Source organism: Nocardiopsis suaedae (assembly GCF_027706745.1).
Classification (GTDB): Bacteria; Actinomycetota; Actinomycetes; order Streptosporangiales; family Streptosporangiaceae; genus Nocardiopsis_A; species Nocardiopsis_A suaedae.
Genome location: NZ_JAQFWP010000034.1, coordinates 1 through 55,830, shown reverse-complemented (window position 1 = coordinate 55,830; position 55,830 = coordinate 1). Strand labels below are relative to the sequence as shown.

The 55,830-nt window shown below is 74.2% G+C and carries 51 protein-coding genes; 22 read left to right on the top strand and 29 right to left on the bottom strand.

Translation table 11 applies throughout. The features are described 5' to 3' along the window. Window positions 1–5: 5 nt before the first annotated feature. From O4U47_RS18030 to O4U47_RS18015, 4 genes are all read right to left on the bottom strand, one after another. A complete protein-coding gene (locus O4U47_RS18030) occupies window positions 6–668 on the bottom strand; it encodes a GntR family transcriptional regulator (protein ID WP_270679057.1) in 663 nt (220 codons plus the stop codon). A 79-nt stretch (window positions 669–747) separates the two neighbouring features. Then, window positions 748–1,491, bottom strand: coding sequence for a maleate cis-trans isomerase family protein (locus tag O4U47_RS18025; RefSeq protein ID WP_270679056.1), 744 nt, complete (start codon window positions 1,489–1,491; stop codon window positions 748–750). Next, window positions 1,488–2,456 (bottom strand): maleate cis-trans isomerase family protein, encoded by a 969-nt coding sequence (locus O4U47_RS18020; protein ID WP_270679055.1) that lies wholly within the window; start codon window positions 2,454–2,456, stop codon window positions 1,488–1,490. The genes O4U47_RS18025 and O4U47_RS18020 overlap by 4 nt, the downstream gene beginning before the upstream one ends. A gap of 75 nt (window positions 2,457–2,531) precedes the next feature. Then, window positions 2,532–3,014, bottom strand: coding sequence for a DUF3830 family protein (locus tag O4U47_RS18015; protein WP_270679054.1), 483 nt, complete (start codon window positions 3,012–3,014; stop codon window positions 2,532–2,534). Window positions 3,015–3,391: 377 nt separating this feature from the next. On the opposite strand from O4U47_RS18015, the gene O4U47_RS18010 reads away from it, so the two are divergent. The 4 genes from O4U47_RS18010 (at window position 3,392) to O4U47_RS17995 (ending at window position 7,514) form a co-directional block, all read left to right on the top strand. Then, the gene (locus tag O4U47_RS18010) at window positions 3,392–4,393 is read left to right on the top strand and encodes a D-2-hydroxyacid dehydrogenase (protein WP_270679053.1); all 1,002 of its coding nucleotides are present in this window, start codon (window positions 3,392–3,394) and stop codon (window positions 4,391–4,393) included. A gap of 59 nt (window positions 4,394–4,452) precedes the next feature. Beyond that, complete coding sequence (locus O4U47_RS18005) at window positions 4,453–5,880, top strand: amidase (protein WP_270679052.1); 1,428 nt, start codon at window positions 4,453–4,455, stop codon at window positions 5,878–5,880. 262 nt (window positions 5,881–6,142) lie between these two features. Then, window positions 6,143–6,817 (top strand): response regulator, encoded by a 675-nt coding sequence (locus O4U47_RS18000; protein ID WP_270679051.1) that lies wholly within the window; start codon window positions 6,143–6,145, stop codon window positions 6,815–6,817. A 346-nt stretch (window positions 6,818–7,163) separates the two neighbouring features. Then, window positions 7,164–7,514 carry a VOC family protein gene (locus tag O4U47_RS17995; RefSeq protein ID WP_270679050.1) on the top strand — a complete coding sequence of 117 codons (351 nt, stop codon included), beginning with the start codon at window positions 7,164–7,166 and terminating at the stop codon, window positions 7,512–7,514. On the opposite strand, the gene O4U47_RS17990 is transcribed toward O4U47_RS17995, so the two are convergent. Continuing rightward, window positions 7,463–9,232 carry a sensor histidine kinase gene (locus O4U47_RS17990; RefSeq protein ID WP_270679049.1) on the bottom strand — a complete coding sequence of 590 codons (1,770 nt, stop codon included), beginning with the start codon at window positions 9,230–9,232 and terminating at the stop codon, window positions 7,463–7,465. The genes O4U47_RS17995 and O4U47_RS17990 overlap by 52 nt on opposite strands. 249 nt (window positions 9,233–9,481) lie before the next feature. Between O4U47_RS17990 and O4U47_RS17985 the strand changes: the two genes are divergently transcribed. Both O4U47_RS17985 and O4U47_RS17980 read left to right on the top strand, forming a co-directional pair. After that, window positions 9,482–10,687, top strand: a complete 1,206-nt coding sequence (locus tag O4U47_RS17985; RefSeq protein ID WP_270679048.1) for a hypothetical protein — start codon at window positions 9,482–9,484, stop codon at window positions 10,685–10,687. A 345-nt stretch (window positions 10,688–11,032) separates the two neighbouring features. Beyond that, window positions 11,033–12,208, top strand: a complete 1,176-nt coding sequence (locus tag O4U47_RS17980) for a hypothetical protein (protein WP_270679047.1) — start codon at window positions 11,033–11,035, stop codon at window positions 12,206–12,208. Between the two features lie 331 nt (window positions 12,209–12,539). On the opposite strand, the gene O4U47_RS17975 is transcribed toward O4U47_RS17980, so the two are convergent. From O4U47_RS17975 to O4U47_RS17920, 12 genes are all read right to left on the bottom strand, one after another. Continuing rightward, window positions 12,540–13,898 (bottom strand): L,D-transpeptidase, encoded by a 1,359-nt coding sequence (locus O4U47_RS17975; protein WP_270679046.1) that lies wholly within the window; start codon window positions 13,896–13,898, stop codon window positions 12,540–12,542. A gap of 196 nt (window positions 13,899–14,094) precedes the next feature. Beyond that, window positions 14,095–15,426: an LCP family protein gene (locus O4U47_RS17970; RefSeq protein ID WP_270679045.1), complete on the bottom strand. Its 1,332-nt coding sequence runs from the start codon at window positions 15,424–15,426 to the stop codon at window positions 14,095–14,097. 263 nt (window positions 15,427–15,689) lie between these two features. Continuing rightward, window positions 15,690–15,935 (bottom strand): GlsB/YeaQ/YmgE family stress response membrane protein, encoded by a 246-nt coding sequence (locus O4U47_RS17965; RefSeq protein ID WP_270679075.1) that lies wholly within the window; start codon window positions 15,933–15,935, stop codon window positions 15,690–15,692. A gap of 315 nt (window positions 15,936–16,250) precedes the next feature. Next, a complete protein-coding gene (locus O4U47_RS17960; RefSeq protein ID WP_270679044.1) occupies window positions 16,251–17,303 on the bottom strand; it encodes an ArsR/SmtB family transcription factor in 1,053 nt (350 codons plus the stop codon). 155 nt (window positions 17,304–17,458) lie between these two features. Beyond that, a complete protein-coding gene (locus O4U47_RS17955; protein WP_270679043.1) occupies window positions 17,459–18,160 on the bottom strand; it encodes a hypothetical protein in 702 nt (233 codons plus the stop codon). Window positions 18,161–18,392: 232 nt separating this feature from the next. Then, window positions 18,393–19,985 (bottom strand): solute symporter family protein, encoded by a 1,593-nt coding sequence (locus O4U47_RS17950; protein WP_270679042.1) that lies wholly within the window; start codon window positions 19,983–19,985, stop codon window positions 18,393–18,395. Further along, the gene (locus O4U47_RS17945) at window positions 19,982–20,365 is read right to left on the bottom strand and encodes a DUF485 domain-containing protein (protein ID WP_270679041.1); all 384 of its coding nucleotides are present in this window, start codon (window positions 20,363–20,365) and stop codon (window positions 19,982–19,984) included. The genes O4U47_RS17950 and O4U47_RS17945 overlap by 4 nt, the downstream gene beginning before the upstream one ends. 215 nt (window positions 20,366–20,580) lie before the next feature. Beyond that, window positions 20,581–21,135, bottom strand: coding sequence for a VOC family protein (locus O4U47_RS17940; RefSeq protein WP_270679040.1), 555 nt, complete (start codon window positions 21,133–21,135; stop codon window positions 20,581–20,583). Window positions 21,136–21,259: 124 nt separating this feature from the next. Then, complete coding sequence (locus tag O4U47_RS17935) at window positions 21,260–22,945, bottom strand: sodium/solute symporter (protein ID WP_270679039.1); 1,686 nt, start codon at window positions 22,943–22,945, stop codon at window positions 21,260–21,262. Beyond that, entirely contained in the window at window positions 22,945–23,295 is a 351-nt protein-coding gene (locus tag O4U47_RS17930; protein ID WP_270679038.1) for a hypothetical protein, read from the bottom strand. The genes O4U47_RS17935 and O4U47_RS17930 overlap by 1 nt, the downstream gene beginning before the upstream one ends. After that, window positions 23,295–24,092, bottom strand: coding sequence for a LytR/AlgR family response regulator transcription factor (locus O4U47_RS17925; protein WP_270679037.1), 798 nt, complete (start codon window positions 24,090–24,092; stop codon window positions 23,295–23,297). The genes O4U47_RS17930 and O4U47_RS17925 overlap by 1 nt, the downstream gene beginning before the upstream one ends. After that, window positions 24,089–25,135: a sensor histidine kinase gene (locus O4U47_RS17920; RefSeq protein ID WP_270679036.1), complete on the bottom strand. Its 1,047-nt coding sequence runs from the start codon at window positions 25,133–25,135 to the stop codon at window positions 24,089–24,091. Before O4U47_RS17920 ends, O4U47_RS17925 begins: the two co-directional genes overlap by 4 nt. A gap of 121 nt (window positions 25,136–25,256) precedes the next feature. On the opposite strand from O4U47_RS17920, the gene O4U47_RS17915 reads away from it, so the two are divergent. The 9 genes from O4U47_RS17915 (at window position 25,257) to O4U47_RS17875 (ending at window position 34,325) form a co-directional block, all read left to right on the top strand. Continuing rightward, window positions 25,257–25,754 carry a GNAT family N-acetyltransferase gene (locus O4U47_RS17915; protein ID WP_270679035.1) on the top strand — a complete coding sequence of 166 codons (498 nt, stop codon included), beginning with the start codon at window positions 25,257–25,259 and terminating at the stop codon, window positions 25,752–25,754. 1,795 nt (window positions 25,755–27,549) lie between these two features. Next, entirely contained in the window at window positions 27,550–28,311 is a 762-nt protein-coding gene (locus O4U47_RS17910) for a DeoR/GlpR family DNA-binding transcription regulator (protein WP_270679034.1), read from the top strand. Then, a complete protein-coding gene (locus tag O4U47_RS17905; RefSeq protein ID WP_270679033.1) occupies window positions 28,308–29,255 on the top strand; it encodes a 1-phosphofructokinase family hexose kinase in 948 nt (315 codons plus the stop codon). Before O4U47_RS17910 ends, O4U47_RS17905 begins: the two co-directional genes overlap by 4 nt. A gap of 3 nt (window positions 29,256–29,258) precedes the next feature. Beyond that, entirely contained in the window at window positions 29,259–29,825 is a 567-nt protein-coding gene (locus tag O4U47_RS17900) for a PTS sugar transporter subunit IIA (protein WP_270679032.1), read from the top strand. Then, the gene (locus O4U47_RS17895; RefSeq protein ID WP_270679031.1) at window positions 29,822–31,318 is read left to right on the top strand and encodes a PTS fructose transporter subunit IIC; all 1,497 of its coding nucleotides are present in this window, start codon (window positions 29,822–29,824) and stop codon (window positions 31,316–31,318) included. Before O4U47_RS17900 ends, O4U47_RS17895 begins: the two co-directional genes overlap by 4 nt. A gap of 65 nt (window positions 31,319–31,383) precedes the next feature. Further along, on the top strand, window positions 31,384–31,665 hold the full coding sequence (locus O4U47_RS17890) for an HPr family phosphocarrier protein (protein WP_270679030.1): 282 nt from the start codon (window positions 31,384–31,386) through the stop codon (window positions 31,663–31,665). 145 nt (window positions 31,666–31,810) lie between these two features. Beyond that, window positions 31,811–32,581 (top strand): sporulation protein, encoded by a 771-nt coding sequence (locus tag O4U47_RS17885; RefSeq protein ID WP_270679029.1) that lies wholly within the window; start codon window positions 31,811–31,813, stop codon window positions 32,579–32,581. Between the two features lie 86 nt (window positions 32,582–32,667). Next, the gene (locus tag O4U47_RS17880) at window positions 32,668–33,432 is read left to right on the top strand and encodes a sporulation protein (RefSeq protein ID WP_270679028.1); all 765 of its coding nucleotides are present in this window, start codon (window positions 32,668–32,670) and stop codon (window positions 33,430–33,432) included. A 98-nt stretch (window positions 33,433–33,530) separates the two neighbouring features. Beyond that, window positions 33,531–34,325 (top strand): sporulation protein, encoded by a 795-nt coding sequence (locus tag O4U47_RS17875; RefSeq protein ID WP_270679027.1) that lies wholly within the window; start codon window positions 33,531–33,533, stop codon window positions 34,323–34,325. 111 nt (window positions 34,326–34,436) lie between these two features. Here the strand turns inward: O4U47_RS17875 and O4U47_RS17870 are convergent, their stop codons facing one another. Further along, the gene (locus O4U47_RS17870; protein WP_270679026.1) at window positions 34,437–38,195 is read right to left on the bottom strand and encodes an AAA family ATPase; all 3,759 of its coding nucleotides are present in this window, start codon (window positions 38,193–38,195) and stop codon (window positions 34,437–34,439) included. Window positions 38,196–38,565: 370 nt separating this feature from the next. Here O4U47_RS17870 and O4U47_RS17865 point away from each other — a divergent pair, with 370 nt between their 5' ends. Further along, on the top strand, window positions 38,566–38,820 hold the full coding sequence (locus O4U47_RS17865) for a hypothetical protein (RefSeq protein ID WP_017626350.1): 255 nt from the start codon (window positions 38,566–38,568) through the stop codon (window positions 38,818–38,820). Here O4U47_RS17865 and O4U47_RS17860 read toward each other — a convergent pair. The 4 genes from O4U47_RS17860 to O4U47_RS17845 all read right to left on the bottom strand — a co-directional run bounded on the left by O4U47_RS17860 (window position 38,792) and on the right by O4U47_RS17845 (window position 42,514). Beyond that, window positions 38,792–39,805: an inositol monophosphatase family protein gene (locus O4U47_RS17860; protein WP_270679025.1), complete on the bottom strand. Its 1,014-nt coding sequence runs from the start codon at window positions 39,803–39,805 to the stop codon at window positions 38,792–38,794. The two genes, O4U47_RS17865 and O4U47_RS17860, sit on opposite strands and share 29 nt — an antisense overlap. A 45-nt stretch (window positions 39,806–39,850) precedes the next feature. Next, window positions 39,851–41,089: a phosphoserine phosphatase SerB gene (gene serB / locus O4U47_RS17855; protein ID WP_270679024.1), complete on the bottom strand. Its 1,239-nt coding sequence runs from the start codon at window positions 41,087–41,089 to the stop codon at window positions 39,851–39,853. Window positions 41,090–41,201: 112 nt separating this feature from the next. Next, complete coding sequence (locus O4U47_RS17850; RefSeq protein WP_270679074.1) at window positions 41,202–41,807, bottom strand: DUF1707 SHOCT-like domain-containing protein; 606 nt, start codon at window positions 41,805–41,807, stop codon at window positions 41,202–41,204. 101 nt (window positions 41,808–41,908) lie between these two features. Next, window positions 41,909–42,514: a DUF1707 SHOCT-like domain-containing protein gene (locus tag O4U47_RS17845; protein WP_270679023.1), complete on the bottom strand. Its 606-nt coding sequence runs from the start codon at window positions 42,512–42,514 to the stop codon at window positions 41,909–41,911. 113 nt (window positions 42,515–42,627) lie between these two features. Between O4U47_RS17845 and O4U47_RS17840 the strand changes: the two genes are divergently transcribed. Both O4U47_RS17840 and O4U47_RS17835 read left to right on the top strand, forming a co-directional pair. Continuing rightward, window positions 42,628–43,413, top strand: coding sequence for an ABC transporter ATP-binding protein (locus tag O4U47_RS17840; protein ID WP_270679022.1), 786 nt, complete (start codon window positions 42,628–42,630; stop codon window positions 43,411–43,413). Window positions 43,414–43,664: 251 nt separating this feature from the next. Continuing rightward, window positions 43,665–44,618 carry an SPFH domain-containing protein gene (locus O4U47_RS17835; RefSeq protein WP_270679021.1) on the top strand — a complete coding sequence of 318 codons (954 nt, stop codon included), beginning with the start codon at window positions 43,665–43,667 and terminating at the stop codon, window positions 44,616–44,618. Between the two features lie 117 nt (window positions 44,619–44,735). Here the strand turns inward: O4U47_RS17835 and O4U47_RS17830 are convergent, their stop codons facing one another. Then, window positions 44,736–45,029 (bottom strand): WhiB family transcriptional regulator, encoded by a 294-nt coding sequence (locus O4U47_RS17830; RefSeq protein ID WP_270679020.1) that lies wholly within the window; start codon window positions 45,027–45,029, stop codon window positions 44,736–44,738. 502 nt (window positions 45,030–45,531) lie between these two features. Here O4U47_RS17830 and O4U47_RS17825 point away from each other — a divergent pair. Then, on the top strand, window positions 45,532–46,287 hold the full coding sequence (locus O4U47_RS17825) for a sulfite exporter TauE/SafE family protein (RefSeq protein WP_270679019.1): 756 nt from the start codon (window positions 45,532–45,534) through the stop codon (window positions 46,285–46,287). Between the two features lie 54 nt (window positions 46,288–46,341). On the opposite strand, the gene O4U47_RS17820 is transcribed toward O4U47_RS17825, so the two are convergent. Further along, window positions 46,342–46,968 (bottom strand): HD domain-containing protein, encoded by a 627-nt coding sequence (locus tag O4U47_RS17820; protein WP_270679018.1) that lies wholly within the window; start codon window positions 46,966–46,968, stop codon window positions 46,342–46,344. 142 nt (window positions 46,969–47,110) lie between these two features. Here O4U47_RS17820 and O4U47_RS17815 point away from each other — a divergent pair, with 142 nt between their 5' ends. Then, window positions 47,111–48,478: an FAD-dependent oxidoreductase gene (locus O4U47_RS17815; protein ID WP_270679017.1), complete on the top strand. Its 1,368-nt coding sequence runs from the start codon at window positions 47,111–47,113 to the stop codon at window positions 48,476–48,478. Between the two features lie 19 nt (window positions 48,479–48,497). Here O4U47_RS17815 and O4U47_RS17810 read toward each other — a convergent pair whose 3' ends face one another. From O4U47_RS17810 to O4U47_RS17800, 3 genes are all read right to left on the bottom strand, one after another. Then, window positions 48,498–49,073: a peroxiredoxin-like family protein gene (locus O4U47_RS17810; RefSeq protein WP_270679016.1), complete on the bottom strand. Its 576-nt coding sequence runs from the start codon at window positions 49,071–49,073 to the stop codon at window positions 48,498–48,500. Between the two features lie 98 nt (window positions 49,074–49,171). Beyond that, entirely contained in the window at window positions 49,172–50,047 is an 876-nt protein-coding gene (locus tag O4U47_RS17805) for a prolyl oligopeptidase family serine peptidase (RefSeq protein ID WP_270679015.1), read from the bottom strand. Between the two features lie 72 nt (window positions 50,048–50,119). Beyond that, window positions 50,120–50,686, bottom strand: coding sequence for a TetR/AcrR family transcriptional regulator (locus tag O4U47_RS17800; protein ID WP_270679073.1), 567 nt, complete (start codon window positions 50,684–50,686; stop codon window positions 50,120–50,122). Between the two features lie 233 nt (window positions 50,687–50,919). On the opposite strand from O4U47_RS17800, the gene O4U47_RS17795 reads away from it, so the two are divergent. Then, the gene (locus tag O4U47_RS17795) at window positions 50,920–52,428 is read left to right on the top strand and encodes a GH1 family beta-glucosidase (RefSeq protein ID WP_270679014.1); all 1,509 of its coding nucleotides are present in this window, start codon (window positions 50,920–50,922) and stop codon (window positions 52,426–52,428) included. Continuing rightward, window positions 52,425–53,879 carry an aldehyde dehydrogenase (NADP(+)) gene (locus O4U47_RS17790; RefSeq protein WP_270679013.1) on the top strand — a complete coding sequence of 485 codons (1,455 nt, stop codon included), beginning with the start codon at window positions 52,425–52,427 and terminating at the stop codon, window positions 53,877–53,879. The genes O4U47_RS17795 and O4U47_RS17790 overlap by 4 nt, the downstream gene beginning before the upstream one ends. A gap of 99 nt (window positions 53,880–53,978) precedes the next feature. On the opposite strand, the gene O4U47_RS17785 is transcribed toward O4U47_RS17790, so the two are convergent. Both O4U47_RS17785 and O4U47_RS17780 read right to left on the bottom strand, forming a co-directional pair. Then, the gene (locus O4U47_RS17785; RefSeq protein ID WP_270679012.1) at window positions 53,979–54,704 is read right to left on the bottom strand and encodes a helix-turn-helix domain-containing protein; all 726 of its coding nucleotides are present in this window, start codon (window positions 54,702–54,704) and stop codon (window positions 53,979–53,981) included. Between the two features lie 90 nt (window positions 54,705–54,794). After that, complete coding sequence (locus tag O4U47_RS17780) at window positions 54,795–55,412, bottom strand: stage II sporulation protein M (RefSeq protein WP_270679011.1); 618 nt, start codon at window positions 55,410–55,412, stop codon at window positions 54,795–54,797. Window positions 55,413–55,830: the final 418 nt, after the last annotated feature.

Below are 55,830 nucleotides of genomic sequence, written 5' to 3'. Positions count from 1 at the left end.
CCGCGTCAGGAGCCGCCGTTGACCCGCTCGACGGTGTCCATCATGTGCGCCGAGATCAGTTCCAGCAGCAGCTCCTCGTCGCCGTCGGAGATGGCGTCCAGCAGCTTGCGGTGCTCGTCGACCAGCTCGTCCGGCTCGGGGTAGCTGCGCTGCATCACCGTCAGGCACATGCGCGTCTCCACCAGCAGCGTCTGCGCCATCCGCTCCAGCCGGGAGTTGCCCGAGCAGCTCACCAGCGCCTGGTGGAAGGCCTGGTCGGCGTCGCTCATCGCGTCCCGGTCGCCGGTGGCGGCGGCCTCCTCCAGCGCCGCCAGCGCCGCCGTCAGCCGGGCCAGGGCCTCGCCCCGGTTCCCGCGCATGATCAGGGCGCACGAGGTCCGCTCGACCGCCAGCCGGGCCACGTAGACGTCGCGCACGTCGTCGGCGGTCAGCTCGCGCACGAACAGGCCCCGGTGCCGCTCACTGCGCAGCAGCCCCTCCTGCACCAGGCGCTGCATGGCCTCGCGGAGCGGGCCGCGGCTCACGCCGAGGCGGGAGGCCAGGTCGGTCTCGCCCAGCTGGTCGCCGGGGGACAGGGAGCCGTACATGATCGCCTCCCGGAGCTGGTCGGCGATCAGCTCCGAGGTCGATCTCCTCGGCACGGGATGGAGTCGTCCTGGGGAGGTCATGACATGTGTTCACCTCGCTCTCGAAGGTGCGGCCGCCCGGGCGGGCGGCCGCACGCGCACACGTTCCGTGCGTCGCACCTTATGTCCGCTGTGCGGCCGTTTCGGCCGCCCCGGCCCGGAACAGGGTGCCCAGCCCCTCGCGCGGGGCGGTGTCCCCGGCCAGGCGCAGCCCTTCCCACACGCTCACCTGGTTGGCGGTGAGCACGGTCTTGCCCAGCCGCTCCTCCAGGGCGTCCAGCACCCCGGCGGTGTGCAGCGCCGTGTCGGGCACCAGCACCGCCTCGGCGTCCGGGTGGTCGCCCGCGGCGGCGAACTCCAGCACGTCCTCCGGGGGCAGGGTGCCCACCTCGGCCGCGGTGACGATGCCCCGGCCCGCCCAGGCGGCCACCTCGATCCCGGCGCGGCCGAGGAACTCCGCGAAGCGGCCCGCGACGTCGTCCGGGTAGGTCGCCGCGACGGCGACCCGGCTCAGCCCCAGGGCGCGCACCGCGTTCACGAACGCGAACGAGGTGCTGGAGGCGGGGCACCCGGCCTCCCGGCCCACGGCCGCGGCCTGCTCCGAGGCGCCCTCCCAGCCGAAGACGAAGCTGCCGCTGGTGCAGGCCCACACCGCCGCGTCGGCGCCCAGCGCGCGCAGCTCGCGCGCCCCCTCGCCGAGCACGTCGTCCCCGCCGACGTCGAGCAGCGCGTCCACCCGGTGCGCGTCCTCGCGCATGAGCGTGTGCACCACCCGCAGCTCGGTCCCCGGGCCGAGCAGCTCGGCGAAGACCGGGTAGTCGCCCTCGGCGCTGTAGCCGGGGTAGAGGAATCCCGCGATGGTCATGCCGATGCCGACCGCCTCTCCGTGTCGTCTCCCCCGCCGCCGTCCCGGCGCCCGTGCGCCTGCGCCCCGGCCGGGGCCGTCGCCTCCACGAGGTGCTGCCCGGCGCCCACCGGGTGCCGGCCGACCGCCTGCAGGGCGGCCCACATGGTGACCTGGTTGGCCGCCAGCACCGGCTTGCCGAGCATCCGCTCCAGCGGCGCGATGATGTCGTAGGTGAGCACGTTGGTGCAGCTGATGAAGACCGCCTCGGCCTCGGGCCGGTCGGCGCCGCGCACCGCTTCGACCACCTCGGCGTAGGAGACCTTCCAGATGTGGTCCAGCAGGCCCAGGCCCACGGCGGAGACCACGTCGGTGCCGTGCTCGCCGAGGTAGGCCACCAGGCGCTCGGTGACGCTGTCCACGTAGGGGGTGACCACGGCGATCCGGCGGGTGCCGACCGCCTCCAGCGCGTCGATGAGCGCCCCGGAGGTGGTGACCGCCGCGGGGGCGCCCGCGTCCAGGATGGAGCGGCGCAGCCGCCGCTGGCCCTCGGCGCCGTGGACGAAGCTGCCCGAGGCGCACGCGTACCCCACGACCAGGGGCTCGGGCGCCAGCAGGTCCCGGGTGGCGCGCGCCGCCCCGTCACCGTCGCTGAGGGCCGAGGCCTGGTCGACGGTCACCGGAACGGGCACGAACGGCAGCCGGGTGACGTAGAGGGAGACATCGTCGGGCGCCCAGCGCCACAGCTCGCGGTCGAGCGCGAAGTCATAGGGCGCGATCACGCCCACGCCCGACTGGGAGGGGGTCTCGGCCACCGCCGAGATCTCCACCAGCCCGGTCGCCGTCTCCTGGTCGGGGAGCAGGCCGCGCTCGCCCAGCAGCGACAGCGACGCGTCCCGCTCGGCCTCGGGGCCGCGGGTCCGGGGCGCCGACACCCCGGGCCCTCCTCCGCAGGCCGGGCCGGTGGTTCCGTTTTCGGTCCGCATTGGTCACTCACCTCCTTCTTCGCTTACCTGTGCAGGGTCGTCGGATCGCGTCGCGTGTCCGCGGGCGGGACCGGATCAGCGCTCCAGGCGCCGGTAGACCAGGCGCTCACCGGCGCCGCCCGAGCGCCACACGTCGTTGCAGGCCTCGGCCATCCGGTCCAGGCCCTCGACGATGCCCGCGAACACGTTGCCGGGGACCCAGCCGACGTCCCCGTTGAGCAGCAGGTTGTTGCGCCCGTAGAAGACGGCCAGGTCGATCACGCCGGGGAGGGCGTCGATGCCCTTCTCCTCCTTGAAGCGGCGGTCGAGCATGCCGCCGTTGAAGGAGAAGTAGACGACGTCGCCGGGGATGGGCGTGACGGTGGGGTTCTCCTGGCCGGGCTCCTCCTCGGCGAAGCGCGGCACCATCGTGTACACCTCGTTGCGGGCGTACTTGGCGTGGTAGGCGTCGCCGCCCTGGGGCAGGGCGTTCCAGACGGCCTCACAGGTGCGGGGGGCGTCCTTGTCGTAGAGCTCGGCGACGCACTCCACGCCGCGCTTCTCCAGAGTGATGGACATGTACCGGGGCATCGTGGCATCGGCCCTTTCGTCGCGGTGGGTGCGGCGCGGTGCTGGCGGCCGCCCGTGACGCGGTCCGCAGCCCTGGTGCGTGCGCGGGCTTTCCGGTGCCTCACCAGGTGTCCTCGCCCGCACAGAGGTACATCATCCGCTGATTGTCGACAATCATACGATCGCGGTCCCCGAGGGATCAACGGCCGCACCGGGAACGGCGGGTCGCGCCCCCGTCACCGGGTGCGCGGGCCCGTCGATTGTTGACAATCGTAGGGGCGGTCCCTAGCGTTTCAAAGGCTTCGCGGCACCCGTGATCGCCCGCCGGGGCGGACGGGTAGGGGAGCAGCGACACGAGCACGACCGTTGATTCCGGAGCCGCCCCCGTGACGACCGCCGACCCCTCCGCGCCCGCCCTCGTCGTCCTGCACGGCGGGGAGCTTCCCCCCGGCCGCGAGCGCATCGACCGCCACCCCGGCCTGTCCGAGGTCCGCTACGCCACCGCCGAGCAGCTCACCGAAGCGCTGCCCGGGGCGCGGATCCTGCTGGTGTGGGACCTGTTCACCGAGGCCCTGACGGCCGCCTGGGACACCGCCGGCTCCCTGGAGTGGGTGCACGCCGCCACCACCGGTGTGGACAACCTGATGTTCCCCGGGCTGGTGGAGAGCGACGTGGCGGTCACCAACTCCCGCGGCGTCTTCGAGGGGCCCATCGCCGAGACCGTGCTCGGCCTCGTCCTGTCGTTCGCCAAGGACCTGCACGGCAGCCGCGACCTCCAGCGCTCCCACACCTGGAAGTGGCGCGAGAGCGAGCGCGTCCAGGGCCGCACCGCGCTGGTGGTGGGTACCGGGCCCATCGGCCGCGCCATCGCCCGCATGCTCACCGCCGCCGGGCTGGAGGTCACGGGCGCGGGCCGGACCCCCCGCACCGGCGACCCCGACTTCGGCACCGTCGTCTCCGCCGACCCCGGGGAACCGGGCGGGATCGGCGACGCCCTCGGGGACGCGGACTACGCCGTCGTCGCCGCGCCGCTCACCGACGCCACCCGCGGCCTGTTCGACGCCCGGCTGCTGGCCCGGATGAAGCCCACCGCGCGGCTGATCAACGTGGCGCGCGGCCCCATCGTCGTCGAGGAGGACCTGGTGCGCGCGCTGCGCGACGGGACCATCGCCGGGGCCGGCCTCGACGTGTTCGAGGCCGAGCCGCTGCCGGACTCCTCGCCGCTGTGGGACCTGCCCCAGGCGGTCGTGCTGCCGCACATGTCGGGGGACGTCGTGGGGTGGAAGGACGAGCTGGTGCGGGTCTTCCTGGACAACCTCGACCGCCGCCTGCGCGGCGAAGAGCCGCGCAACCTCGTGGACAAGGCGCGGGGGTACCCGCGCGGGTAGGGGCGTCCCGCGGACGGACGGGCCGGAGACGGACGGGCTGGAGACCGGAGGGGTCACAGATGACGACCAGGCAAGAGGGGGAGGCGGTGGACCGGGACGCGCCGGCCGACCTGACGGCGGCCGACCTGCTGGAGGGGTACGCCCGCGGCGGCCCCACACCGGTGGAGGCGCTGGAATCGGTCCTGGCGCGGATCGAGCGCGAGGACGCCGCGCTCAACGCCTTCTGCGCGGTCTTCACCGACGAGGCGCGCGAGCAGGCGCGCGCGTCGGCGGAGCGGTGGGCGCGCGGGGCCCCGGCCGGGCCGCTCGACGGGGTGCCGGTCGCGGTCAAGGACGTGCACCTGATGCGCGGGCACCCCACCCGGCGCGGATCGCACGTGGCGGGGGCGCACGCCCCCTTCGACGACGAGTCCCCCGTGGTGGCCCGGCTGCGCGAGGCCGGGGCGGTGTTCACCGGCAAGACCACCACCCCCGAGATCGCCTGGAAGGGCGTCACCGACTCCCCGGTCACCGGCATCACCCGCAACCCGTGGGACCTGTCGTGCACCCCCGGCGGGTCGAGCGGCGGGGCGGCGGCCGCGGTCGCCTCCGGGATGGGGCCGATGGCCACCGGTACCGACGGCGGCGGGTCGGTGCGCATCCCGGCCTCCTTCACCGGGGTCTACGCGCTCAAGCCGACGTGGGGGCGGGTGCCGCACTACCCGGCCAGCGCCTTCGGCAGCCTCGCGCACACGGGGCCCATCACCCGGACCGTCACCGACGCGGCGCTGATGATGGACGTGATGAGCCGCCCGGACGCCCGCGACTGGGGCGCCATGCCGCCCCCGGCCGAGTCGTTCGCCGTGGCGGTGGCCGCGGCGGACGTGCGAGGGCTGCGCGTGGCCTACAGCCCGGCGCTGTGGGGCATCGACGTGGACCCGGAGGTGGCCCGGCTGTGCGAGCGGGCGGCCGGGGTGTTCGAAGGGCTCGGCGCGCACGTGGAGCTGGAGGACCCGCCGGTTCCCGACTGCCGTGAGGAGTTCCACGTGCTCTGGTACAGCGGCGCGGCCAAGGCCATGGAGGGCGTCGCGGAGGAGGACCTGGGGCGCGTCGACCCGGGCCTGCTGGAGATCGTCGAGGAGGGGCACCGGTACAGCGCCGTGGACTACCTCCGCGCCACCGCCGTGCGGATGTCCATGGGGGAGGCCATGGGGCTCTTCCACGAGCGCTATGACCTGCTGCTGAGCCCCGCCATGCCGATCCCCGCGTTCGAGGCGGGCCGGGAGGTGCCCCCGGGCTCCGCCGACCCGCGCTGGACGTCCTGGGCCGGGTTCAGCTCCCCGTTCAACATGACCTCCCAGCCCGCGGCGAGCGTCCCGTGCGGGCTGACCGACGGAGGGCTCCCGGTGGGCCTGCAGATCGTGGGGGCCCGGCACGCCGACGGGCGGGTGCTCGCCGCGTCCCGGGCCTACGAGGAGGCGAGCCCCTGGCCGTCGCTGGTGGGCTGAGCGGCGCGGCGCTCCGTCCCGCGGGGAACGCGGTCCCCGCGGGACGGCCGCTCCGGCCTGATCCGGCCCCGTCCGCTCCGCCCCCTGTCCGGGCTGCCCGGCCTGCCCTGATCCGCGGTGGACGCGGGATTCGGGACCTTGGGCCGTGCCCATTGATGGCCTTCGGCGGACGCGCGGGTCGAAGGGGGTAATACCGTCGATCCCGTCGAATCCGCAGCGACGCGCGCCCGGCACGGTCCGGGCGCTCCGGGGAGGGGAGCCCATGGCGCCGGTAGCCGCGACCAAGCCGATCAAGGTGTTCCTGGTCGACGACCACGAGGTGGTCCGCAGGGGCGTGGCGGCGCTCCTGGACGGCGAGGAGGACATGAAGGTGGTCGGCGAGGCCGGGACCGCCGAGCAGGCGCTCGCGCGCATCCCCGCGGCCTCCCCGGACGTGGCCGTGCTGGACGTGCGCCTGCCCGGCGGGTCGGGGGTGAGCGTCTGCCGGGAGATCCGGTCGGACCGCCCCGAGATCGCGTGCCTGATGCTGACCTCCTTCGCCGATGACGAGGCCCTGTTCGAGGCGGTGATGGCGGGCGCCGCCGGGTACGTGCTCAAGCAGATCCACGGCGCCGACCTCGTGGGGGCGGTGCGCACGGTGGCGGCGGGCGGATCGCTGCTGGACCCGGGGAGCACGGGCCGGGTGATGGAGCGCCTGCGCAGCAACCCGCCGCGCCCCGACCCGCTGTCGGAGCTGAGCCCCCAGGAGCGCCAGATCCTCGACCTGATCGGCGAGGGCCTGACGAACCGCCAGATCGGCGAGCGGCTGTACCTGGCGGAGAAGACCGTGAAGAACTACGTGTCGAGCCTGCTGTCCAAGCTCGACCTCAAGCGCCGCACCCAGGCGGCCGTCCTGGTCGCCGAACTCCGGACCCGGGGGCGCTCCCACTTCGAGTAGGGGCCCACCTCGCGGCGGGAGCGGCGGCCATGGCGGTAGCGCCGTCGGGCGCGGGGTGAGTGGGCGGTCACCGCTGAGGGCGGCGACGGAGCGAGCGGGGCGGTTCCCCGGCCTGCCCGCCGGGCGGCGGGTTCCCGGCGGTCCAGGGGGCGGGCGGCTCGGCCGGTGCCCCGCTCACGGACCCTTGCGCGTATCGCCATGGGTCCGATCGTCGAACTACGTCCGGTGGTCGGAATTCGATCCCGAATTCCGACCACCAGACGTAACTCGACGAAAACCAGAACGGCCACCCGCTCGGCCCGGCCGCGCACCGGGGCTTCCGCGCCCGCCCGGTAGCCTTCTCGGCATGTCGACCGCCGCCTTCGACCAGATCGTCGTCAATGCCGCCGCCCCCGTCGAGCTCGCCCGGTTCTGGGGCGGGGTCCTCGGGGTCGACCCCGTCGACCGGGGGGACGGGTGGTCCTACCTGCCCTCCGCTCCCGGGCGCCCGCGGATCTCGTTCCAGCCCGACCCCGAGCCCGCCCCCGGCCGGTTCCGGTTCCACCTGGACGTGCGGGTCGACGACATCGCGGACGCCGCGCGCGGGGCCCAGGACCGGGGCGCCACCGTGGAGGGCCCCGTCGTCACCGACGAGCAGGGCTCCTTTCAGCGGATGCTCGACCCCGAGGGCAACGTGTTCTGCCTGACGTCCGGCTGAGCCGCGGGCACGTCCTCGCCCGGCCGGTCCGGAAGGGGGACGCTCCACCGCAGCAGGGTGCCCCCGGTCAGGCTGGGCTCCGCGCTGAACGTGCCGCCCAGGCCCCGGGCGCGCTCCTCCAGGTTGCGCAGGCCGCTGCGCCGCCCGCACGGCTCGATGCCCTTGCCGTTGTCGCTCACGTGCAGGGTGACGCGCGTGTCCACGTCCACCGACACGTGGACCTCGGTGGCGTGCGCGTGCCGGGCCACATTGGACAGCGCCTCGCCCAGGACCGCCAGCAGCTGGTCGGCGACCTGCTCGGGCACCGACGCGTCGATCGGCCCCTCCAGCCGCACCCCCGGCTGGCAGCCCAGTGACCGGGCCGCCCCCTCGGCGGCGTCCAGGATCCGCCCGCGCAACGAGGAGTCGCTGCGCGTCGGCGGGGTCTGCAGCGCGAACACCGTGGAGCGGATCTCCCGTATCGTCTCGTCGAGGTCGTCGATGGTGTGCTGGATCCTGTCCCGCGCCTGCGGCGCGTCCACCAGCCGCAGCGTGCTCATCAGCGTCATCGCCGAGGCGAACATCCGCTGGATGACCACGTCGTGCAGGTCCTTGGCGATGCGGTCGCGGTCCTCCAGCACCACCAGCCGCTCGGCGTCCCGGCGGGCCTCGGCCAGCTCCAGGGCGACCGCCGCCTGCCCCGCGAACGCGTCGATCATGTGCCGGGTGGTGGCCCCGAACGGCGAGCTCACCCCCTTCTTGGCGAGCAGCAGCACCCCGCGCGTGCGGTCCGGGGTGCCCAGCGGCACCAGCAGCCCCGGCCCGAACCCGCGGTGGGTGAGCATGGGGCAGTCGGCGTGCTGGAGGTCCGGGATGGTGACCGCCTCGCCGTGCCGGTACACCGCGCCGCACGCGGTCTGCGACACCGCCAGCGGGGTGCCCAGGATCTGCCCCGCCACCGGCCCGTCGGCGATCCGGGCGACCAGCTCGCGCCCGCGCGGCTCGGGCAGCAGCACCACGGCGATGTCGGCCCCGGCCATCTCGCGGGCGTTGCGGGCCAGCAGCCCCAGCACGTCGTGCGGGTCGTCCCCGGACAGCAGCCGGGTGGTGATGTCGGTGGAGGCCGACAGCCACCGCTCGCGCCGCCGGGTCTCCTCGTACAGCCGCGCGTTCTCGATCGCCACGCCCGCGGCGGTGGCCAGCGCCGTCACCACGGCCTCGTCGTCCTCGTCGAACTGGCCGCCGCCGCGCTTCTCGGTCAGGTAGAGGTTGCCGAAGACCTCGTCGCGCACCTGGATCGGCACGCCCAGGAAGGACCGCATCGGCGGGTGCCCGTCGGGGAACCCGTGCCGGCCGGGGTGGCGGGACAGGTCGCTCAGGCGGAGCGCGCGGCGCTCCCGGGTGGGCACCGCGAGCAGGCCCTCCCCGTGCGGGAACCGGTTCACCCGGGCCGCCTGCTCCTCGGTCAGGCCCACCGGGATGAACTCGCTGAACCGGCCGTCCTCCCCGATGACGCCGAGCCCGGCGTAGCGGGCGTCCACCAGGTCGGCGGCGGCCTGGGTGAGCCGCCGCAGCACCGTGCCCAGGTCGAGCTCGCGGCCGATGGACAGCACGGCCTCCAGCAGCGAGTGCACACGGTCCCGGCTGCTCAGCTCCGTCTGCAGCCGGGCGTTGAGCTCGGCCAGCAGCTCGTCGAGGCTGGTCCGCGGGCGCGGGGTGGCTTCGGGGAGTTCGGGCACGGGTCCTACCTCCGACCGTCACGCTTGCGTTGCGACTCGCTTCCCACCGTGAAAATTACCGGCATTCGTGACGGAGCGTCCCCACGGGTGGTGTCGCCGATCCGTTCCGGTGCCGACCGTGACGGAAAAAATCAGTGATCAGGGTTGTCCGTATAGGGGTTCATGCTACGGTCGCGTTCAGAATCCGGGCCGCTCCGCAGTCCGGCACCCTCCGACCGTATTCCCCCTCCGCTGAATCGAGGACCCGCGATGCGATGCACGGAAAGGCCGGGACGCGCGATGCGCGCGCTGGCCGCCGTGCGCGCCGGAACCGCGGGGACCGCGCGGAGGACCCTGTGCGTCGCCGGGTTCGTGGCGGCCGCCTGGCTGGCGGGGACCGCGGCGGCCTCGGCCGACGACGGCCCCGGCGCGGGCGGCCCGAAGGCCGGCGGTGCGGGCGGCGCCCACGCGTCGGCCCCCGCCGTCCCCGGTGGAGGCGGTCAGGCGGGCAACGGCGGGAACGGTTCGGAGGCCAACGGCGCCGCCGACCGGGTGCAGCAGTCTGCTCCCGCCCCTTCTTCCTCGTCCGGCTCCGCTTCCTCTGGCTCCGGTTCTTCCGGGCAGGGGGCGCCCGCCGCCCCGGCGCCCGCGCCGAAGAGCGCGCATTCGGCTCCGGCGCCGCAGGGCGACGCCGCCCAGGGCGCTCCGGAACAGGCCGTAGGCCCCTCCGGGAACTCCGGCGGGTCCGAAGGCGCGGGCAAGCCCGAGAATGGTGGCAAGCCCGAGAAGGGCGGCAAGGGGTCCCAGGGCCACAAGCCGCGTGGGCCGGTCACCGGAACCGCGGACGCGGCCGTCTCGGCGGTCGGCGGCATGGCCGGGCTGGGCCCCGAGAATCCGAAGGCCGGTAAGCCGAACAAGGCCGCCCACACCGGAAAGGCCGCCCCCGGCGGGAACGCCCCCGGGCGGCTCCTGAACGGGCTCGGCCACGGTGGTGCCGGTGCCCTCGGCGCCGCCGACGTGCCGCGCAAGGCCCTTGGGCTGGCCCGTGACGCCGTCGACGCCGCGGACGCCCGCCCCGGCGGGGACCGGGACGAGCGCGCCGACGGCGGCGACGACCGCGGGCGCCCCGACGCGTCCGACCGGGACGCCGCCGAGGAGGCGTACGTCCACGCCTCCGGCGACTGCCACCACGAACTCGGCTCTCCCGCCCCCGCACCGGTCGGGAAGACCGTCCCCGCGGAGGCCGACGCCCCCGCCGACTCCTCCGGGGCCGACCGCGGCGCTCCCGCCGCCCACCAGCCCTCGCCCTTCGCCGTCGGTGCCTCGGCGTCCGCCGGCGCCCCGCCCGCCGTCGCGGGCTTCCTCCCCGCGGCCGTCGCGCCGCGCCCCTCGGCCGGCCTGACCGGCACCCCCGGCGCCCCCGCCGCAGCCGTGCCCCAGGACCCCGCCGACGAGCCGGGCGTCTCCCCGGACTAGCACCTCCGCCTGACGGGCCGCGTCCCCCCGTGCCGTGAGAGCACGGGCCGATCTGGACGCGGCGTCCCGGCATCCGCCTGGTACCGCACCGCCTGACGTCCCAGTGCCCCAGCGCCCTGGGGGCCGACGTGAGCACCTCCCGCCGGGAGGGTTCACGCCGGCCGGCGGTCCGCCAGACCCGCCGGACGGCCCCGACCCGCAGGATCCCCGCCCACCAGGCGCGGGAGCCCACGGCCGGGGAGCCCGCACCCCACCCACCGAGTGGCCGCGCAGCGCCGGAGGCCGGGCGCACGGCGGCGATCCCCACGTACAGCGACAGACCACACGATCCGGGAAGGATCTCCCATGTTCGAGTTCGCTCGGAAGTCGGCGAAGGCCGTTCTGGTGGCGGCGGGCGCCGCCGGCTTCGCCGCCCTCGGCGCGGGTGCCGCGTCGGCCGCCCCCGTGGCCGCCCCGCAGGCGCTCACCCCGCTCACCGACGCCGCGCCGCTGATGGCCTCTGCGGCGCTGGCGCCGGTCACCGCCCCGCTGGCCGCGGGCGAGGTGCCCGAGATGGCGCGCACCGCCCCCGCGCCCGACACCCGCAACCTGATCCTCGCCGGGTCCGACGCCTCCGGCGCGGGCGGCGCGGTGGGCAAGGGCATGACCGCCCTGGACGGCGCCGTCGACCAGGCCACGGGGCAGAAGCCGGCGGCCGCGCAGCGCCAGAGCGCGCCGGTCGGCGGCCCCCTGGCGGGGAACCCGGCCGCAGGGCTGAACGGGACCGTCCACAGCACCGTGAACCGCGTGCTGAACGGGAACGGGGCGCTGAAGCCGCTCCGGGCCCACCAGTCCGCGCCGCTGGCCGGGAACCCGGTCCCGGGGCTGAACGGGAAGGCGCACAGCACGACCAACCGCGTGCTGAACACCGGCAAGAAGCAGCTCAAGCCGCTGCGCGCGCACCAGAGCGCGCCGCTGGCCGGGAACCCCGCCGCGGGCCACCCGGCGAAGAGCCTGAACGGCCTGGTCCACGGCACGGTCAACAGCACCCCCAAGGGCAACCCCGCCCCCGGCGCCGGGCCCGCCGTGCGCGGGGTGGCGGACACCGTCTCCGACATGGTCGTGGTGGCCGAGCAGGACGACCCGCGCACGCTGACCTCGGCCGAGCAGGGCGCCTCCGGCGACCTGGTGGGCGGCGTCGCCGACCGGGCGGGGGGTGCGGTCGGCACCGTCCTGCCGAACACCTCCGAGGAGCTGACCGCCATGGCCGAGGAGCCCCCGGTCACCGTCGACCGGGGCGGCGTCGCCGACACCGTCGGCGGCGTGTCCGACACGGCGTCGACCGACGAGCTGCCCGCCCCCCGCTCCCTCTCGGCCGAGAGCCTGCCGACGGACGCCGTGACCGAGGGCGGCCTGCCCACGGACGCGCTCCCCACGGACGCGCTGCCCGGCGACACCTTGAACACCGACGTGGCCGAGGGCCTCTCGGTCGGCCCTGAACTGCCCGCTCCCGGTGGGGTCCAGGAGGCGCCCCTGGGCTAGTTCCCCGAGGCCGTGCGTCCCGCGTGTCTCCGTCCACCGCGGGATGCACGACGGCCCTGGGCGGTGCGCGACCGGCTCCGGCGAGCGGGGCGTCCGGTCGGGTTGTGGGGACCCTCCGGACGGAGTTGCCGGAGACCAGGTCGCCCGCTCAGGGCCCCTACTGCCGCCCGCGGTGTCCGCTGGGACCGCGGGCGGCATTCTTTTCCGGGGTTTCGGTCGCTCGTTGCCTCGCTTTCCGCCAGGGCTCCCTGACCGAAACCGGCCCCTGTTCCGGCGGCAAAAAAAGGGGGACCGACCGGTGCGAACCGGTCGGTCCCCCTTTCAGATCGCGTCAGGCCCCGCCCTCTTCGGAGCCCTGCCCGGACGCCTCGCCGGAGCCGCCGTCCCCGTCGTCCTCGCCGCCGCCCTTGTGCGGCTCACCGTGCGGGGAGCCGGGGGTGCCGGAGGAGCCGGTGTCGGTCGGCTCGCCCGTGGCGCTCTCCTCCAGCCAGGCGTCCCACTCGCGGACCCAGAAGCCCCAGCCGTTGTCGACCTCCATCTCGCGCCCGCTGTCGACGATGTCGATCGGGTCGCCGGGAAGGGACTCGTCGTAGATCCACTTGGAGTCCGACACCGCCATGTTCACGCAGCCGTGGCTGGTGTTGGCCTCGCCCAGCATCCCGTTCCACGGGGCGCTGTGCAGGAACTCGCCCGAGTCGGAGATGCGGACCGCGTAGTCCACGACCTCCTCGTAGTAGTTCGGGTCGTCAGGGGAGACGCCGAGCGTGTCGTTGCTCATCCGGTAGTTCGTGTGCTTCTCCATCACCAGGTGCACGCCGCTGCGGGTGATGTAGGTGTGCTGGGTGTTCTGGCCCAGGCTGACCGGGAACTCCTTGAGCTTCTCGCCGTCGCGCTCCACGGTCATGTGGTGCTCGTCGTTGTCGATCTCGACGAGCTGCTCGCGGCCCACCTCGAACTCGATGGAGCTGTTCTCCACCCCGTAGACCCCCTCGGAGGACTGCACCCCCGCCAGGTTCAGGTCGACGGTGACCTTCTGGTGCGGCTCCCAGTACTCCTTGGGGCGGAACACCGCGCGCTTGTCGCCGAACCAGTTCCACGCGCCCTCGGTCGGCTTCTCCGAGACGACGTCCATGGCGGCCTCGACCCGGTCCTTGTTCTCCACCGGCATGTCGAAGTCGATGACGACGGGCATGCCCACGCCGACCGTCTGCCCGTCGAGCAGCCGCCGCGCACGGGTGTCGGTCTTGACCTCCAGGCGCTGCCCCTCGACCGCGGGCTCCACCGTGAAGCGGCTGACCGCCTCGGTCTCCTCCCCGTCGGCGTTCTCGGCCACCGCCGTCACCGTCACGTCCGAGCCGGGCCTCAGCGTCCAATCGCTGTTCCACTCGCTCTTCTTCTCGTTCAGCGACCCGGTCATCGAGGTGTCGGCCTCGCCTTCGCCCCCGGGGTCGGCCTGCTCCACCACCACGTCGGTGATCGCGCCGTTCTCGGCGCTCACGGTGATGGGGGCGTCCGGGGCGACCGTCTCGGCCCCGTCCTCGGGGCCGATGGCCACCTCGGCCGGCTCGGCGGCGCCGGTCAGGTCGCCCTCGTCGCCGCCGGAGGTGCAGGCGGTCGCGGCGAGGACGACCGCCGCGGCGCCCAGCGCCGACAGGCGGCGGGGGGACAACAGGACGGGGCGGGGAGTCACTGGGGGTCCTCCATGTCGTCGGTGCGGGGCGGGGCGGGTGCGTCCTGAGGGGCGGACGGCACTCCGTGCCCGTTCTGATCCCGCTTCGGGGGATTCGGTTCGAAAGGCGCGGAAGTTTCCCGGTTCCATTCCACCAAAACCGGGCGCCTCCCGCGGTGCGGGGGGTGGCGGGCGGCCGGTTCCGGCCGCCCGGCGGTCACGGTGCGTCGTCGCCGGTCCCCTGGCCGAGGCCGTCGCTGCACGGGTCGGCGGTGGCGTCCCGGCCCTGGAGGCCGTCCTGCGGAGCGGCGTCCGAGCCGTCGTCGGCCAGGGCGGACATCGGCACCACGCCGGGGCCGTCCTGGGCCTCCGAGGACGAGGGCTCGGCGCCCGGGGCGGGGGACGGCTCGGCCTCGGGCGGGTCCGACGGGCCGCCGCCGGGCTCCCCGCCGTCCTCGCCGCCCTCCTCGGGCGATGGGCTCCCGAGCGCCTCGGGGTCGCGGTCCTCCTTGATGGCGGCGAAGAGGTCGGCCGCCTCCTGCTCGCGCCAGACGACCCGGTTCGGGTCGCTGGGCGCCTGCGCCCACGGCACGGTGTAGAAGCCGATCTCGCCCATGTCCGCCTCGGCCAGGGTGGAGGCCAGCGAGACGAGCTTGTCCAGGGACAGGGCGCTGTCGGTCGCGGTGTGCTCGGAGATCGAGCGCAGCAGGCCGTCCAGCCGCGCGGGGTCGGTCAGCACACCGCCCTCGGTGACCTCGGAGGCCAGCGCCCCCAGGAACATCTGCTGGCGGTCGATGCGGCCGATGTCGCCGCCGTTGCCGATCTCGTAGCGGGCCCGCACGAACGCCAGCGACTGCTCTCCGTCCAGCGTCTGCTCCCCGGCCTCCAGGTCGAGCTGGGCGCGCTCGTCGTGCATCGGCTCGGGGATGCACATCCGGACCCCGCCGACGGCGTCGACCATGTCCCGGAACCCCACGAAGCTCAGGTGGACGAAGTGGTCGATGCGCACGTCGGTCAGGGACTCGACGGTCTTCACCGCGCACGGCGGGCCGCCGTGGAACAGCGCCGCGTTGATCATCCCGTAGTAGCCGGGCGTGCCCTCGGCCTCGCCGTAGGCGTCGCACTCGGGCAGCCGCACCAGCGAGTCGCGCGGGACGTTCACCACGGTCACCCGGCTGTCCGGGGAGATGTGCGCGAGCATCAGCGCGTCGGAGCGCTCGCCGACGAAGTCCTTGCCGCCGTAGGCGGCGTTGCCGCCCTCGCGGTCGTCGGAGCCGATGAACAGGATGTTGACGTCGTCCCCGATCTTCTCGGGGCGCTCTTCGCCGTCCAGGGCGGCGTCCAGGTCGTGCTGGACCATGTCGGAGCGGAGCGAGCGGTAGTAGCCGTAGGCACTGGCGGCCCCGGCGGCGAGCACGAGGGCGAGGGCGGCGGCGGTCCAGCCGAGTACGCGGGCGAGCCGCCTGCGGCGGCGCCCCGGGTCCGGGGCCTGCTCCGGGGCCTGCGGGGACGGCTCGCCCCCATCGGGGCGGGTGGCGTCATCGGGCATCGGTGGGGATCTTCTCGACGTGAGCGTTGGACGGGGGTCCGTGCGGGTCGCGCCGCCGAGTGCGGGGGAGGGCCGACAGGACACGGGCGGACCATGGCGCGGCGGTGGGGAACGTCCTCCGCGGGTGAGCCGATCCTATGAGATGGACGGTCGAAAATGCGCGTGGGGGATGCCCGTATTCGGAATCGTTGCGCGGAATCCCGGGGGAAAATCCGCGGGGCGCGCCCTGTCCGGGCGCGCCCCGCGCGGGCTCCGGGCCGCGGTCAGCCCTTGCGCGCGTACAGCCCGTCCGCCAGGTACACCAGGGCGGCCGCCACGACGATCTGCGCGACCAGGACGAAGATCCAGAACGTCGAGAGCAGTGAGGCGAGCCAGCCGCCCACGAACGCGGCGATGATGCCCAACAGCAGCGTGATCCACAAGGACAAGTGCTGCTTCCCGGGCACGACCATGCGGCCCAACGCCCCGATGATCAGTCCAACGACGATGGTCTGAATGGTGATCCACAGCCACTCCACGGCGTTCCCCCCTTCATCGCACCGGATGGGCCGGCTCAGGGTGTTCCTTTCCGCGATGGCCCCGGGGAATGTGTCCCCAAGGCCGCTTTTGTCGCTGTTGAAAACGCTGTGACCTGGGCTTTTAGAGTCTGGTCGAAGGATGTGGCGGTGGGGTGAGGGCGGTCGGCACCATGGGGAGGGCGTGACCGCGCCGAACCCGACTCGCCGCACCGCGTGCAGGACGGGCACACGGGACGGCGTGCGTGTTCGCCGGACCCGGCCGGGGGCAGGGATGGGGGTGCCCCCGGCCGGAACATCCGCCGGACCTCACGGACGCCGTCCGGCGCCGAGCAGCTCGGCGCCGGCCGTGGTCAGGGTGTGCAGGACGTGGTTGCGGTCGCGGGTGCTGACGATCAGCCCCGCCTCGCGCAGCACGCGGGTGTGGTGGCTGGCCGCCGCCGGCGAGATGTGCAGCCGCGCCGCCAGCTCGTTGGTGGTCACCCCGTCGGCGACCGCCGTCAGCGCCGCCGCCCGGGTGGCGCCGAGCAGGTTGCCCAGCACCCGCTCCTCGCCCGAGGTCAGCAGGTTCTCCTTGCGGGTGCGGTACACGCCGTTGTGCATCGGGTAGACGAGCACCGGCGGCAGCTCCGGGTCGGCCAGCGCCACCGGGTACTTCCAGCAGAAGTAGGACGGGATCAGCCGCAGTCCGCGCCCGCGCAGGTACAGGTCGATGTCGTGGTCGCCGGGGTAGACGACGCTGAGCACCGGCTGCTCCCAGCGCATGAGCGGCTCGAAGCCGTGCAGCAGGCCGTGCACGCCGCCGTTGAGCACGTCCCGGGACCGGCGCACCCGGTCGGCGTCGACGTCGGCGTGCAGGTCGTTCCAGAACGGTTCCAGCGCGACGTTCCGGTAGGCGCGGAGGCTCTCGGCGAGCTCTTTGCGGGCCCGCCGGTCGCCGTCGGCCAGCGAGCGCGCCCACGCGCCCAGGCCGTCGCCCATGGTGGCCACGATGCCGAGCTGGGCGTCGAGCTCTTCGCGGGGCAGCCCCTCGATCGCCTCCACCGCGGCCTCGAAGCCGTCCTGTCCCTCTTCGGGGGTGAGGAAGTCGGGGAAGTACATCGACTGCGGGGCGATGGGGATGAGCCGGTTCTTCACGTCGGGGGTCAGGCCCGAGGAGGCGAGGCGTTCCCGGGCGGAGGAGTACCAGCGGTCGACGAGGGTGCGGCCCCGGCGGTTCTGCAGCCGGTGCAGGCTGAGGACGAGTTCCCACATGGGGTCGGCGCCGGCCGCGACACTGGTGCGGGCGAGGTCTGCGTCGGTGAAGTGGATGCGCAGCATCGGTGTCTGAGTCTCCGCGATGGCCGGGCGGGATGCGCCCATCGTGACAGGTCAGAGCCCCTCGCCACCAGTCGGAGCAGGGTCGTGGCGGGTCAAGGGGCGCCTCTGTGTTCCTTATGCGGTCAGACGCGGCCGGTGGTTTCGGCGTTCCCGTCATCGTCCCCGAACGAACGGCCGTTCGTCCTGGGATGAACGGATCACTCGTTCCAGAAGTCGCTGTCCTCGGGGTCCTTGGTGCGGGCCTTGGCCCGCGGGCGGCGGCCCGGCTTGCGGGTGGACGAGGACTCCGCGGACCCGGAGGAGCCTGAGGAGCCCGAGGAGGTGGACGCCGCGGAGCCGGTGGCCGGTTCCTCCCCGGCGCCGGCGGACCCGGCCGGGGCCTTCGCGGGCTCGGCGGGGGCCGCGGAGGCCGCGGGGACGCGCCCCGGAAGCGACCCCGAGCGGATGCTCAGCGCCTCGTCCTCCACCTCCAGCATCTTCTGCATGGCCTGCGGGGCGGCGGGGACCTTCTCACCGCGGAAGTGGGCCCCCAGCACCTCCAGGGCGTGGTCGCAGAGCATCCGTCGCCCCGGCGCGGCGCGCTGGCCGCTCAGCTCCTGCAGCTCGGTCAGGTGGAGCTCGCGCAGCAGCCGCACCGCGTCGCGGATGCGCTCGCGGGTCCGGCGGTCGGCCAGGGCCACCGCCAGCGTCTCGGCCTCGGCCAGCCCCTCCGAGGGGCCCTCGCCCATCAGCGCGGCGTCGCGTTCGGCGATGAACAGTCCGGTCAGGCGGCGGGTGGACTCGCGGGCGGCCGTCCTGGCCTCGCCGCGGTTGGCGTGGCGGGTCTGCAGCCAGGTGACGGTCGCGCTGCTGGCGAGGCTCACGGCGCCGCCGGTCAGCACGAGGAGGAATTCGTCCATGGCGTTCTCCAAAGAAGGGGGAGCGGGTGGTGCGGCAGCATTCGCGAGTCGGGGGCGAATTGTCAAGTTTCTTGGGCCTTCTTCGGGCCCAGAACACGTGGAGAGCCGCCCTCGTCCACCATCCCCGCTCCACGGGGAGCCCCCCGTGCCGGATGTCCTCTTCCGCGCCGCGTGCGAAAAGGTGAGGGGGAGGGCCGGACGGCCCTCCCCCTCGGTGTGGCTGGTCCTCAGGTCAGTGCGCCACGGCCTTCTCGGCCCCGGCGCCGGTGAGCGAGCGGACCTCCATCTCCGCCTGCTTCTCCGGGTCGGCCTTGTCCTTGGACAGCATGGTGCCCAGCCAGCCCAGCAGGAACGACAGCGGGATGGACACCAGGCCCGGGTTGCTGAGCGGGAACAGGGCGAAGTCCGCGCCGGGGACCATCGCCGTCTCGCTGCCCGACACCGCCGGGGAGAAGATGATCAGCACGATCGCGGCGGACAGGCCGCCGTACATGCTCCACAGCGCGCCGGTGGTGTTGAACCGCTTCCAGAACAGCGTGTACAGGATCGTCGGCAGGTTGGCCGAGGCCGCCACCGCGAACGCCAGCGCCACCAGGAAGGCGACGTTCTGGTTCTTGGCCAGGATGCCCCCGGCGATCGCGCAGGCGCCGATCACCAGCGCGGTGATCCGGGCCACCTTCACCTCGTTGATCGCCGAGGAGTCCTTGCCCCGGCGGATCACGTTGACGTAGACGTCGTGCGCGAAGGAGGCCGAGGCGGTGATGGTCAGACCGGCGACGACCGCCAGGATCGTCGCGAACGCCACCGCGGCGATGAACCCGAGCAGCAGCGGGCCGCCCAGCGCCAGCGCCAGCAGCGGTGCCGCCGCGTTCGCCCCGCCCGGCGCCGAGGAGATCTCCTCGGGCCCCACCAGCGCGCCCGCGCCGTATCCGAGCACCAGGGTGAACAGGTAGAACAGGCCGATCAGGGAGATCGCCCAGACGACCGAGCGCCGGGCCTCCTTGGCGGTGGGCACGGTGTAGAACCGCATCAGCACGTGCGGCAGGCCCGCGGTGCCCAGCACCAGGGCCAGCGCCAGGGAGATGAAGTCCAGCTGGGTCAGCGTGTTCTCGCCGTACTTGGCGCCGGGGGCCAGCAGGTCCTGGCCCTTGCCGTCGGGCTGCGCCGCCGCCTGGCCGAGCACCTCGGACAGGTTGAAGCCGTACAGCCCGAGCACCCACACCGTCATCACCAGCGCGCCGGCGATGAGCAGGCCCGCCTTGATGATCTGCACCCAGGTGGTGCCCTTCATGCCGCCGATGAGGACGTAGAGGATCATCACCACGCCGACCACGGCGATCACGATGGCCTGGCCGACCTCGCCCTCGATGCCCATCAGCAGGTTGACCAGGCTGCCCCCGCCGGCCATCTGGGCCAGCAGGTAGAAGAAGGAGACCGCGAGGGTGGCCAGCGCGGCGGCGGCGCGGACCGGGCGCTGGCGCATCCGGAAGGCCAGCACGTCGCCCATGGTGAACTTGCCGGTGTTGCGCAGCAGCTCGGCCACCAGCAGCAGCGCCACCAGCCAGGCGACGAGGAAGCCGATGGAGTACAGGAAGCCGTCGTAGCCGTTGATCGCGATGGCGCCGCAGATGCCCAGGAACGAGGCGGCCGACAGGTAGTCCCCGGCGATCGCGAAGCCGTTCTGCGAGCCGGTGAAGGAGCGCCCGGCGGCGTAGTAGTCGGCGGCGGTGTTGGTGTTGCGGCTGGCGCGGAAGACGATGAAGAGGGTCACCGCCACGAACGCGCCGAAGATGCTCATGTTGAGCACCGGGTTGATCTCGCTCATCGGTCCTCCCCCTCGCCGTCGGTGGGCTCCGCGGCGGACGTGCCCTCGATCCGCCCGCGCAGGCGGTCGGCGATGGGGTCCAGCCGCCGGTTGGCGTAGCTCGCGTACAGGCCGGTGATCACGAAGGTCGTCACGAACTGCAGCAGGCCGAAGACGATGCCGACGTTGACGTTCCCGGCCACGGGGGCGGCCATGAAGCCGGGGGCGTACACCGCCAGCAGTACGTACAGCAGGTACCAGGCGAGGAAGAACGCGGTGAGGGGGAACACGAAGACCCGGAGGCGCCGCCGGAGCTCGGTGAACTCCGGCCCCGCCTGGACCTCGCGCCACTGGTCGCCGGGTCCCCCTCCGACGTCGCGCTCATAGCCGGTTCCGGTCACGCTGCACCTCCAGGGGATGGGTGAATGTGCTCCACGCCACAGTAGGGAGGGGGTGGTCGGCCGCGTAACCTGTCGGGGGCGGAAGCGCTCCCGCGTGCGCCGAGCGGTCGATGAGCGGTCGGCGCGGCGCGACGAACGGTGGGCCCCTGGAGCCGTTCGGCCCTACCGGTACGGTCCCCGACCTCGCCGGGTCCGGTCCCGCGGTCACCCGGCGGTCACTCCGCGGTCCGCGCCGGGGCGTCGCTCCGCACCGGGGCGCTGCTCCTCCCGGCCGACCGGCCGCTGAGCTCGGCGTCAAGCGTCTCCTGCGCCACGCGCATGCCCGCGGCGTAGGACGGCTCCCCGAGGCGCCGCCACACCTCGGCCTCGGAGACGTCCTCCATGTGGGCGGTCACCCACCAGATGTTGCCGAAGGGGTCCTTGACCCGGCAGCCGCGCTGCCCGAACGCGTTGTCGTCCATGGGGGTGACCAGCACGCCGCCTGCGGCGAGCGCCCGCGCGCACGCCTCGTCGGCGTCCGGGACGAACACGCGCAGCAGGCCGGGCAGGGGCGGCCAGTCCTCGTTCCGGTCGAAGGCCAGGACCACGGTATCCCCGACACGGATCTCCCCGTGGCCGATCCGGCCGTCCTCGGTCGGCACCCGTCCGATCTCCTCGCCGCCGAACGCCTCGGCGACGAAGTCGAGGAAGGCCCCCGTGTCGCCGGTGACCACCCAGGGGGCGACGGAGGTGTACCCCGCGGGTGCCGCACCGGTCCTCTGCTCGTCCATCGTTCTCCTCTTCGCCTCCGGCCGTCGGTCCGTCCTCCACCGGGGAGGTCCGGGGACGACGGTAGAGACGATCGAGGACGAAGTATGTCCGCGATGATTCGGGGCCTCTGGAGCGGTGCCGTCCTCAGCGCAGGGACGGCCCGCGGTGGTCGTCGTCCAGGTGCAGCCGGAGCACCGCCGTGCGCGCCCATGCCGGGGGGCGCCCGGCCAGCGACACCGCCACCATCACCGCGAACGCCAGCGGGACCGTCCACGGCGCGGGCTGGGCCACCAGCACCCCCGCCCACCCCGGGACGTCCGGGCCGAACAGCGCCACCGCGATCGCCCCGGACGAGGCCGCCAGCCCGGCCGCGACCCCGGCCAGGGCCCCCGCCGGGGTCAGCCGCCGCCACCCGATGCCCAGCACCAGCAGCGGGCAGAACGTCGAGGCCGCCACCGTGAAGCCCCAGGTGACCAGGATGCCCGCGTCGATCCCGGCGGCGAACAGGGCCGGCGGCACCGCCACCGCCGCCGCCCCCAGCACCGCCGCGCGCAGCCGCCGCAGCCCGCCGGGCAGAAGGTCGTGCGCGACCGCCCCGGCCACCACCAGCAGCAGCCCCATCGAGGTGGCCAGGAACGCGGCGAACGCCCCCGCGGTCAGCAGCGCCGTCAGCACCGTCCCCTGCCACCCCTGGTCCACCTGGGCGGGCAGCGCCACCACCGCCGTGTCGGTGGCCCCGGACAGGTACAGGTGCGGCACCAGCACCCGGGCCAGCGCGCCGTACACCCCCGGGAACAGGTAGAACACCCCCAGCAGCGCCACCGTGATGGCGGCGGTGCGGCGCGCCGAGCGCCCGTCCGGGCTGGTGTGGAAGCGCATGATGACGTGCGGCAGCCCCATCGTGCCCAGCACCGTGGCGGTCAGCACCGACAGCGTGGACAGCAGCGGGTACCCGTCCCCGACGGTCGCCAGCAGCGGCCGGTGCCAGTCGGGCCCACCCGGCGGGGCGCTGCCCAGCACCGACGGCACCCGGCCGCCCTCCTCGAACACCAGCGTGCGCCCCGCGCCCACCCGGTGCTCGCCGACGGCCGCCTTCCACCGGGTGCCGTCCCGCTCGGTGATCACCACCGGCTCCTCCACCCGCAGCACCGCCCCGGTCCGGAAGGAGACCGACGTGTCGCGCTCGAACCGGGTGTACTCGCCCGGCTCCACCGCCTGGGCGCGCACGTCCGGCCCGGCCAGCGCCAGCAGCCACAGCGCCGGGACGATGAACAGCACCAGCTTCAGGCAGAACTGGAAGGCCTGCACGTAGGTGGCGGCGCGCATGCCGCCCAGCGCCAGCGCGGTGGCCACCACCGCCCCGGCGATCACCACCCCCACCCAGTAGGGGGTGGGGCTGACCGCGCTGAGCACCAGCCCGGCGGTGCGCAGCTGCGGCACCAGGTACAGCCCGGCCACCACCAGCACCACCACCGCGCCCAGCCGCCGCAGCCAGGGCGAGCCCAGCCGCGCCTCGGCGAAGTCGGGCACGGTCAGCGCCCCCGACCGGCGCATCGGGGCGGCCACCAGCACCAGCATCGCCAGGTACCCGGCGGCGAACCCGACCGGGTACCACAGGGCCCCGGCGCCGTCCTTGAGCATCAGCCCGGCCACCCCGAGGAAGGAGGCGGCCGACAGGTACTCCCCCGACACCGCCGCCGAGTTGAGCAGCGGCGACACCCGGCGGGAGGCGACCAGGAAGTCGGAGGTGGTGCGCATGGCGGCCACCCCGCGCAGCCCGATGGCCAGGGTGGCGAGCAGCAGCGGGACCAGCGCGGCGAAGGCGACCATCAGCGTCCGCGCTCGATCCGCTCGGCGCGCAGCAGCTGCCACAGGCCCACCGCCGCCATCGCCGGGTACGGCACGGCGCCGATGACGAGCCAGGAGGCGGGGACGCCCAGCAGGCGCGCCGCGTCCAGGTCGGGGCGGGCCCACAGCAGCACCGGCAGCCCGACCAGGATCAGCCCGGTCAGCAGCAGCGCGGCCGCCGCCTGGCGGCGCTGGCGGCGCAGCAGGTGTTCGGCGCGCTCGGCGTCGGCCGGGTCCAGGCGGGCCACCCGCCAGCGGCCGCGGGCCCGGCCGCGGGCGTGCGCGAGGCGGGTCTGCGGGCTGGTGACCGCCACCCGGCGGGGCCGGTCCATCAGGCGGATCCGACCGGTCCGCCGCGGGCCGCCTGCAGCAGCCGCTCGCGCAGCTCGCGGGCGTGGCGGCGGCTGACCGGCACGTCGCCCACCTCGGTGCGGGCCAGGAGCTGGCCGGCGGTGTCGCTGTGCAGCTCGCGCACCGCGTCCAGGGCCACCAGGAAGCCGCGGTGCACCCGGCTGAACCCGCACGGCGCCCAGTACTCCTCCAGCCGGGACAGCGGCATCCGCACCAGGTGGGCGCCGCCGCGGGTGTGCAGCCGCACGTAGTCGCCGTTGGCCTCGGCGTAGAACACCTCGGTGCGGCGCACGTACCGGGTGCGCCCGGCGGTCTCCACCGGCAGCACCGGCAGCGGGTCGGGGTCGGGGCGGGGGGCCCGGCCCGGCGGGGCCGCCTCGGGGGCGCTCCGCACGGCGCGGGACACCTTGTCCAGGGCGGCGGCGAGCCGTTCGGCGCGCACGGGCTTGAGGAGGTAGTCGACGGCGCCGATGCCGTAAGCGGTGACAGCGTGCCGCTCGTGGGCGGTGACGAACACGATCGCGGGCGGCTCGCTGAGCCGGGACAGCAGTGAACCCAACTCCAGGCCGTCCAGGCCGGGCATGGAGATGTCCAGGAAGACGGCGTCGAAACGCCCGGCCTGGATCTGCTTCAGCGCGCCGATGGGGTCGTCGGCGGTGGCGGTCTCGGCGACGTCGGGGGAGGCGTCCAGCAGGCGGGCGAACTCCTCAAGGGCGGGCCGCACGTCGTCGACGGCGAGGACGCGCAGCCGCGCGGTGGGGTGGTGTGCCGGCGTCACGGCAGCACCCCCGGCTGGAAGCGGGGGACGCGCACCACGACCCGGGTCCCGGCGCCCTCCTCGGTCTCCACGACGAGGCCGTACCAGGGGCCGTAGACGTGGCGCAGGCGCCGGTCGACGTTGGCCAGGCCCACGGCGTCGGAGTCCTCGCGCCCCCCGGACAGCACCTCCCGGGCGAGCTCGGGGGGCATGCCGGGGCCGTCGTCCTCCACGCCGATCACGCAGTCGTTGCCCTCGGCCTCCCCGGACACCTGCACGAGGCCGGGGCCGCCGCCGGGCTCGACGCCGTGCCGCACGGCGTTCTCCACCAGCGGCTGGAGCACCAGGTAGGGCACGGCGACGCCGAGGACCTCGGGGGCGACCCGGACCTGCACGCGCAACCGGTCGCCCAGGAGCGCGCGCTGGAGCGCCAGGTAGGTCTCGATGGCGTGGAACTCCTCCGACACGGTGGTGTAGTCGCCGTGCCGGGCCAGGCTGTAGCGGGTGTAGTCGGCGAAGTCGAGCATGAGCTCCTGGGCGCGGTCGGGGTCGGAACGCACGAGTGAGGCGATCACGGTGAGGGCGTTGTAGACGAAGTGCGGGGAGATCTCGGCGCGCAGCGCGCGGAACTCGGCCTGGGCGGCGCGCTCAGCGGAGGCCTCCAGGCGCCCGCTCTCCAGCGCGCGGGCGACGAGCAGCGCCGCCTCCCGGACCGCCCGAGCGCTGACGTCGCCGTGGACCAGCAGGACGCCGGCGAGGTCGTCACCGGCGTGCAGGGGGGCGGCCTGCAGGGGAGGGGTGCCGCGGGAGGCCTCCCCGCGCAGCACGGCCTCCAGCAGCGGCGCGGTGTCGGCGTGTTCGGCGGGACGGCCGGACCAGATCGGCTGCCCGGACAGGTCGGCGAGTGCCAGTCCGCGCGCGCCCAGCAGGTGCCGCAGGTGACGGGCGGCGCCACGGCTCCCGGGGCCGTTGAGCCCGTGTTTGAGCCGCTCGGACACGCTCCGCGCCGCGACCAGGGTTGCGGTCGACTGGGTGTGGTCGGTCCGGGCGAGGAGCGGAGGCATGACTTTCTTCCAGCGTCTTGGGTGTCGGAGGTGCCACAGGGTGCGGTGACAAGGGCGGGGTGATGTAGGACACCAATGTCTATGGATTCTAGGTGGCGACACTCGGCGAAGGGAGAGCGGGATGCCGACGAACTGGGACATTGCCCCCACAGGTGTGCATGGGCCGGAGGCGGCGGAGGTACTTCGGGAGTACTACAGGGACATCGTCGGCCGCTACTACGGCCGCACGGCGACGGAGGCGGAGATCGACGCGGCGATGGCGGAGGAGCCGAGCGGAGCCCTGGCCCCGCCGGAGGGACTGTTCCTGGTGGCCCGCGCTCCGGACCGGACTTCGGCGGGTCCGATGGGATGCGTGGGCCTGCACTGGTTCGACGGCGGCAGGATCGCGGAGATCAAGCGCCTGTTCGTGGCCCCGGCGGTACGCGGACTCGGAGGCGGGGTGCGGCTGCTGGAGGCGATCGAGAAGGCGGCCAAGGAAGGCGGCGCCACCCTCGCGCGGCTGGACACGCGAAGCGACCTCGTAGAGGCGAGGAGGCTGTACGAGGCGAACGGCTACCAGGAGGTGGCCCCGTTCAACGAGGGGGCTTACGCCGAGCACTGGTTCGCCAAGCAGCTCTAGCCCTGGACCACTCGAGCGGAGCCGGAACCTGCACGGATGCGGATGCCCGATCCAGCGGCCCTGCTCGTTTCGTGGGGCATGGGGGCATCCCCACCACCTGCCGCGCCGCCCGATGCGACGGGGGTTCAGGTTCTATCCCCACCGTCCGTGGGCGCGTGGCCATTCTCGCTTGGCGGGCCCACCCCGCCCCAGGGCGTGCGGTGGTTCAGATCGGTGCCCCCCTCGCGGTCGGCGAAGGCGGAGCGGAGCAGCAGGCCCCCGCTCACGGACCCCGGCCGGGCGGGTCAAGCGCAAGGCGGCGGCGAAGGCCGGCGGCCCTCGCCGCAGCGTCGTCGGGCGCGGCGCGTGTGCGTGGTCGCCGAGATCGGCAGCGACGGAGTGAGCTAGGCGGTTCCCTGATCTTGCCTGCCGTCCGCCACGCCCCTCGCGGTCCGGGTGAGCGGGGCGGCTGAGCAGGTCCCCCGCTCTCGGTCCCCGGCCGGGCGGCGGCCCACCGGAGTGCGGGGTGGGAGGCGGCGGCGACGAAGGCCGGCGGCCCTACCTGCAGCGTTATCGGGCGCCGGGCGTGCGGGTGGTCGCTGTGATGGGCGGCGGCGGAGGGAGCCAGGCGCTTCCCCGCCCCCGCCTGCCGGGCGGGGGCCGGGGGTCGCGCTCTCCGTCGCCCGGGACGGCCGCCGGGCCTGCGCGATGACCCCCAACAGGGCCGTGACCTGGGCGAACACTTCGCGTTACATACGGGAGGGGGCGGGAAGCGCGCTCCGCGACGCCCGCGAAGGCCCCTGGGCGACGAACACGGCGATACCAGAACGGGATTCGGGAACAGGATGCCTGGTTCATCCACGTTTGCGTGGCCCGGATCGCCGCTCGGCACGGCCGCGTGGCCGCCCGGACGCCTCGGCCGCACACCCGGGGCTCGCTCTGGTCCGATATCGGCTACACGCAGTGACGCCGAGCCTGGCAAACGGCCCTGGCATGCCGTTTTGTCCCTCACTGACACCGAATCCCGTTCTGGTGTTGCGATGGCCGCGCACCCGCATCGCCCGCACGGCCGGTCCGGCCGTCGAACAGGGCCCGGGAGGCACTCCGGCGCCCCGGGAACCGGGCGAACCGGACACCGGGCCGGTGGCGGCTCGACCGGAACCCCCGATCCGGGCGCCACAGGCGGCCCGGGGCCATCCTGGGTGGCGGAACCGACGCCCGTTCAGCCCCGAAGCGTCGATTTCACGACGCGGGATCGCCGGAGCCCTCACTTCACGCCCGAAGTGTTCGGTTGTGCGCCATCTGACCCGCCGCTCCTGCGGTCCGGGGCAGCAGGGGTGGCGGTTCCACCACCCAACCGCCTCCGAAATGGCCCTTTCACCGCACTCGGTCCCCGAACCACCCCACCCGAGCCCGAAATACCCGGAACACGCCCCCCGGGCCCGCCGGACGGCCGAGGCCCGCAAGCGGGGCACCAGTCGAGCCGCCCACCCGGACCGCGAGCGACCCGCCGCCTGGCGGACAGCGCCGGGGGACCGCCCCGCTGTCCCCGTCGCCGCCCTCCGCCCACGCCCTGGCGGCCCACGACTCGGCCGACTCCCGTAAGCGGGGCACCTGCTCTGCCGTCGCTGTCGAACACGGGACCGCGCATGTGTCCGGTGTCCGGCCCCGTTCGCTCGCGCCTCGCTCCGCTCGCTCGGCGTCGGTGGTCCTCACCTGCGGTGATCGTTCGGCGCGCAGTGAAGTCGCTCTTGTGTTCATGTGGGAGTCATGCTTAAACTCACAGATAACCACATAGAAACACAGGAGAAACCACATGTACGGGGAAGAGCGGCGCCGGGCGATCCTGGAGCGGGCCCGGGAGGACGGGCGGGTGGAGGTCGCCGCGCTCGCCGAGGAGTTCGACGTCACCCACGAGACGGTGCGGCGCGACCTGACCGCCCTGGAACGCTCCGGTGCCGTCCGGCGGGTGCACGGCGGCGCCATCCCCATCGAGCGCATGGGCTTCGAGCCCGCCCTTCCCCAGCGCGACACCCTGATGGCCGCCGAGAAGGACCGCATCGCCGAGGCCGCGCTCGCCGAACTCCCCGAGGAGGGCACCGTCCTCCTCGACGCCGGGTCCACCACCCGCCGCCTCGCCGAGCGCCTCCCCCCGGGCCGCGAGCTCACCGTCGTCACCAACTCGCTGCCCATCGCCGCGCTGGTCTCCGGCCGCCCCGGCATCACCCCCCTGCTCATCGGCGGCCGGGTGCGCCCGCGCACCCAGGCCGCCGTGGGCGGGTGGGCCCTTCGGGTGCTGGAGGAGGTCTACGTCGACGCCGCCTTCATCGCCACCAACGGCGTCTCCGCCGAGCGCGGCCTGACCACCCCCGACACCGCCGAGGCCGAGGCCAAGCGCCGGATGGTGCGCGCCGCCCGCCGCGTGGTCCTGCTGGCCGACCACACCAAGGTGGGCGACGACCGCTTCGCCCGCTTCGCCGACCTCGCCGACGTCGACTGCCTGGTCACCGACACCGGCCTCGCCCCCCGTCTGGCCGACGAACTGGGCGCGGCCGGGCCGCGGGTGGTGCTGGCATGATCACCACCGTCACCGCCAACCCCAGCGTCGACCGGACGCTGGAGGTCGACGCGCTCGTCCCCGGCGAGGTGCTGCGCGCCCGCGGGTGGGCCACCGAACCCGGCGGCAAGGGCGTGAACGTCTCCCGCGCCCTGCACCGCAACGGCCTCGGCACCACCGCGCTGCTCCCGCTCGGCGGCGCCCCCGGCCGCGAGCTCGCCGCGCTCCTGGCCGAGCACGGCGTCCCCTGCGAACGGGTCGACGTGGCCGCCCCCACCCGCAGCAACGTCACCCTCACCGACGCCGCCGGGACCACCACCAAGGTCAACATGCCCGGGGCGCCGCTCACCCCCGGCGAGACCGCCGCCCTCGTGGACGCCGCCGAGGCGCTGCTGGCCGCGGGCCCCCGCTGGCTGGTGGCGGCCGGGAGCCTCCCGGCGGGCGCCCCCGACGACCTGTACGCCCTGCTGGCCCGCGCCGCCGCCCGGTACGGCGTCCCCGTCGCGGTGGACACCTCCGGTCCCGCCCTGCGCGCCGCCGTCGAGGGCGGCGGCGTCGACCTCCTCAAACCCAACGAGGCCGAACTGGCCGAACTGGTCGGCGCGGAGCTGTCCACCGTCGGCGACGCGGTGGCCGCCGCCCGCCGCGCCCTGGCCCCCGGAAACGGCGCGGTGCTGCTCACCCTGGGACGGCACGGCGCCCTGCTGGTCGACCAGGGCGGCGCCGCCTGGGCGGGCGGCCCGGCGCTCGCCCCGCGCAGCAGCGTGGGCGCCGGCGACTGCGCCCTCGCCGGGTACCTGTCCTCCTCCGGCCCGCCGCACGAGCGGCTGGCCGCCGCCGTCGCCTGGGGCCGCGCCGCCGCGGCGCTGCCCGGAAGCACCGTCCCCGGACCCGGCGACCTGCACCCGGAGCTGGTGCACGTCGTCCCCGATCCCGCACCCGACCTGCTCATCAAGGAGCTGTGAGCCATGGCGCTGTTCCGCAGGCGCATCCCTGCATCCGAGGCCGCCGCATCCGACCCGGCCGCGCCCGGGGCCACCGGGTCCGGGACCGCCGAACCGGCGGCCGCCGCGCCCGAGGGCGTACCGCCGCTCGCCACCGCGGCCACCGTCCGCACCGGCATGCGCCCCGCCGACCGCGACGAGGCGGTGCGCGAACTGGCCGCCGCCCTGCACGGCGCCGGACGCGTCACCGACCTGGAGGGCTTCCTGGCCGACGTCGCCGCGCGCGAGGCCCAGATGCCCACCGGCATGCCCGGCCGTGTCGGCCTCCCGCACGCCCGGTCCGCCCACGTCACCGCCCCCGCCCTGGCCGTCGGCACCGTCCCCGGCGGCGTCGACTGGGGCGGGCCCGACGGGGACGCCGTCCTCGTCTTCCTCATCGCCGCCCCGGAGGGCGGCGGCGAGGCCCACATGACCATCCTCGCCTCCCTGGCCCGGCGCCTGATGCACGCGGAGTTCCGTGACGCGCTGCTGCAGGCCCCGGACGCCGCCGCGGTGGCCGAGATCGTGAACAGGGAGGTGTCGGCGCCATGAGATTCGTCGCCGTCACGTCGTGCCCCACGGGCATCGCCCACACCTACATGGCCGCCGAGGCCCTGGAGCAGGCCGCCGCCCGCGCCGGGCACGAGATCCAGGTGGAGACCCAGGGCGCGGCGGGGAGCCCGCCGCTGTCGGCGGAGGACGTCGCCGCGGCCGACGCCGTGGTCTTCGCCGCCGACCTGGAGGTCCGCGACAAGGACCGGTTCGCGGGCAAGCCCTTCGTCGACGTCGGCGTGAAGGCGCCGATCGCCGACGCCGACGCGGTCCTGGAGCGCGCGGCCGCCGCCGCGCGCGAGGCCCCCGCACCGGCCCCCGCCGACGCGGGTCCGGCGGGCGGCTCCGCTCCCGCACCGGCCACCAAGGTCGAGTCCGGGGCCGGGGTGGGCACCCGCATCCGCCAGTGGCTGATGACCGGCGTGTCGTACATGATCCCGTTCGTCGCGGCCGGGGGCATCCTCCTCGCCCTGGCCTTCATGATCGGCGGCTACGGGATCGCCGACGCCCAGCCGGCCGACGTCGTCGAGGGATTCGACCCGCTGTCCGCGACCGAGTGGGGCGCCCTGCTCTTCCTCACCGGCTCGGCGGTGTTCGGGTTCCTGGTGCCCGTCCTGGCCGGGTTCATCGCCTTCGCCATCGCCGACCGGCCCGGCCTGGTGCCCGGCTTCCTCGGCGGCGCGGCCGCCGTCACCGTGGGCGCCGGGTTCCTCGGCGGCCTGGTGGCGGGCTTCCTCGCCGGGTTCGTCGCCCTGGGCCTGACCCGGCTCAAGGTGCCCTCCGCGATCCGCAGCATCATGCCGGTCGTGGTCACCCCGCTGGTGGCGTCGTTCGTCACCGGGCTGGCGATGTTCGTCGTGCTGGGCCGTCCGCTGGCCGCGCTCATGGGCGGGCTGACCGACTGGCTCGGCTCGCTGACCGGTGGCAGCCTCCTCCTGCTGGGGGCGCTGCTCGGCGCCATGATGGCCTTCGACATGGGCGGGCCGCTGAACAAGACCGCCTACACCTTCGCCACCGCCGGGCTGACCGCCGTCGGCGCGGGCGCCTCCGGTGCGCACGTGGAGTTCACCGTCATGGCGGCGGTGATGGCCGCCGGGATGACGCCGCCGCTGGGGCTGGCCCTGGCCACGGTGGTGCGCCGGAAGGCGTTCACCACGGCCGAGCGGGAGAACGGCAAGGCGGCCTGGGTGCTCGGCGCGTCCTTCATCACCGAGGGCGCCATCCCCTTCGCCGCCGCCGACCCGCTGCGCGTCATCCCCGCCATCATGGCCGGGTCGGCCGTGACCGGCGCGCTGACCGCCGGGTTCGGCGCCACCCTGCGGGCGCCGCACGGCGGCATCTGGGTGACGCCGTTGATCGGCCATCCGCTGCTGTTTCTGGCCGCGCTGGCCGTCGGAACGGTCGTGACCACAGGCGCGGTGCTGGCGCTGAAGAGCGTCGGCCGCCGGGAGCAGGCGCCGGCCGTCGAACCCGCCCAGGCCGCCGCGGCCTGACCCGTGCCCCGACTCACGCGACCCCCTCGCCGTCCCTGATCACCGATGTCCCGGAGGAGACCCCAATGCCCAGCACCGACGTCACCATCGGCTCCGCCGTCGGCCTGCACGCCCGCCCGGCGAGCCTGTTCGTGCAGGCGGCCACCGCTACCGGCCTGCCCGTGACCATCGCCAAGGAGGGCGGCGCCCCGGTCGACGCCCGCAGCCTGCTGGCGGTCATGGCGCTGGGCGCCCGCCACGGCGACACGGTCACGCTCGCCGCCGAGGGCGAGGGGGCGGAGTCGGCCGTCGGCGAACTGTCCAGGATGCTCGCGAGCGACCTGGACGCCGAAGGCGCGTCCGCCTGACACGCGGGACCTCCCCTTCCCGCGTGCCGGAACGGGCCCGGACAGGATCCCCTGTCCGGGCCCGTTCTCCTGTCCTCCCGCGGAACCCCCCGGACCCCGGAGGCGTCCTAAGGCGCGGTGATCCCCCTCTGAAAGGCCGGCGTCCATGGTGGTCAAGCGTGTGCTCGCCCGGGCAGGACTCGTCGATCCGGTGAAGGTCGCCCTCGTGCTCGACCCGCCCGACGCCTACCCCGGCGGGCCCGCCCGGGGCCGTATCGAACTCGTCGGTGGACAGGCCGAGGCCCGCGTCACCGTCCTGGACCTGCGGCTGCGCACCCGCGCCTGGAGGGTCGACGGCGAAGGTGACAAGATCCTCGCCTCCGAGGTGTGGGGCACCTACGGGGTGGGCGGGGACGTCACTCTCGCGCCCCGGGAGGAGCGGGCCGTCCCCTTCACCTTTCCGCTGCCCCTCCAGGCGTCGCTGACCCACGCCTGGGGCGCGCCGCTGCCGGAGGCCGAGTTCAGCCTCATCGGCCGCGCGCGGCTCGCCTGGTCCCTGGACGCCACCGACACGGCGGACCTGCGCGTGCACCCGCTGCCGGTGCAGCAGGCCGTCCTGGACACCCTCCACGGCCTCGGGCTGCGCCCGTCCAACGCCCAGTCCACGCGCGGCACCTGGGACAGCAGGATCCAGGAGCTGGAGTTCCACCAGGTCCTGGAGTTCGAGCCCGGCCCCGGGTGCGCCGTCGACGCCAAGAGGGTCGAGCTGACCCTCCTGCCCGGCCCCGACTGGACCGGGGTGTACCTGAAGGTCCGCAGGGGCGGCCTGCTGCCGGGCAGGAAGGAGTCGCTGCGCCTCGACCTCCCGCCCGCCGGGACCATCGACCCGCACACCGCGCGGCGCATCTCCGCACTCGTGCACGGCGCCCTCGCCTGACCCGGACCGCATCCGGCCCCTGAGGAACTCCGTGCCCGGTCGGGGCGTCCCACCGGCGCCGAACCCTGATCTCCGTAAGGACGCCCATGGCCTACATGTACCTTCCCGCCTCCCCCGGCATCGGCGGTCCCCGCGTCGAGACCGTCCTGCCCAACCCCCACGTGCGCCCCGGTGAACAGGTCCACGGCCACGTCGACCTGGTGGGCGGCGCGGCCCCGGCCCACATCGGCCGCATCCTCCTGGGGGCGCGCGCCGGCGTCGAGGCGGAGAGCGACCGCCGCACCCCCGTGGACGCGGCGGCGGTCCAGCTGAGCGGGCCGTTCGTGCTCGCGCCCGGCGAGCACCGCCGGATCCCGTTCGCCTACCCGCTGAACGTCCAGGCGCCGCTCACCTTCGCCTGGGGGCACCCCCTGCGCGGCAGTGAGCTGGGCCTGAGCACGTTCGTCGAGATCGCCGGCGGGGTCCGTGCCACCGACCTCGACCCGCTGGCCGTGCACCCGCTCCCGGCCCAGCAGGCCGTCCTCGACGCGGTGGCGGGACTGGGCTTCGGGCTCATCGGGACCGACATGGAGCGCGGCGGCATCTCCGGTGTGCACCACGATGCGCCCTACCACCAGGAGTTCGAGTTCCGCCCCGGTCCGAACCACATCGGCCGCATGGAGGAGCTGGAGCTGGCGTTCGTCGCCGCCCCCCTCGGCGTGCTGGTGGTGCTGGAGGCCGACAAGCGCGGCAGCCTGCTGAGCGAGGGGGTGGACCGCCGCGGGGGCTTCCAGATCCCCCACCAGGCCGCCGACTACCGGCCGCAGGTCCACCAGCAGATCGAGGCGCTCCTAGGGGAGCGCCTGCTCTGAGGGGGCGGCCCGGGCGGCCTGAACCGGACCGCCGGGAACTCCGTGTCCCGGCCGTCCGTCCCACCGACGCGAACCCCTGTCTCCCCGAAAGGACCCCCATGGTCTTCAAGCGCCTCCTCGCCTCCGTCGGAATCGGCGGTCCCAGCATCGACACCGTCCTCGCCGACGCGAACGTGCGCCCCGGGGGACAGGTCCAGGGCCACATCGACCTGGAGGGCGGCGAGGTCGAGTCCCACATCAACCGCATCGCGCTGGAACTGCGCACCCGCGCCGAGGTGGAGACCGACGACGGAGAGGCCCGGACCACCGTGGACGCGGCGGCGGTCCAGCTGAGCGGGCCGTTCGTGCTCGCCCCCGGCGAGCGCCACCGCATCCCGTTCTCCTACCCGGTGAGCATCCAGGCGCCGCTCACCTTCGCCTGGGGGCGGTCCCTGCCCGGCAGCGAGCTGGGACTGCGCACGGACCTCGACATCGGCGGCGCCGTCGACGCGACCGACCTGGACCCGCTGGCCGTGCACCCGCTCCCGGCCCAGCAGGCCGTGCTCGACGCGGTCGCGGGCCTGGGCTTCTCGCTGATCCGCAGCGATGTGGAGCGGGGCCGCATCCGCGGCGCCCGCCAGGAGCTGCCCTACTACCAGGAGATCGAGTTCCGCCCCGGCCCGGACTACGCGGGCAAGATGAAGGAGCTGGAGCTGTCGTTCGTCGCCGACGCGGAGGGCGTGCTGGTGGTCCTGGAGGCCGACAAGCGCGGCGGCCTGCTGACCGAGGGGGTGGACCGCGTCGGCGGCTTCCGCATCCCGCACCAGGGCGGTGACGTCGGCGCGAAGGTCAAGCAGCAGATCGACAAGCTGGTGCAGCGCCGCTCGGGTCTGATGGGCGACCTGTTCGGCTGACGGTCGGCACCCCCGGCGATGATCCCGACGATCGCGCTGTCACAGCCGCGGCCGTGACAGCGGTCCTGTCGAGATCATCGCCGGAGCGCCGCCTCCAGGGCGGCGGAGCCGTCACAGGTACATCCCCGTCCGCCGGGCGGCCGCGCGGTCCGGCAGCACCGTGGGCACGTCCTGGGCGGTCAGTGCGCGCAGCACGCCGGGGTCGGCCAGGTCCTCCTCCGCGATGCGGGCCGCCTGGTTGCGGGCGGTCACCTCGAACACCGCCTGCGCCAGCCGCGCGTTCGCCGGCCCGGCGCTGCCGCCGTCCGCCGCGGCGCCCCCGGCCGCACGGTCCCGCGCCAGCAGGCTCCGCGCCGCCGCGGCGGCCCCCGCCTCCACCTGGAAGCCGGAGCGGTGCGCCCGGTCCGTGAAGACCGCCACCAGCTCCTCCACCGCCAGGTCGGGGAAGCGCAGCCGCCGGGTGAACAGCGCGCCCAGGCCGGGGCGCGCGTCCAGGAGGGCGGGCAGCTCGTCCGGGGCGCCGGAGGCCACCACCAGCAGGTCGCTGCGGTAGGCGCGGACCATCCGCACCAGAGCCTCGGCCGCCTCCTCGGCCGCGGCGCCGGAGGAGGGGCGCGGCAGCACCGTGTGCGCGTCCTCGATCAGCAGCACGCCCCCGGCGGCGGCCCGCACCGCGCTCTCCACCAGCGCCGTGCTCTGCCCGGGCAGCGTTCCGACCAGCCCTTCCCGCTCCACCGGCGCCACGTGGCCCGACGACAGCAGGCCGCGCCGGGCGCACACCGCCCCGGCCAGCTCGGCCACGGTCGTGCGGCCGGTGCCCGGGTTGCCGAGGAACACCATGTGGTCCAGGGCCCCGGGTGCGGTGATCCCGGCCCGGCGCCGGGCCTCCTCCACCCGGGCCCGCGCGTCCAGGGCGCGCAGCTCCCGCTTGGCGGGCTCCTGGCCCACCAGTTCCTCCAGGCGGGCGAGCGGGTCGGTCGGCGCGACCGCGCCCACGCGCGCGCCCGTCGTGGCGGGGATGTCGGCGGGGAGCAGCTCGCGCAGCTCCTCGGGCGGCCGGTCGGCCCCGTCGGTGATCCGCTCGGCCTGCAGGGCGGTGGCCCGCTCCAGCAGGTTGCGCACCAGGCGGGCGTTGCCGAACGCGCCGTCGCGCGGTGCGGCCGAAAGCAGCCGCCGCACCCGCTCCCCGGTGCCCGCGCCGACGGTGAACCCCGCCTCGTCGGCCATGTGCGCGAAGATCTCGGTGAGTTCCTCGTCGGTGTAGTCGGGGAAGCCCAGGTGCCGGGGGAAGCGGGAGGCGACGCCGGGGTTGGAGGCCAGAAAGCGCTCCATCTCCTTCTCGTAGCCCGCGACGACCACCACCAGGTCCTCCCGGTGGTCCTCCATCAGCTTCAGCAGCGTGGAGACGGCCTCGGGGCCGTAGTCGTTGCCCGAGTCGGACTGGCTGAGCGCGTAGGCCTCGTCGACGAACAGCACCCCGCCCAGGGCGCTGCGCACCGCCTGCTCCACCTTGGGCGCGGTCTGCCCGATGTACTCGCCGACCAGGTCGGCCCGGCCCACCTCCACCAGGTGCCCGGAGGCCAGCAGGCCCAGGTCGGCGTAGACCGCGCCGAGCATGCGGCCGACGGTCGTCTTGGCGGTGCCGGGGCTGCCGGTGAACACCATGTGCCGGGCGGGCGCCTCGACGGCCGCCCCGGCCTCGGCCCGGAGCCGGTCGGCGTGCGCCTCGGCCGCGTACAGCCGGATCTCCCGCTTGACCGCTTCCAGGCCGACCAGGGAGTCCAGGGCGGCCATCGGGTCGGTGCCCTCGGGGACGCCGCGCTTGCTCCCCACCAGGCCGATGCCCGCCTTGTCGGGGATGTCGTCGGCGGTCAGCACGAAGAGGGGGCGGGTGTCGCGCCGGCCGGGGAAGCCGGGCGCGGGAATCTCGTCGGCGTCGGCGAGCCGCCGGGCCTGTCGGGCCAGGGCGCGGTCGAGCAGCGCGCGGACCGTGTGGGCTCCGCCCGACCCGGCCCCGCCGCTGCGCCGCAGCGCGCGCTCGGCCTTGGCGGCCGCCTCCGGCTCCAGCTTGAGCCCGCCGCGGGCGGCCAGGGCCTCCACGATCCCCGCCAGGTCCCGCCCGGACGGGGCGGGGAACGACAGGCGGTGCGGGAAGCGGGCGGCCAGGCGCGGGTTGGCCGCCAGGAAGCGGCCCATCCGCTCGTCGGTGTCGGCGAGCACCACGACGAGGTCCTGGTGGTGCTCGTCCATCTCCCGGATGAGGGCGTTCACCGCGTCGTAGCCCAGGCTGCGGGCGGCGTCGGACTCGGTGAGCGCCGAGGCGCCGTCGATCAGCAGCACCCCGCCCAGCGCGCCCTTGACCACCTGGGCGACCTGGGAGGCCACGCCGCCCGCGTAGTCGGCGATCAGCTCGGAGCGGTCGGTCTCGACCACCCGCCCGGAGCGCAGGCGGCCGGTCTCGGCGCAGATGGAGGCGAGGATGCGCGCGGCGGCCGACTTGCCGGTGCCCGGGCCGCCGGTGAACACCGTGTTCCTGGGCGCCTTGGGGAAGTCCAGCGGCATGCGCCTGCGGGTCCGCTCGGCCTCGCACTCGGAGTGGATCCGGCGCAGCTCCTCCTTGACCTGCTCCAGGCCGACGAGGGCGTCCAGCTCTTCCAGTGCGGGCCGCTGACGGCCGGCCGCGGCCTTCTCGGGCGCGGCCTTCTCCGGAGCGGGCTCGCCGTCCCGGTCCTGCCCGGCTTCTCCGGCCGCCTCCTCGGCCGCCTCCCCCTCCGGCGCCTCCGGGACGGAGAACACGGAGCGCGGCCGGACGCAGAAGCGGTGCAGGTCGAACTGGAAGCCGAAGACCGGGAGCGGGGTCCCGGCGCTCGGCTTGCGCATCAGGTCGTCGTCGCCGGAGGCGAGCGCGACGGCGCACCGCGTGCCGTAGTCGAGCCAGGCGCGGCAGGTGTCGAAGTCCCCGGCCGCGGCGGCCTCCCACAGCCACACGCGGGCCCGGCGCTTGAAGGCCTCGGCGCTGAACCCCTCCTTCTCGCGGGCGAACAGGCGCGTCTGGTACTGGAACTCGTCGCGGTCCATCACGGTCGAGGCGACCGGGGGGACGCCGGGCAGCTCCAGGCCCAGGGCCATGGAGGTGAGCGTGTCGTAGGCGTCCGGCATGCCGTGGGCGATGTCCCCGAGCGTTTCGTGTGCCGCGGCGAACCGCTCGAACGCCCAGTTGAGGAACGTCTCGGGCGGGGCGAACTCGGGGGCGTCGGCGAAGTCGTGCGCGGTGATGTCGGCCGCCCAGGCGCGGCGCACCTCGCGCGGGGTGGCGGACAGGTCGAAGCGGTGCAGCTCGGGGTCGGCGGCGCGGCGGTCGAGCAGCCGCAGGATCGCGCGGCGGCGCGGCTCCCAGGGGGCGATGCCCTCGACGGCGTCCAGGACGTCCCGGAGCAGGGCCAGCACGGTCTCCCGGGACTCCGGGGTGCCCGCGACGTCCATCAGGCCGTAGAACGGCGGGATCTCCAGGTCGTCGAAGATCCAGCGGACGGGGTCGGTGTCGGGGGTGACGCCGCTGATGTGGTCGCGCATGAGCAGCGAGGGCAGGCAGGAGTGGCTGCCGGAGTTGATCCGCAGCGCACCGGAGACGCAGATCAGCGCGTCGAGGACGTCTCCGCCCAGGCGCCTGCGCCGCTCCTCGGAGGTGCCCCGGGGCGCGTCCGGGGGGAACTCCAGGCCGCGCTGGTCCGACATGACCAGGGACAGCAGGTCGGAGACCTTGGCGATGAGGTCCTCGGGGACCTGCCAGGGCCCGTATTCGTACACGTCGAGCACCGGCTCGTGGGTGAGCAGGGGTTCCAGGTGCTCGGGCAGGCGGATCGCCGGCAAACGCGCTCCTTCGCGGGGCTCGGGGGGTGGAGGGCACACGGGGCGCCGCCCCGCGTGCCGTGAGCATATGTCCCGGTTCCGACGCCCGGCGCGGGTTCACGGTTGCTTATCGTTTTTCGATAGCATCGAAAAACGATGGGGTGTGCGGAGGGGGGGGACCCACCATCCGCCGTGAGCTGGGGCGCCGTCCGGGGGGCCGGATCGGGCGCCGCCCCCGGCCGAATCACGAAAGACAACCCTGCTTTATTCCCCATTTGTCGGGCTCTAAAACAAAAACAAGTCCTCTTTGCTCCAATGTTTACGGTTCCGTTTCCGGGAAAAAATCACAGCGCCCTCGGAAAGCGGGCACCGGGTGAGAAATGAGGAGACGATGCCGACACTGCAGCCGGCCATGAAGGCCATCCGCCTCGTCGTCCCCGAACGCGAGGAGTTCGCCCCCATCCGCGACCTCGACGGCACCGTGACCCGGGTGGCGGCCCCGAAGGGCAGCTACCGGTTCCGACGCGGAGACGCGTCCTTCGAGTTCGAGACCACCGGCCGCACCGAGACCGCGGACGGTGTGAGCGCCGAGGTCTTCACCGCCCACCGGGCGGACGTCAAACTCCCCCTCGCCCGCGGGGCATAGCGCGAACGTGGGAATCGCCCGGCGGTCCCTGCGGCACGGCCGCGGGGGCCGCCGGATCGTGCTCCGGGGCCTCGGGCGCCTCCTCCGGCTCGGCCAGGCAGGACACGCGCTCGGTCAGCCAGCGGCCGAACGCGCGGGAGCGCGAACCGGCCGCCGTCGCCGTGAAACCGGAGGCCAGCTCCGGCGGGAGCGGCTCCTGTGGGCCCTCCTGCGCACTGTCGGGCGCGGACACCGTGCCGACCGGGGTGTACACCCCGCCCGCCGAGCGCACCAGGGCCGCGCCCCCCGCCACGTCCCACGGGTGCACGCCCAGGTTGCAGGCGGCGTCCGCGCGGCCTGCCGCCACCCAGGCCAGGGACAGCGCGGTGGAGTACACCCGCCGCACCTCGGCCCGGTCCAGCAGGTCGGCGAAGAACGCCAGCTCCCGCGCGCCCGCACGCCCCGGCAGCGGGATGTCGGTGAGCACCAGCGGCGTCGGCGCCCCCTCGGTCGCCGGAGGGCGGGCGGCCGTGCCCTGCTCCGCCCCGGTGCGCAGCGGCAGCCCCGGGCCGCCGGTGAAGCACTCGTTCCGGAAGACGTCGTAGACGCACCCGGCGACCAGGCGCCCCTGCACCGCGGCGCCCACCGAGATGCACGCGAACGGCAGCCCGCGCAGGAAGTTCCCGGTCCCGTCGATCGGGTCGACGAACCAGGTCACCCCGGCGGTCCCGGGGAGGCCGCCGCCCTCCTCGCCGACCACGGCCGAGCCCGGCACCGCCGAGCGCAGCGCCTCCGACAGGTACCGCTCCACCGCGGTGTCGGCGTCGGTCACCGGGTCGAACCGGCCTTTGGCGGCCACCGCGAGGCGGCCGTCGCCGGAGTCGGACAGGGCGCGCGCCGCCGAGCGCACGCACCGCTCGGCCGCCGCGGCCAGGCCGGCGGCGCGCCGGTGCGGTGCGGGGGCCGGGGCGGTCGGAGGGCACGCGGACGAGGGAGAAGACGACATGAGGGGGCCTCGCTTCAGGGGTTACTGCGAAGCGTACTTGGTTGGCTACCCTGCGTCATGCGGTTCCGGGGATCCGCCCTGCCGGTCGGCCGCCTCCACCTCCTCGCGGGAGATCCCCAGCAGGAACAGGATGGTGTCCAGGTAGGGCACGCTCACCGAGGTGTCGGCCTGCTCCCGCACCACCGGCTTGGCGTTGAACGCCACGCCCAGCCCGGCGGCGCGCAGCATGTCCAGGTCGTTGGCGCCGTCGCCGATGGCCACCGTCCGCGACAGCGGCACCCCGGCCTCGGCCGCGAACCCGCGCAGCGCCTCGGCCTTGCCCCCGCGGTCGATCACCGGGCCGACGAGGCCGCCGGTCAGCTTGCCGTCCACGACCTCCAGCGTGTTCGCCGCCGAGTAGTCCAGCCCGAGGCGGTCCACCAGGGCGTCGGTGATCTGCGTGAACCCGCCGCTGACGATCGCGAACTCATAGCCCAGCCGCTTCAGCGTGCGCACCAGGGTGCGCGCGCCGGCGGTCAGCACCAGCCGCTCGCGCACCGCGTCCATCGCCGAGGCGTCCAGCCCCTTCAGCAGCGCCACCCGGCGCCGCAGCGACTCCTCGAAGTCCAGGTCGCCGCGCATCGCCTCCTCGGTGACGCGGGCGACCTCCTCGGCGCAGCCCGCGTGCTCGGCCAGCAGCTCGATGACCTCCCCCTGGATCAGGGTGGAGTCGACGTCCATCACGATCAGGTGCTTGGCCCGCCGGTGCAGCCCCGACGGCTGCAGGGCCACGTCGATCTGCTGGGTGGCGGCCTCCATCGCCAGGTCGCCGCGGAGCGTCTCGGGGTCGGCCCCCGACACCTCCAGCTCGATCGAGGTCACCGGGTAGCTCGCCAGCCGCTCGATGCGCTCGATGTTGGCCCCCGCGCGGGCGATGCACGAGGTGATCGCCCCCAGCTGTCCGGGGCGCAGCGGGTCGGCCAGCAGGGTCATGTGCAGCCGGTCGTCGGCGGAGACGGTCACCCGGCCGTTGCCGGAGGTGAACTCGGCCTCCATCTCCAGGTCGATGGAGGTCTTCTCCACGGCGCTGCGGACCTCGTCGAAGACGCGGTCCCCGCTCACGCCGGGGGCGACGCCCTCGTCGACGGCGACGAGGGCGCCCAGGACGAGCCGGCCCCCGATGACGACCTGTTCCAGGTCGACGAGGGTCACCGGGAAAACGGAGAGGGTGGACAGAAGTCGTGCGCTCACGCCGGGGCGATCGCGACCGGTCACCGTTACCAGGAGAGTGGATTGCTCGTTCATCGCGTTCACAACGGTACTCGCCCCGCTCCCGGTCCCCGAGGGCAGGGCGGTGCCCCTGAAGCGGGAGTTCACCCGGTGTCCACCGGCCGGTCGCCCTCCGGAGCCGCCGGTTCTACGACTTCTTCTTCCTCTTGGGCTTCTTCGCCTTCACGTCGATCCCGCCGAACATGCAGGTCCCGGTGAGGCGGATCACCGGGGCGTTGGGGTCGGTGACCGCGTCCGTGCCGTGCAGGGAGGTGCCCCCGAAGATCGACGTGGTGCTGTTCACCACACGCACGCCGTGCGGGACGGTGATGTCCAGCCCCCCGCACAGCACCGCGCACTGCACGGTGACCTCGCGGCGGGTCAGCACCGCCTCCCGGAAGTCCAGCCCGACCCCGCCGAACATGGCCGACACGTTGGTGCGGGGCTCCACCAGCCAGCGGCCCTTGCGCTCGGCGCCGCCGAACACCGCGACGATGTTCTCCCGTCCCTGGCTCGCCGACGCCAGCCGCTCGGCCTCGGGGGAGGAGAACACGGGCGCCTCAGGCCCCTCGGACGGGGGCGGCAGGTCCCGCACGGTCTCGGCCAGCTCCCCCACGGTCTTGGCGCGGTAGAGGGCGTCCAGCCGGTCGGTGTGCTCGGCCGGGTCCAGCCGTCCCTCCGCCAGCGCCTCGCGCAGGCGCTCGGCCACGCGCTCGCGGTCGGCGTCCGAGGCGCGCATCTTCTCCGGCTCCATGGCCGCCGCCCTCCCCTGGGTGTCGGGTCCGTCGGCCGCGTCCTCCGCGTCGGCCGCCCCGATTCGGTATGTCGAATATGCCACGTCGGAGCCCCGCCCGTTCAGTCCTGCGCGCCGGGCCCGCGGGTCGTGACCGACACCGATCCGAGCAGCACCAGGCCGGTGATCTCCACGGTCGGCGCGTCCGGCCCGGCCGGCGCCGCCCCCGCGGTGTCGACCGACCCCAGGACGGCGTTCGCCCGGCTCACCACCCGAATCCCCGGCGGCACGACCAGCTCCACGCTGCCCAGCAGCACGGCGCACTGCAGCACCACCCGGGGGCCGGACAGCACCGCCTCGCGCATGTCCAGCTCGATGGAGCCGAGCACGTTCGAGGCGTTGGTGCGGGGCTCCACCAGCCAGCGGCCCGTGCGCTCGGCGGAGGCGAGCACCGCCACGATGTTCTCCGACCCCACGGAGGACCCGGCGGGGGCGGCCTCGGGCGCGGGCGCGGCCGCCGCTTCGGCGCCCCCGGGCAGGTCCTCGGTGAGGCGGGCGAGATCGCCCATGGTCGTGGCGGTGAAGGCCGAGTCCAGGCGCTCGCCGTACTCGGCGTGGTCGAGGCGGCCGTCTCCCAGCGCCTCCCCCAGGCGCCGGGCGGTGCGCTCGCGGTCGGCGTCGGAGGCGCGCAGCCCGGACGCGGTCGCGGTGGGGACGTCGTCGTTCATGACCACGAGTATCGTCCGTGAGGGGCCGCCGCGGGATCCGGTGGCGACCCTGGGGTTCCCCTGAGAGACGCCCTGAGGGGCCGAGCGCACGTGCTGAAGGACTGAGGAGAGCGATGGACGGCCAGGTGCTGCGGATGAGCGGGGCGGGGGTGCGCCGCGACGGCGCCGAGCTGCTGACCGGCGTCGACTGGACGGTCGAGGAGGACGAGCGCTGGGTGGTTCTGGGCCCCAACGGGGCGGGCAAGACCACGCTGCTCGCGCTCGCCGCGGTCGAGCAGCGGGCCACCGAGGGCGCCGTCGAGGTGCTGGGCGAGCCGGTCGACGGGGCCGACGCCACCGAGCTGCGGTCGATGGTGGGGTACGCGGGGTCCTCGGTGGCGAACCGGACGCCGGACTCCTCCGTCGTGCTCGACCTGGTGATGAGCGCGGCCTACGGGCTGCTGGGCCGGTTCGGCGAGGAGTACCGGACCCCCGACTTCGGGCGGGCCCGCGCGCTGCTGGCCCAGTGGGGCGTGCTGCACCTGGAGGACCGGCGGTTCGGCTCGCTGTCGGAGGGGGAGCGCAAGCGCGTGCTCATCGCGCGCTCGCTGATGGCCGACCCCGAGGTGCTGCTCCTCGACGAGCCCGCCGCCGGGCTGGACCTGGGCGGCCGGGAGGACCTGCTGCGCCGCCTGACCCGGCTGGCCGACAGCCTGGAGGCGCCGGCCCTGGTGGTCGTCTCGCACCACGTCGAGGAGATCCCGCCGGGGTTCACGCACGGGCTGCTGCTGCGGGAGGGCCGGGTGGTGGACGCCGGGCCGCTGGAGTACGTCATGAACGCCGACAGCCTGGGCGAGACCTTCGGGCTTCCGCTGAAGGTGGAGCGCGACGGCGACCGGTGGAGCGCCCGGGCGGTGTGAGGGCGCGCGGGCGCCGTGGGGCCGCCGGGAATGGTGTGACGGAAAGCGGTATGCGGGGAACCGTCCCATACGGTCGGCCGCAATAGGGCGACCGGGGAATTCCGTGCGCCCTTCCTGTCCGTATACGGCCAGGTAAGGCGGGTTTGTGCGCTGGTGAAAGGTGTTCTTCCGAAAGCGGGGGCGTTGCTCGGGTTTTATGATCGCGGCGAAGCCCCCTGACCGCCCCGCTGAGGAGAGCCGGAGCCGCCCCGATGCTTGCCATTGTCCTCATCCTCCTGGTCTTCGTGGCGATCCTGCTCGTCATCGGATGGCGCAGCGTCTGCATCGTCCCGCAGTCGATGGTGTACGTCGTCGAGCGCTTCGGCCGGCACCACCGGGACCTGAAGTCCGGGTTCAACATCGTCGTCCCGTTCGTCGACCACATCCGCGAGCGCATCGACATGCGCATCCAGGTCGTCAGCTTCCCGCCGCAGGCCGCCATCACCCAGGACAACCTGTCGGTGAACGTGGACACCGCCGTCTACGTCAAGGTCACCAACCCCTACAACGCCACCTACAAGGTCGCCAACTTCATCCAGGCGGTCGAGCAGCTCGCCTCGGCCACGCTGCGCAACGTGGTCGGCGGCATGGAGCTGGAGCAGACCCTCACCTCCCGGGACCAGATCAACCGGGAGCTGCGCTCGGTGCTGGACGAGGCCACCGAGGAATGGGGGATCGAGGTCAGCCGCGTGGAGCTGAAGGCCATCGAGCCGCCGGAGTCGGTGCAGGAGGCGATGGAGAAGCAGATGCGCGCCGACCGCGACAAGCGGGCCGAGATCCTCACCGCGGAGGGCCAGAAGCAGTCGGCGATCCTGCGCGCCGAAGGTGAGCAGTCGGCGGCCGTGCTCACGGCGAAGGGCAACGCCGAGGCGGAGATGATCAACGCCAAGGCCGAGGCCGACGCGAAGACCCTGCGGGCGCGCGGTGAGGCCGACGCCATCCAGATGGTGTTCAAGGCGCTGCGCAGCGGCGAGGTCGACAAGGACATGCTCGCTTACAGCTATTTGCAGAAGCTTCCCGAGATCGCCCGCGGCGACGCCAACAAGGTGTGGATCGTCCCGTCGGAGATGTCCAAGGCCATGGAGGGCATCGGCGACGCGTTCGGGCGGTTCCGCTTCGAAGGGCAGGAGGGCCCAGAGTCCGGGGGGCCGTCGAGAGGCGACTGAGGCCGCCGGGGGATCGCGGCCGGGAACAGGGTGTGCCGCCGGCCGGGGGGGTCGGCGGCTCCCTCGTTCTCCGCGGTCGTTCTCGTCCTTCCTCGGTGGTCGGGGGAAGGAGGCGGGTTACCGGACGCCCGCCCCGGTCCGTTCATAGCGGCGGCGGGCGCTGTCGAGCAGGTCCCACCAGGAAGAGACGTCCGGACGGCGGCGCAGCAGCGCGCGGCGCTCGCGTTCGGTCATCCCGCCCCAGACGCCGTACTCGACCCGGTTGTCGAGCGCCTCGGCCAGGCATTCGGTGCGCACCGGGCATCCCCGGCAGATCAGTTTCGCGCGGTTCTGGGCGGCGCCCTGGACGAACAGCGCATCGGGGTCGGTATCGCGGCAGTTCGCCTGCAGGCTGAGATCAGCGGTCCACATGTTGCCCCACTCCCAAGATCAGACATGTGTCGTGGTCGTGCCGACGGGCGCGTCGTCGGCGACGCGGGGAAAGGGCGGACGGGCCGAGTGGCGGGACGCTCGAACCCCGGACCGGCGTGCACACCGGCCCCTCCCGGGGATCGGTCCCTTTTCGGCGCGCGGTGCCCCTCCTCACCGCTGCGGTCGAAACTACGGACCGTGGCGTGGAACCGACAGGCCCCATTCGGCCCATTTCTGAAATAGTCCGTGTGGGTCATAGCCAGATCGGGGGTCCATCACCTCGGGTCGGCACATTGTGACGGAGCGCGGTCGGCGCCGGTGGGGGTGATCACCGGGAAGTGATGTAAGTCACTCCAGCTCAGAGGGGTTTCGGGCCTCCCATTCCGGGGCCGGAGGCGGGGCCGGGCGACGGCGGTGCGGTCACGGTGTGTAGATTGTATGCAGTCCGTAACTCCGGTGCGGGCACCCCCTGTCCCCGAACGTCCCCGAACGAAGGCCGCCGATGGAAGTCTGGGAAGCCCTCGCCGTCCTGGCGGCGGGGATCGGTGCGGGCGCCGTGAACGCGGTGGTGGGTTCCGGGACCCTCTTCACCTTCCCGGTCCTCCTCGCGCTCGGCTACCCGCCGATCACCGCGACCGTCTCCAACAGCATCGGGCTGGCCCCCGGATCGCTCAGCGGCGCCCTGGGGTACCGCAGGGAGCTGCGCGGCCAGCGCGGCCGGGTGCTCCGCCTCGGCGTGATGTCCCTGTTCGGGGCGCTCGGCGGCGGCGTCCTGCTGGTCACCCTGCCCTCCGGGGTGTTCGAGCGGGTGGTGCCGGTGCTCATCGCCGGGGCGTGCCTGCTGATCATCCTGCAGCCGAAGATCTCCGCCTGGGCGCGCAAGCGGCGCCCGGCCAAGCCCGACGGCGGCCGGCTCCTGCCGCTGGGCGTGCTCGGCGCGGGCGTCTACGCCGGGTACTTCGCGGCCGCCCAGGGCATCGTCCTGATGAGCCTGCTCGGCACCGCCATGGACGACGACGTGCAGCGGCTCAACGCGCTCAAGAACTGCCTGGCGTTCATCGTCAACGCCACCGCGGCCGTCTTCTACATCTTCTTCGCCTCGCCGGCCTGGGGAGCGGTCGCGCTCATCGCGGCGGGCTCGGTCCTGGGCGGCTACGCGGGCGCGAGCCTGGGGCGGCGGCTCAAACCTGTCGCGCTGCGCGGGCTGATCGTGGCCGTGGGGCTCAGCGCCGCCGTGCAGCTGCTGATCGAGTGGTGAGAACCGGGGGAGCGGGCGCCTGAGGGGCGGCGGCCCGGCTCCCCCGGACGGGCCTCACCCGCGGGAGAAGTACCCCCGCCGGTCGGCGTCCTCGACCAGCGCCGAGGCGTAGGCGCCGAGCGCCTCCGACCCCTCCGCGATGATCTTGACCTTGTCCATGACCTGGGCGCGGGTCACGCCGTGCCGCACCCAGGTGCCGCCCTCGGTGTGCCAGTTCGCCAGCATCGGCGCGAGGCGGTCGATCGCCTTGGCGAAGCGCGCGTCGGGCGTACGGCGGGCCTCGAACTCGTCCCACAGCGTGCGCGCCCGCGCGGCCTGGTCCTCGGGCAGCAGCGCGAAGATCCGGTCGGCGGCGGCGCGCTCGCGCTCCGCCTGAGTGCTCTGTCCTTCCGTGTCGTAGAGGAAGGTGTCACCGGCGTCGATCTCGACGATGTCGTGCAGCACCAGCATCTCCACGACGCGGTCCACGTCGGCCCCCTCGGGGGCGTACTCGGCGAACACCCGGGCGGCGAGCGACAGGTGCCAGGAGTGCTCGGCGGCGTTCTCCCTCCGGGCCCCGTCGACCAGCATGTTCCGCCGGAGAATGCGCTTGAGCTTGTCCGTCTCCAGGAAGAACCGGAGCTGGGACGTGAGTCGTTCGTGGTCGACCCCGCCGGCGAACACCGGTGCCGGTTCCGTCACGTAAGTCGCCCTCCTAGATGATGTCGGGTGGACACTGGGGGATAGCGTCGGACGCCCGGCGCCGCTCGGGGAACGCTCCCCCATGGAACGGGCGCGGGCTGACGCGGCGGAGACCACGGGGGGAGCCGGTATGGAGCGACGGGTGAACGCACGGACACGCCTCCTCGTCGTCGGGGGCGACGCGGCGGGCATGAGCGCGGCCTCGCAGGCGCGCCGCCGGATCGGCCCCGACGGGCTGGAGATCGTGGCCTTCGAGCGCGGTGCCCACACGTCCTATTCCGCCTGCGGCATCCCCTACCTGGTCGGGAAAACCGTAGCCGGTCCCGAGGACCTCGTGGCCCGGGACCCCGCGACTTTCCGCCGCGACCACGCCATCGACGTGCGTACCGGAACCGAGGTGCGCGCGATCGATCCGGACCGCCGGACGGTCGAGGCGGTCGGCCCGGACGGGCGGGTGTCCACCGAGCCCTTCGACCACCTGATGGTGGCCACCGGCGCCGTGCCCAGGCGTCCCGGCCTTCCCGGGGACCAGGCCGAAGGGGTGTTCGGGGTGCAGACCCTGGACGACGGCATCGCCGTCACGGCCTACCTGGAGGAGCGGCGGCCCAAGCGTGCGGTGGTCGTCGGGGGCGGCTACATCGGCCTGGAGATGGCCGAGGCGTTCGCCCTGCGGGGGATGGAGGTGACGGTCATCACCTCGGGGTCCGAGCCGATGGCGACCCTGGACCCGGACATGGGCACCCTGGTGCACCGGGCGATGACGGAGATGGGCATCGACGTGCGCACGCGGGAGCGGGTGAGCGCGATCGAGTCGGAGGGCGGCCGGGTGTCGGCGGTCGTGACCCCCGAGGGCGCCTACCCCGCCGACGTCGTGGCGCTGGGCCTGGGCGTCCGGCCCGCGAGCGACCTCGCGCGCGACGCGGGCCTGGAGACCGGCCCGTCGGGCGGCATCGTGGTGGACGCGCGCATGCGCACCTCCCACGAGGGGGTGTGGGCCGCCGGGGACTGCGTGGAGAACTTCCACCGGATCAGCAGGGCTCCGGTGGCCATCGCCCTGGGCACCCACGCCAACAAGCAGGGCCGCGTCGCGGGCATCAACATCGGCGGCGGCTACGCCCGCTTCGAGGGGGTGCTGGGCACCGCCATCACGAAGGTGTGCGACCTGGAGGTGGCCCGCACCGGCCTGGGCGAGGCGGAGGCCGAGGAGGCGGGCTTCGCCTACGAGACGGTCACCGTGGAGTCCACGACCCGCGCCGGGTACTACCCGGGCGCGACGTGGATGACGGTCAAGCTGCTCGCCGAGCGCCGCAGCGGCCGCCTGCTGGGCGGCCAGATCGTGGGCCGGGAGAACTCCGGCAAGCGCGTGGACGTGCTCGCGACCGCGCTGTGGAACGGCATGGACGCGGAGGCCGTGAGCGGGATGGACCTGAGCTACGCCCCGCCGTTCTCCCCGGTGTGGGACCCGGTCCTGATCGCGGCGCGGAAGCTGTCCGAGAAGCTCGCCGGCTGACGGGAGGCGGGGCCGGCGCTCAGGGCTTCGGGACCCGGGCGAGCATCTCGTCGACCGACCACTGGTCGTCGGCGTGGGCGCCGTACTTCACCGCCAGGATCCGCCCGTCCGGGGCGATGAGGAGGTCGGCGGGCAGGCCCAGCACGCCGCCCGGCGGGAGGCGCTCCGGTGTCGGCCAGGGGCGCTTCTGCAGGAGCAGCCGGACGGCGTGGAAGTCCGCGCGCGCGATCCCCGGCCAGGCGCCCGGGGAGAGGAGCGAGCGCGGGCCCGACTCCACGCCGTACGCCGTGTAGAGCTCCCTGCCGGGGTCGGCCACGAGCGTGAACGGGGCGCTCTCGGCGTACGCGCGCAGGCCGTCGGCGGTCGAGTGGAACACGGCGACCGCGCGCACCCCCGCTGCCTCGATGTCGGCGTGGCGTCGGGTGAACGAGTGCAGGTGCAAGTGGCAGATCGGGCACCCGACGAACCGGCGGAACTGCAGGTGGACGATGCGGTCGGGGTCGGGGAGTGACACGTGCTCACCGGTGGCGGATGTCGGCGCGGCCTCGGGGGCGGTGTCGCCGACCGCCAGGCGGGCGGAACGGGAGGCGGCCATGGGGAGAGTCCTCACGTAGGTGTAGCGCATACGCCTACGAACGTAGGCGCGTACCTTGTACGCGCATAGGGCCCGGGGGCGGAGAGCCCGGGGCTCCGCTACTGCTCCGACAGGTGCCGGTGGAACCACTCCGTCAGCGCCCGGTCGGCCAGGACACCGCCCGGGGTGGGCGGACCCGGCTGGAGACCGGGTTCGGGGCCCAGCGTGTGCGCCAGGTCGGGGACGACCGCGTGCCGCACCCGCTCGGGGCCGGTGTAGGGGGCCAGCGCGGTGCAGAGCCCGCGGCCGTGGTCCGGCGGGACCACCTCGTCCTGGCCGCCGCTCACCACCAGGACCGGGGGGATCTGCCTGCGGGCCGCCATGTCGGAGACGCGGCCGGCGACGTCCAGCCGGAGCGCCGCGTCGCGGGCCTCCTCGGTCCAGGCGTAGGGCGCCCCGGTGCGGCGCTCGCGGGCGGCGATCACCCGCTGCGGCGCGGTGACCGGGTTGACCACGCCCACCGCGGCCACCGGCAGGTCGGACTCGGCCAGCGCCAGCATCGCCGCCGCCCCTCCGGCGCCCACCCCCATCAGCCCCACCGGGCCGTCGACCACGGGAAACCGCGTGGCGAGCTCCGCGGCGGCCGCGTGCAGCTCGTTTCCGGCCTGCTCCACCACCGGCGCGTACAGGTGCAGCAGGTAGTCGGCGCGCCCCAGCTCGTTGACGGCGGCGACGCCGCCCTCGGGCAGGCGGGCGCCGAACATCGGCAGGCCCAGGTAGACGCGCCACGCCGGGAGCGAGGCCAGCGGCAGCGTCCCCGCCAGGGCGGTCTCCCCGCGCGGCGGCTCGAACGCGTGCAGCGCCAGCACCAGCGGGGCGTGCGGCCCACCGATCGCGGGCGGGACCGCGAGGAACGGCACCCCGGCCGCTGTGCCCGCCACCGGGCCCGGGGCCGGTCCGGCCGCGGGTGATACTGCGGTTTCGGTGTGCGTCAACGAGGGCTCCTCCCGTCGGTGTGCGCCGCCCCGTGCCCGCGGCGCCGGTGCGCCGCGGCCCCGGGTCCCGGCTCAGGCGAAGTGTCGGCCCAGATAGCACCGGAGCATCAGCTTGGCCTCGGAGATCAGGTCGGGGTCCCCGTCGGGGTCGGCGCGGAAGGCCAGTTTGAGCACCGCGTCGGCGGCCTCCACGGCGACGGTGACGGCGCGGTCCAGGCGCTCGCTCTCCTCGGCCCCGGCCACGGTGGTGAGCAGCTCGCGCAGGCGGGCGGCGATCACGCCGTTGTTGTCGGAGGCGGTGTCGAGGAGGCGCACGTCCACGACGTCGCCGAAGTGCAGGCTGCGGAAGCCCGGGACATTGCGGTGCATGTCCAGGTACTCGTCGATGATGACATCGACGGCCTCGCTCCAGTGATCGAACCCCCCGTTCTTGAGGCGGTCGGCCACCCGGTGGCTGAACATGTCGAGGTAGCGCAGGACCAGCGCCTGGGTGATGGCCTTCTTGTCGGGGAAGAACTGGTAGACCGATCCGATGGCGACGCCCGCGCGTTCGGCGATGCGCGTGGTGGACAGTCCGCTGTACCCGCCCTCGTCCAGGAGTTCGGCGCAGGCGTCCAGCATCCGCTGGACGCGCGCCATGCTGCGCTGCTGGGCGGGCCGCCGGCGCAGCGGAGCGTGCGCGAGCGCGGGCTCGACGGCGATGGAACTGCGGGAAGTAGTCATCACATCCCTATGATGCCTTTCCGGAATCAAATGGTTCCCGTAATATTCCGGGTTCGTGCCCTGCGAATGCGCAGGCGGCGAATTGGCCGAATCCGGCCGCTGCCGGGGGGTGTGTTACCCGTGGTGCGGCTGGTAGAGGGGGTGGTCCGGTGCAGGCAGGCGGTCCCGGTGGGGCGCCCGTGTTCCCGCCCGGGTTCCTCTGGGGCGTGGCGACCTCCGCCCACCAGGTCGAAGGCGGTGCCGACGCGCGCGGCCGGTCGGTCTGGGACGCCTTCGCCGCGGAGCCCGGCCGGATCCGCGACGGCGCCACCGCCGCGGTGGCGTGCGACCACTACCGCCGGTCCGACGAGGACACCGAGCTGCTTCGCCGCCTTGGGGTAAGCGCTTACCGGCTGTCGTTGTCCTGGCCCCGGATCCAGCCCGGAGGGCGCGGCCCGGCCGACGCCGCCGGGCTGGACTTCTACGACCGGCTCGTCGACGGCCTCCTCGCGGCCGGGATCGAACCGGTCCCCACGCTCTACCACTGGGACCTGCCCCTCCCCCTAGAGGAACGGGGCGGGTGGCTCGCCAGGGAGACGGCCGACCGCTTCGCCGACTACACGCAGGCGGCGGTCGGCCGCCTCGGCGACCGGGTGCGGCGGTGGATCACCCTCAACGAGCCGTTCGTGCACATGGCGTTCGGGTACGCGTTCGGTGTGCACGCCCCCGGCAAGGCGCTGATGACCGGTGCGCTGCCCGCCGGGCACCACCAGCTCCTCGCGCACGCGCGCGCGTCGGCGGTCCTGCGCGCGACCGGCCGCACGGTGCTACTGACGAACAACCTGACGCCGGTCGAGCCCATGGCGGGCGGCCGGGGCACCTACGGGCACGGGGACGGGAACATGGACCGGGTGGAGGACCCGGACCTCCAGGCGGCGCGCGCCTACGACGCCCTGCACAACCGCATGTTCCTCGACCCGCTGCTGCTGGGCGGGTACCCGGATCTCGGCTCCTACGCCCCCGGCGGCCGGACGCCCCTGGACGACGCGGTCCTGCCCGGCGACCTCGACGAGATCCACGGGTCGGCGGACGCCCTGGGCGTGAACTACTACAACCCGACCGTCGTCGCGGCCCCCGAGCCGGGCGGCGGCCTTCCGTTCGCCCTGCCGCCGTACACCGGCCGCCACCCTGGGACGCCGACCACCGCCTTCGGGTGGCCGGTCGTCCCCCGAGGGCTGTACGACCTGCTCACCGGCCTGCACCGTCGCTACGGCGACCGGCTGCCCCCGCTCTACATCACCGAGAACGGGTGCTCCCGCGACGACGCCCCGGACGCGGACGGGCGCGTCGCCGACCCCGAGCGCTGCGCCTACCTGGAGGGCCACCTCCACGCGCTCGCCGACGCCGTCGCCGACGGGGTCGACGTGCGCGGCTACTTCGCCTGGTCGCTCCTGGACAACTTCGAGTGGGCCGAGGGGTACACGCAGCGCTTCGGCCTCGTCCACGTCGACTTCGACACGGGGCGGCGGACGCCCAAGGACTCCTACGCCTGGTACCGGGCGTGGATCGAGGGCCGACGGACCCCGACCGGCGGCGGCCCGGCCGCCGGTACCGGCACGGACACCGACACCGACACCGACCAGAGCAACCCGACCCCGACCCGAAGGAATCAGCCATGACGGGGATGCCCGAGGACACCACCGAGGCGGCGCTCGACCGCGTGATGGAGGCGGCGGCCGCGGCCGCCCCCGAGGTCGCGGCGATGCGCCCGGCCGACCGCGCCGCCGTGCTGCGGGCGGCCGCCGACGCCCTCGACGGGGCGGCCGAGGAGCTGGTGCCCATCGCCATGGAGGAGAGCCGCCTGCCCGAGGCGCGCTGCCGCAACGAACTCGGGCGCACCACCTTCCAGCTGCGCTTCTTCGCCGACCACGTCGAGGAGGGGCGCTACCTGGAGGCGTCGATCGACCGCCCCGACGGGCAGTGGGGCATGGGGCCGCGGCCGGACGTGCGGCGGATGCTGGTGCCGCTGGGGCCGGTGGTCGTGTTCGGCGCGAGCAACTTCCCGTTCGCCTTCAGCACCGCCGGCGGGGACACCGCGTCGGCGCTGGCGGCCGGGTGCCCCGTCGTCGTCAAGGCGCACCCCGGGCACCCGCGTCTGGCGCGCCGCACGGGCGAGGTCGTCGCCGACGCGCTCACCAAGGCGGGCGCGCCCGAGGGCGTGTTCGCGGTCGTCTACGGGCAGGAGACCGGGCGCAGGGCGGTGCTGCACCCGAAGGCGCGGGCCGTGGGCTTCACGGGGTCGATCCCCGGCGGGCGGGCACTGTTCGACCTGGCGGCGTCGCGGCCCGACCCCATCCCGTTCTACGGGGAGCTGGGCAGCGTCAACCCGGTGTTCGTGACCCGCGCGGCCATGGCGGCGCGCGGCGGGGAGATCCTGGAGGGCTACGCCGGGTCGTTCACCATGGGCGCGGGGCAGTTCTGCACCAAGCCGGGCGTGCTGCTGGTGCCGAGCGAGGCCGACGTGGCGCCGTTGGTGGACGACGTGCGCGGACGCGCGGCGGCGGAGCTGCTGAACGACCGGGTCGAGTCGGGGTTCAGCTCCGGGCTGGAGCGGCTGAGCGGGCGTTCGGACGTGGAGGTCCTGGTCGAAGGGGCGCAGCGGGGCGACGGGTGGACGCCGTCGCTGCTGAGGACCGACATCGACGCGCTGCTCGCCGACCCCGAAGGGCTGTTGGAGGAGTGCTTCGGCCCGGCGTCGCTGGTGGTGACGTACGACGACGAGGAGCGGCTGCTGGAGGCGGCCGCGGCGCTCCAGGGGCAGCTCACCTCGACGGTGCAGGGCGAGGAGGGCGACGCGGTCGCGCCCGGGCTGCTGGCGTCCCTGTCCGAGCACGCGGGGCGCGTGCTGTGGAACGGGTGGCCGACGGGCGTGTCGGTGACCTACGCGATGCACCACGGCGGGCCGTACCCGGCGTCGACGTCGCTGCACACGTCGGTGGGGACGACGGCCGTCCGCAGGTTCCTCCGGCCGGTGGCGTACCAGTCGGTGCCGGACACGCTGCTGCCCGAGGCACTGAAGGATGAGAACCCGCTGGACATCCCCCGGCTGGTGGACGGCCGACCGGAGTAAACGGACGATGCGCCCCTCCGTCGTTGATCTCGGGGAAAACGCCCCTAAAACCGCGCCGGTAGCGTCGCTTTTCCCGAGATCAACGGGGATCCGCAGGGCCTAGGCGCCGTCGCCCGCCTGCTCAAGGAGCTCGTTCGTGCGCTGCAGGACGCGGAGCTGTGCCGGGTTGTACAGCTCCGCCGCCGCGTGCGCCAGGGCGCTCTTGGCGAGCTCGGCGCCTCGGGGCGAGTCCGCCGTCGGGTCGACCGCCGACGGATTCCTCTCCCGCGCCCGGCGGACCGCCGGCGCCATGCGTTCGGCGAGGCGGTCGATCGCGGCGTCGTCCGCATCCGCGGGGAGGTGGTCGAACTCGTCTTCGGTCTCGTCCCGGTCGGCCAGTGCCCGGCGGAACGCCTCCAGGGTCTCCTCGCTGAAGATCGTCGAGTAGACCATGAGCAGTGACCGTTTGGCCTCGGAGAGGTCCCGGGAGACGGGGGCGAATGCGGGCGGTACCTCGGGCAGCGCCCGGTGGCGCAGGAGCACGGCGAGTTCCGCGCGTATACGGGTGAGCCGTTCGATCGTCGCCTCCAGCTCGGCGTCCAGGACGCGGATCGCCTCGTCCGGCTCCTCGTCGGCGTGCTGCATGGCCGCGATCTGCGCGAGAGGGACCCCCAGGTCGCTCAGCCGCTTGATCTGCACCAGCCGGACCAGGTGCGCCACGCCGTACTGCTTGTACCCGTTGGAGGCGCGTTCGGGAACGTCGAGCAGCCCGATCTCGTGGTAGTGGCGGACGGCCTTCACCGTCGTCCCGGCGAGTTCGGCGAGCTGCCGAGTGCTCCACGCCATTGCCTGCTCCCCCGTTCGCGGTCCTGCCCTGCCCTGGAAGAAGTCCACACCATGCCCCGAGGGCAGGGTCAATCGGCGGGCCCACTGAGGTCAGTCGGCGACCAGCGGCGGAACCAGGTAGAGGATCTCGAAGGCCTCGTAAAAGGCGCCGACGACGAGCAGCACCAGCGCGGGCAGGCACACCCAGCCGAGCTGCCGGAGACCGAGGACGTACCCCTGGCGGCGGTTCCGGGCGCCGACGGCCGCCGGGCGGAGCCAGGCCCTGCCCAGGAGGTAGACGCCGAGCATGACGAGGGCGTAGGCCTGGAACTCGATGAGGAGCGTCAGGGAGTGCGGGATCAGGGTCTTCGCGACGGTCGCATCGATCGGGGCGAGGGCCACGCCAAAGAAGAACGCCTTGTAGGCGAAGAGGGCGATGCCGACGAAGGGCACGATCAGCGAGGGCAACAGGATGGTCAGGCCGGCGGCCGTGAACGTGTTGACGGCGAGGATGGTCAGGCTGAACAGCCAGAAGTTGTCCAGCAGCGACGTGACCTGATCCGCCGTCCCGTCTTCCTGCATGGACGCCATGTGCGAGGCGTGCAGGTCGGGGAAGAGCAGGGCCGCCCCCATGCCGAGGAAGAACGGGCCGAAGATGATCGCGTTCATGACGAGGTAGGCGCCGAGGTTCGCGCGGACGATCCGGAGGGGTTCGCGGAGGACGTGCATGGGTGGGTCCCGTCTTTCGGTCGGGGCGGGTCGCGACCCACTTCAGGCCATGCCCCGAGGGCAGGGTCAAGCGGGCGGCGGCACACCCCGGCGGCACACCCCGGCGGCACGACCGGTCGGCTCCGCGTTGGCCGAGGTGGCGCCCTGCCTTGAGGAGCGGCCTGTGACGGGCGCCACGCCCCGTGTGCTTGGGGCCAGCGCGGATCCTGCGCGGGTCCGGGCGTCTCGAGGACGAGCCGCCCGGACCTGTGCCCAGGGCTCGGGGCCGCTTCGTGGAGTGGGTGAGCGCCTTCCTTCCTCCTTGCCGCTCAGCCGATGAGGCCGATGGCGTAGGCGGTCAGGAGCATGCCGAGCACGGTGCATGCGTGCCGGGTGGTCTCCCAGCGGCGGGCGGATTCGTCGAGGGGGCCGGGGCGCC

Excerpts from the sequence above, each read along its gene's own strand:
- O4U47_RS17835 (WP_270679021.1), top strand. The coding sequence starts at position 43,665 with ATGCTTGCCATTGTCCTCATCCTCCTGGTCTTCGTGGCGATCCTGCTC.
- O4U47_RS17955 (WP_270679043.1), bottom strand. The coding sequence starts at position 18,160 with ATGGACGAATTCCTCCTCGTGCTGACCGGCGGCGCCGTGAGCCTCGCC.
- serB (WP_270679024.1), bottom strand. The coding sequence starts at position 41,089 with ATGAACGAGCAATCCACTCTCCTGGTAACGGTGACCGGTCGCGATCGC.
- O4U47_RS17860 (WP_270679025.1), bottom strand. The coding sequence starts at position 39,805 with ATGTCGTCTTCTCCCTCGTCCGCGTGCCCTCCGACCGCCCCGGCCCCC.
- O4U47_RS17885 (WP_270679029.1), top strand. The coding sequence starts at position 31,811 with ATGGTGGTCAAGCGTGTGCTCGCCCGGGCAGGACTCGTCGATCCGGTG.
- O4U47_RS18030 (WP_270679057.1), bottom strand. The coding sequence starts at position 668 with ATGACCTCCCCAGGACGACTCCATCCCGTGCCGAGGAGATCGACCTCG.
- O4U47_RS17940 (WP_270679040.1), bottom strand. The coding sequence starts at position 21,135 with ATGGACGAGCAGAGGACCGGTGCGGCACCCGCGGGGTACACCTCCGTC.
- O4U47_RS17900 (WP_270679032.1), top strand. The coding sequence starts at position 29,259 with ATGGCGCTGTTCCGCAGGCGCATCCCTGCATCCGAGGCCGCCGCATCC.
- O4U47_RS17850 (WP_270679074.1), bottom strand. The coding sequence starts at position 41,807 with ATGGAGCCGGAGAAGATGCGCGCCTCGGACGCCGACCGCGAGCGCGTG.
- O4U47_RS17865 (WP_017626350.1), top strand. The coding sequence starts at position 38,566 with ATGCCGACACTGCAGCCGGCCATGAAGGCCATCCGCCTCGTCGTCCCC.
- O4U47_RS17950 (WP_270679042.1), bottom strand. The coding sequence starts at position 19,985 with ATGAGCGAGATCAACCCGGTGCTCAACATGAGCATCTTCGGCGCGTTC.
- O4U47_RS17845 (WP_270679023.1), bottom strand. The coding sequence starts at position 42,514 with ATGAACGACGACGTCCCCACCGCGACCGCGTCCGGGCTGCGCGCCTCC.
- O4U47_RS17935 (WP_270679039.1), bottom strand. The coding sequence starts at position 22,945 with ATGGTCGCCTTCGCCGCGCTGGTCCCGCTGCTGCTCGCCACCCTGGCC.
- O4U47_RS18005 (WP_270679052.1), top strand. The coding sequence starts at position 4,453 with ATGACGACCAGGCAAGAGGGGGAGGCGGTGGACCGGGACGCGCCGGCC.
- O4U47_RS17920 (WP_270679036.1), bottom strand. The coding sequence starts at position 25,135 with ATGCCTCCGCTCCTCGCCCGGACCGACCACACCCAGTCGACCGCAACC.
- O4U47_RS17800 (WP_270679073.1), bottom strand. The coding sequence starts at position 50,686 with ATGGCGCGCGTCCAGCGGATGCTGGACGCCTGCGCCGAACTCCTGGAC.
- O4U47_RS18020 (WP_270679055.1), bottom strand. The coding sequence starts at position 2,456 with ATGCGGACCGAAAACGGAACCACCGGCCCGGCCTGCGGAGGAGGGCCC.
- O4U47_RS17915 (WP_270679035.1), top strand. The coding sequence starts at position 25,257 with ATGCCGACGAACTGGGACATTGCCCCCACAGGTGTGCATGGGCCGGAG.
- O4U47_RS17980 (WP_270679047.1), top strand. The coding sequence starts at position 11,033 with ATGTTCGAGTTCGCTCGGAAGTCGGCGAAGGCCGTTCTGGTGGCGGCG.
- O4U47_RS18000 (WP_270679051.1), top strand. The coding sequence starts at position 6,143 with ATGGCGCCGGTAGCCGCGACCAAGCCGATCAAGGTGTTCCTGGTCGAC.
- O4U47_RS17825 (WP_270679019.1), top strand. The coding sequence starts at position 45,532 with ATGGAAGTCTGGGAAGCCCTCGCCGTCCTGGCGGCGGGGATCGGTGCG.
- O4U47_RS17830 (WP_270679020.1), bottom strand. The coding sequence starts at position 45,029 with ATGTGGACCGCTGATCTCAGCCTGCAGGCGAACTGCCGCGATACCGAC.
- O4U47_RS17985 (WP_270679048.1), top strand. The coding sequence starts at position 9,482 with ATGCGATGCACGGAAAGGCCGGGACGCGCGATGCGCGCGCTGGCCGCC.
- O4U47_RS17840 (WP_270679022.1), top strand. The coding sequence starts at position 42,628 with ATGGACGGCCAGGTGCTGCGGATGAGCGGGGCGGGGGTGCGCCGCGAC.
- O4U47_RS17810 (WP_270679016.1), bottom strand. The coding sequence starts at position 49,073 with ATGGCCGCCTCCCGTTCCGCCCGCCTGGCGGTCGGCGACACCGCCCCC.
- O4U47_RS17875 (WP_270679027.1), top strand. The coding sequence starts at position 33,531 with ATGGTCTTCAAGCGCCTCCTCGCCTCCGTCGGAATCGGCGGTCCCAGC.
- O4U47_RS17930 (WP_270679038.1), bottom strand. The coding sequence starts at position 23,295 with ATGGACCGGCCCCGCCGGGTGGCGGTCACCAGCCCGCAGACCCGCCTC.
- O4U47_RS18015 (WP_270679054.1), bottom strand. The coding sequence starts at position 3,014 with ATGTCCATCACTCTGGAGAAGCGCGGCGTGGAGTGCGTCGCCGAGCTC.
- O4U47_RS17970 (WP_270679045.1), bottom strand. The coding sequence starts at position 15,426 with ATGCCCGATGACGCCACCCGCCCCGATGGGGGCGAGCCGTCCCCGCAG.
- O4U47_RS17895 (WP_270679031.1), top strand. The coding sequence starts at position 29,822 with ATGAGATTCGTCGCCGTCACGTCGTGCCCCACGGGCATCGCCCACACC.
- O4U47_RS17780 (WP_270679011.1), bottom strand. The coding sequence starts at position 55,412 with ATGCACGTCCTCCGCGAACCCCTCCGGATCGTCCGCGCGAACCTCGGC.
- O4U47_RS17890 (WP_270679030.1), top strand. The coding sequence starts at position 31,384 with ATGCCCAGCACCGACGTCACCATCGGCTCCGCCGTCGGCCTGCACGCC.
- O4U47_RS17880 (WP_270679028.1), top strand. The coding sequence starts at position 32,668 with ATGGCCTACATGTACCTTCCCGCCTCCCCCGGCATCGGCGGTCCCCGC.
- O4U47_RS17785 (WP_270679012.1), bottom strand. The coding sequence starts at position 54,704 with ATGGCGTGGAGCACTCGGCAGCTCGCCGAACTCGCCGGGACGACGGTG.
- O4U47_RS17910 (WP_270679034.1), top strand. The coding sequence starts at position 27,550 with ATGTACGGGGAAGAGCGGCGCCGGGCGATCCTGGAGCGGGCCCGGGAG.
- O4U47_RS17995 (WP_270679050.1), top strand. The coding sequence starts at position 7,164 with ATGTCGACCGCCGCCTTCGACCAGATCGTCGTCAATGCCGCCGCCCCC.
- O4U47_RS17960 (WP_270679044.1), bottom strand. The coding sequence starts at position 17,303 with ATGGGCGCATCCCGCCCGGCCATCGCGGAGACTCAGACACCGATGCTG.
- O4U47_RS18025 (WP_270679056.1), bottom strand. The coding sequence starts at position 1,491 with ATGACCATCGCGGGATTCCTCTACCCCGGCTACAGCGCCGAGGGCGAC.
- O4U47_RS17905 (WP_270679033.1), top strand. The coding sequence starts at position 28,308 with ATGATCACCACCGTCACCGCCAACCCCAGCGTCGACCGGACGCTGGAG.
- O4U47_RS17790 (WP_270679013.1), top strand. The coding sequence starts at position 52,425 with ATGACGGGGATGCCCGAGGACACCACCGAGGCGGCGCTCGACCGCGTG.